At 45.1% G+C, this 56,173-nt stretch carries 62 protein-coding genes, 2 pseudogenes and 4 riboswitches (1 of these 68 cut by a window edge); of the genes and pseudogenes, 20 read left to right on the top strand and 44 right to left on the bottom strand.

The genetic code is table 11. From position 1 onward, the window contains the following. Positions 1-95: 95 nt before the first annotated feature. On the top strand, positions 96-428 hold the full coding sequence (locus JQX68_RS07600; RefSeq protein ID WP_003232541.1) for a MerR family transcriptional regulator: 333 nt from the start codon (positions 96-98) through the stop codon (positions 426-428). A 42-nt stretch (positions 429-470) separates the two neighbouring features. Here JQX68_RS07600 and mgtE read toward each other — a convergent pair whose 3' ends face one another. The 7 genes from mgtE to ykoG form a co-directional block, all read right to left on the bottom strand. Then, positions 471-1,826 (bottom strand): magnesium transporter, encoded by a 1,356-nt coding sequence (gene mgtE, locus JQX68_RS07595; protein ID WP_014663717.1) that lies wholly within the window; start codon positions 1,824-1,826, stop codon positions 471-473. 17 nt (positions 1,827-1,843) lie between these two features. After that, positions 1,844-1,966 carry a hypothetical protein gene (locus tag JQX68_RS21860; RefSeq protein WP_041521309.1) on the bottom strand — a complete coding sequence of 41 codons (123 nt, stop codon included), beginning with the start codon at positions 1,964-1,966 and terminating at the stop codon, positions 1,844-1,846. 90 nt (positions 1,967-2,056) lie between these two features. Next, positions 2,057-2,222: riboswitch (M-box (ykoK) riboswitch) on the bottom strand. A gap of 107 nt (positions 2,223-2,329) precedes the next feature. Continuing rightward, positions 2,330-2,467: a transcriptional regulator SplA domain-containing protein gene (locus JQX68_RS07590; protein ID WP_052438166.1), complete on the bottom strand. Its 138-nt coding sequence runs from the start codon at positions 2,465-2,467 to the stop codon at positions 2,330-2,332. 80 nt (positions 2,468-2,547) lie between these two features. Beyond that, a complete protein-coding gene (locus JQX68_RS07585) occupies positions 2,548-3,060 on the bottom strand; it encodes a PepSY domain-containing protein (RefSeq protein WP_040083328.1) in 513 nt (170 codons plus the stop codon). A gap of 91 nt (positions 3,061-3,151) precedes the next feature. Then, on the bottom strand, positions 3,152-3,832 hold the full coding sequence (locus tag JQX68_RS07580; RefSeq protein ID WP_147771818.1) for a PepSY domain-containing protein: 681 nt from the start codon (positions 3,830-3,832) through the stop codon (positions 3,152-3,154). Beyond that, positions 3,829-5,193, bottom strand: a complete 1,365-nt coding sequence (ykoH, locus tag JQX68_RS07575; protein WP_147771817.1) for a two-component system sensor histidine kinase YkoH — start codon at positions 5,191-5,193, stop codon at positions 3,829-3,831. The genes JQX68_RS07580 and ykoH overlap by 4 nt, the downstream gene beginning before the upstream one ends. Positions 5,194-5,196: 3 nt before the next feature. Continuing rightward, positions 5,197-5,883: a two-component system response regulator YkoG gene (ykoG, locus tag JQX68_RS07570; RefSeq protein ID WP_147771816.1), complete on the bottom strand. Its 687-nt coding sequence runs from the start codon at positions 5,881-5,883 to the stop codon at positions 5,197-5,199. Positions 5,884-5,984: 101 nt separating this feature from the next. Then, a riboswitch (TPP riboswitch) is annotated at positions 5,985-6,097 on the top strand. Between the two features lie 97 nt (positions 6,098-6,194). Here ykoG and thiU point away from each other — a divergent pair. From thiU to thiX, 4 genes are read left to right on the top strand one after another with little or no spacing between them, the layout of a single operon-like run. Next, positions 6,195-6,797, top strand: a complete 603-nt coding sequence (gene thiU, locus JQX68_RS07565; protein WP_069149475.1) for an HMP/thiamine ABC transporter substrate-binding protein ThiU — start codon at positions 6,195-6,197, stop codon at positions 6,795-6,797. A gap of 1 nt (position 6,798) precedes the next feature. Beyond that, entirely contained in the window at positions 6,799-7,398 is a 600-nt protein-coding gene (locus JQX68_RS07560) for an ECF transporter S component (RefSeq protein WP_147771815.1), read from the top strand. Then, positions 7,385-9,028 (top strand): ABC transporter ATP-binding protein, encoded by a 1,644-nt coding sequence (locus tag JQX68_RS07555; RefSeq protein ID WP_147771814.1) that lies wholly within the window; start codon positions 7,385-7,387, stop codon positions 9,026-9,028. The genes JQX68_RS07560 and JQX68_RS07555 overlap by 14 nt, the downstream gene beginning before the upstream one ends. Then, complete coding sequence (gene thiX, locus JQX68_RS07550) at positions 9,003-9,767, top strand: HMP/thiamine ABC transporter permease ThiX (RefSeq protein WP_014663709.1); 765 nt, start codon at positions 9,003-9,005, stop codon at positions 9,765-9,767. The genes JQX68_RS07555 and thiX overlap by 26 nt, the downstream gene beginning before the upstream one ends. 30 nt (positions 9,768-9,797) lie before the next feature. Here thiX and rsbRB read toward each other — a convergent pair whose 3' ends face one another. Further along, positions 9,798-10,631 (bottom strand): RsbT co-antagonist RsbRB, encoded by an 834-nt coding sequence (gene rsbRB, locus JQX68_RS07545; RefSeq protein WP_003232560.1) that lies wholly within the window; start codon positions 10,629-10,631, stop codon positions 9,798-9,800. A gap of 222 nt (positions 10,632-10,853) precedes the next feature. Between rsbRB and isp the strand changes: the two genes are divergently transcribed. From isp to guaD, 3 genes are all read left to right on the top strand, one after another. After that, positions 10,854-11,813 (top strand): serine protease Isp, encoded by a 960-nt coding sequence (gene isp, locus JQX68_RS07540; protein ID WP_014479598.1) that lies wholly within the window; start codon positions 10,854-10,856, stop codon positions 11,811-11,813. 131 nt (positions 11,814-11,944) lie between these two features. Continuing rightward, a riboswitch (SAM riboswitch) is annotated at positions 11,945-12,100 on the top strand. Positions 12,101-12,227: 127 nt separating this feature from the next. Then, positions 12,228-14,516, top strand: a complete 2,289-nt coding sequence (metE, locus tag JQX68_RS07535) for a 5-methyltetrahydropteroyltriglutamate--homocysteine S-methyltransferase (protein ID WP_040083335.1) — start codon at positions 12,228-12,230, stop codon at positions 14,514-14,516. Between the two features lie 173 nt (positions 14,517-14,689). After that, entirely contained in the window at positions 14,690-15,160 is a 471-nt protein-coding gene (gene guaD / locus JQX68_RS07530; protein ID WP_069149472.1) for a guanine deaminase, read from the top strand. A gap of 319 nt (positions 15,161-15,479) precedes the next feature. On the opposite strand, the gene ohrB is transcribed toward guaD, so the two are convergent. Further along, on the bottom strand, positions 15,480-15,890 hold the full coding sequence (ohrB, locus tag JQX68_RS07525; protein ID WP_014663700.1) for an organic hydroperoxide resistance protein OhrB: 411 nt from the start codon (positions 15,888-15,890) through the stop codon (positions 15,480-15,482). Between the two features lie 142 nt (positions 15,891-16,032). Between ohrB and ohrR the strand changes: the two genes are divergently transcribed. Continuing rightward, positions 16,033-16,467, top strand: coding sequence for an organic hydroperoxide resistance transcriptional regulator OhrR (gene ohrR, locus JQX68_RS07520; protein ID WP_040083337.1), 435 nt, complete (start codon positions 16,033-16,035; stop codon positions 16,465-16,467). A 40-nt stretch (positions 16,468-16,507) separates the two neighbouring features. Here ohrR and JQX68_RS07515 read toward each other — a convergent pair whose 3' ends face one another. From JQX68_RS07515 to JQX68_RS07475, 9 genes are all read right to left on the bottom strand, one after another. Beyond that, positions 16,508-16,933, bottom strand: a complete 426-nt coding sequence (locus tag JQX68_RS07515; protein WP_134975618.1) for an organic hydroperoxide resistance protein — start codon at positions 16,931-16,933, stop codon at positions 16,508-16,510. Between the two features lie 127 nt (positions 16,934-17,060). After that, entirely contained in the window at positions 17,061-18,308 is a 1,248-nt protein-coding gene (gene proA, locus JQX68_RS07510) for a glutamate-5-semialdehyde dehydrogenase (RefSeq protein ID WP_014663697.1), read from the bottom strand. Between the two features lie 11 nt (positions 18,309-18,319). After that, positions 18,320-19,417, bottom strand: a complete 1,098-nt coding sequence (proB, locus tag JQX68_RS07505) for a glutamate 5-kinase (protein WP_014663696.1) — start codon at positions 19,415-19,417, stop codon at positions 18,320-18,322. 350 nt (positions 19,418-19,767) lie between these two features. After that, positions 19,768-20,670, bottom strand: a complete 903-nt coding sequence (purU, locus tag JQX68_RS07500) for a formyltetrahydrofolate deformylase (protein ID WP_014663695.1) — start codon at positions 20,668-20,670, stop codon at positions 19,768-19,770. A 70-nt stretch (positions 20,671-20,740) separates the two neighbouring features. Next, positions 20,741-21,058 carry a multidrug efflux SMR transporter subunit YkkD gene (gene ykkD / locus JQX68_RS07495; protein WP_014476583.1) on the bottom strand — a complete coding sequence of 106 codons (318 nt, stop codon included), beginning with the start codon at positions 21,056-21,058 and terminating at the stop codon, positions 20,741-20,743. Next, on the bottom strand, positions 21,058-21,396 hold the full coding sequence (ykkC, locus tag JQX68_RS07490) for a multidrug efflux SMR transporter subunit YkkC (protein ID WP_014663694.1): 339 nt from the start codon (positions 21,394-21,396) through the stop codon (positions 21,058-21,060). Before ykkC ends, ykkD begins: the two co-directional genes overlap by 1 nt. A 77-nt stretch (positions 21,397-21,473) precedes the next feature. Further along, a riboswitch (guanidine-I (ykkC/yxkD leader) is annotated at positions 21,474-21,585 on the bottom strand. Between the two features lie 32 nt (positions 21,586-21,617). Then, a complete protein-coding gene (locus tag JQX68_RS07485; RefSeq protein WP_071580587.1) occupies positions 21,618-22,133 on the bottom strand; it encodes a GNAT family N-acetyltransferase in 516 nt (171 codons plus the stop codon). After that, complete coding sequence (locus JQX68_RS07480; RefSeq protein ID WP_134975620.1) at positions 22,123-22,650, bottom strand: DinB family protein; 528 nt, start codon at positions 22,648-22,650, stop codon at positions 22,123-22,125. The genes JQX68_RS07485 and JQX68_RS07480 overlap by 11 nt, the downstream gene beginning before the upstream one ends. A 91-nt stretch (positions 22,651-22,741) precedes the next feature. Then, positions 22,742-23,473: a DUF421 domain-containing protein gene (locus JQX68_RS07475; RefSeq protein WP_040083340.1), complete on the bottom strand. Its 732-nt coding sequence runs from the start codon at positions 23,471-23,473 to the stop codon at positions 22,742-22,744. A gap of 108 nt (positions 23,474-23,581) precedes the next feature. Here JQX68_RS07475 and JQX68_RS21960 point away from each other — a divergent pair. Then, positions 23,582-23,802, top strand: a pseudogene (locus JQX68_RS21960) (hypothetical protein). A gap of 68 nt (positions 23,803-23,870) precedes the next feature. Here JQX68_RS21960 and hmpA read toward each other — a convergent pair. Then, complete coding sequence (gene hmpA, locus JQX68_RS07470) at positions 23,871-25,082, bottom strand: NO-inducible flavohemoprotein (protein WP_346266180.1); 1,212 nt, start codon at positions 25,080-25,082, stop codon at positions 23,871-23,873. A 227-nt stretch (positions 25,083-25,309) separates the two neighbouring features. Next, positions 25,310-25,828: an acyl-CoA thioesterase gene (locus JQX68_RS07465; RefSeq protein WP_003232595.1), complete on the bottom strand. Its 519-nt coding sequence runs from the start codon at positions 25,826-25,828 to the stop codon at positions 25,310-25,312. A gap of 159 nt (positions 25,829-25,987) precedes the next feature. Here JQX68_RS07465 and JQX68_RS07460 point away from each other — a divergent pair, with 159 nt between their 5' ends. Both JQX68_RS07460 and pgl read left to right on the top strand, forming a co-directional pair. Next, complete coding sequence (locus JQX68_RS07460) at positions 25,988-26,848, top strand: dimethylarginine dimethylaminohydrolase family protein (RefSeq protein ID WP_014663687.1); 861 nt, start codon at positions 25,988-25,990, stop codon at positions 26,846-26,848. A gap of 89 nt (positions 26,849-26,937) precedes the next feature. Next, positions 26,938-27,987, top strand: coding sequence for a 6-phosphogluconolactonase (pgl, locus tag JQX68_RS07455; RefSeq protein WP_014663686.1), 1,050 nt, complete (start codon positions 26,938-26,940; stop codon positions 27,985-27,987). Positions 27,988-28,022: 35 nt separating this feature from the next. Here pgl and JQX68_RS07450 read toward each other — a convergent pair whose 3' ends face one another. From JQX68_RS07450 to proG, 10 genes are all read right to left on the bottom strand, one after another. Next, positions 28,023-29,012, bottom strand: coding sequence for an ABC transporter ATP-binding protein (locus JQX68_RS07450; protein WP_014663685.1), 990 nt, complete (start codon positions 29,010-29,012; stop codon positions 28,023-28,025). 12 nt (positions 29,013-29,024) lie between these two features. Further along, positions 29,025-29,915, bottom strand: a complete 891-nt coding sequence (gene eepC / locus JQX68_RS07445; protein WP_014663684.1) for a gamma-D-glutamyl-L-lysine dipeptidyl-peptidase — start codon at positions 29,913-29,915, stop codon at positions 29,025-29,027. Continuing rightward, positions 29,912-31,012 carry an L-Ala-D/L-Glu epimerase gene (gene ykfB, locus JQX68_RS07440; RefSeq protein ID WP_147771809.1) on the bottom strand — a complete coding sequence of 367 codons (1,101 nt, stop codon included), beginning with the start codon at positions 31,010-31,012 and terminating at the stop codon, positions 29,912-29,914. The genes eepC and ykfB overlap by 4 nt, the downstream gene beginning before the upstream one ends. Beyond that, positions 31,009-31,968, bottom strand: coding sequence for a S66 peptidase family protein (locus JQX68_RS07435; protein WP_040083347.1), 960 nt, complete (start codon positions 31,966-31,968; stop codon positions 31,009-31,011). Before JQX68_RS07435 ends, ykfB begins: the two co-directional genes overlap by 4 nt. 87 nt (positions 31,969-32,055) lie before the next feature. Further along, positions 32,056-33,705, bottom strand: a complete 1,650-nt coding sequence (gene dppE, locus JQX68_RS07430; protein WP_082033051.1) for a dipeptide ABC transporter substrate-binding protein DppE — start codon at positions 33,703-33,705, stop codon at positions 32,056-32,058. A gap of 2 nt (positions 33,706-33,707) precedes the next feature. Then, the gene (gene dppD / locus JQX68_RS07425) at positions 33,708-34,715 is read right to left on the bottom strand and encodes a dipeptide ABC transporter ATP-binding subunit DppD (protein ID WP_040083349.1); all 1,008 of its coding nucleotides are present in this window, start codon (positions 34,713-34,715) and stop codon (positions 33,708-33,710) included. A gap of 4 nt (positions 34,716-34,719) precedes the next feature. Continuing rightward, positions 34,720-35,682: a dipeptide ABC transporter permease DppC gene (dppC, locus tag JQX68_RS07420; protein ID WP_014663678.1), complete on the bottom strand. Its 963-nt coding sequence runs from the start codon at positions 35,680-35,682 to the stop codon at positions 34,720-34,722. A 5-nt stretch (positions 35,683-35,687) separates the two neighbouring features. Further along, positions 35,688-36,614: a dipeptide ABC transporter permease DppB gene (dppB, locus tag JQX68_RS07415; protein WP_071576634.1), complete on the bottom strand. Its 927-nt coding sequence runs from the start codon at positions 36,612-36,614 to the stop codon at positions 35,688-35,690. A gap of 16 nt (positions 36,615-36,630) precedes the next feature. After that, positions 36,631-37,455, bottom strand: coding sequence for a D-aminopeptidase DppA (gene dppA / locus JQX68_RS07410; protein WP_040083350.1), 825 nt, complete (start codon positions 37,453-37,455; stop codon positions 36,631-36,633). 127 nt (positions 37,456-37,582) lie between these two features. Then, positions 37,583-38,401: a pyrroline-5-carboxylate reductase ProG gene (proG, locus tag JQX68_RS07405; RefSeq protein WP_069149461.1), complete on the bottom strand. Its 819-nt coding sequence runs from the start codon at positions 38,399-38,401 to the stop codon at positions 37,583-37,585. A 165-nt stretch (positions 38,402-38,566) separates the two neighbouring features. Between proG and htrA the strand changes: the two genes are divergently transcribed. Beyond that, a complete protein-coding gene (gene htrA / locus JQX68_RS07400; RefSeq protein WP_014663674.1) occupies positions 38,567-39,937 on the top strand; it encodes a serine protease HtrA in 1,371 nt (456 codons plus the stop codon). A gap of 159 nt (positions 39,938-40,096) precedes the next feature. Then, positions 40,097-40,273, top strand: coding sequence for a hypothetical protein (locus JQX68_RS07395; RefSeq protein WP_052438167.1), 177 nt, complete (start codon positions 40,097-40,099; stop codon positions 40,271-40,273). A gap of 181 nt (positions 40,274-40,454) precedes the next feature. On the opposite strand, the gene JQX68_RS07390 is transcribed toward JQX68_RS07395, so the two are convergent. The 4 genes and pseudogenes from JQX68_RS07390 to JQX68_RS07375 all read right to left on the bottom strand — a co-directional run bounded on the left by JQX68_RS07390 (position 40,455) and on the right by JQX68_RS07375 (position 44,785). Continuing rightward, the gene (locus tag JQX68_RS07390; RefSeq protein WP_205440613.1) at positions 40,455-41,426 is read right to left on the bottom strand and encodes a glycosyltransferase family 2 protein; all 972 of its coding nucleotides are present in this window, start codon (positions 41,424-41,426) and stop codon (positions 40,455-40,457) included. Positions 41,427-41,437: 11 nt separating this feature from the next. Then, a complete protein-coding gene (locus tag JQX68_RS07385; RefSeq protein ID WP_147771804.1) occupies positions 41,438-43,597 on the bottom strand; it encodes a glycosyltransferase family 39 protein in 2,160 nt (719 codons plus the stop codon). Between the two features lie 7 nt (positions 43,598-43,604). After that, positions 43,605-43,750: pseudogene (locus JQX68_RS07380) on the bottom strand (hypothetical protein). 84 nt (positions 43,751-43,834) lie between these two features. Next, positions 43,835-44,785, bottom strand: a complete 951-nt coding sequence (locus tag JQX68_RS07375) for a ring-cleaving dioxygenase (RefSeq protein ID WP_134975631.1) — start codon at positions 44,783-44,785, stop codon at positions 43,835-43,837. A 387-nt stretch (positions 44,786-45,172) separates the two neighbouring features. On the opposite strand from JQX68_RS07375, the gene steT reads away from it, so the two are divergent. The 6 genes from steT to spoIISC all read left to right on the top strand — a co-directional run bounded on the left by steT (position 45,173) and on the right by spoIISC (position 49,646). Then, positions 45,173-46,489 (top strand): serine/threonine exchanger, encoded by a 1,317-nt coding sequence (gene steT / locus JQX68_RS07370; RefSeq protein ID WP_136654611.1) that lies wholly within the window; start codon positions 45,173-45,175, stop codon positions 46,487-46,489. Between the two features lie 276 nt (positions 46,490-46,765). After that, positions 46,766-47,383 (top strand): DUF47 domain-containing protein, encoded by a 618-nt coding sequence (locus JQX68_RS07365; RefSeq protein WP_003218470.1) that lies wholly within the window; start codon positions 46,766-46,768, stop codon positions 47,381-47,383. 12 nt (positions 47,384-47,395) lie between these two features. Next, positions 47,396-48,397 carry an inorganic phosphate transporter gene (locus JQX68_RS07360; protein ID WP_014663667.1) on the top strand — a complete coding sequence of 334 codons (1,002 nt, stop codon included), beginning with the start codon at positions 47,396-47,398 and terminating at the stop codon, positions 48,395-48,397. Positions 48,398-48,506: 109 nt separating this feature from the next. After that, positions 48,507-49,253 carry a toxin-antitoxin-antitoxin system toxin SpoIISA gene (gene spoIISA / locus JQX68_RS07355; protein ID WP_095431469.1) on the top strand — a complete coding sequence of 249 codons (747 nt, stop codon included), beginning with the start codon at positions 48,507-48,509 and terminating at the stop codon, positions 49,251-49,253. Beyond that, positions 49,253-49,423: a three component toxin-antitoxin-antitoxin system antitoxin SpoIISB gene (gene spoIISB, locus JQX68_RS07350; RefSeq protein ID WP_003239095.1), complete on the top strand. Its 171-nt coding sequence runs from the start codon at positions 49,253-49,255 to the stop codon at positions 49,421-49,423. The genes spoIISA and spoIISB overlap by 1 nt, the downstream gene beginning before the upstream one ends. Positions 49,424-49,508: 85 nt before the next feature. Continuing rightward, a complete protein-coding gene (gene spoIISC / locus JQX68_RS07345; protein WP_136654612.1) occupies positions 49,509-49,646 on the top strand; it encodes a three component toxin-antitoxin-antitoxin system antitoxin SpoIISC in 138 nt (45 codons plus the stop codon). 37 nt (positions 49,647-49,683) lie between these two features. Here the strand turns inward: spoIISC and JQX68_RS07340 are convergent, their stop codons facing one another. The 10 genes in view from JQX68_RS07340 to JQX68_RS07295 are tightly spaced (at most 52 nt apart) and all read right to left on the bottom strand, a layout consistent with a single transcriptional unit that may run on beyond the window. Next, a complete protein-coding gene (locus JQX68_RS07340) occupies positions 49,684-50,577 on the bottom strand; it encodes an N-acetylmuramoyl-L-alanine amidase (protein WP_205440612.1) in 894 nt (297 codons plus the stop codon). A gap of 12 nt (positions 50,578-50,589) precedes the next feature. Next, a complete protein-coding gene (locus JQX68_RS07335) occupies positions 50,590-50,853 on the bottom strand; it encodes a phage holin (protein WP_003232653.1) in 264 nt (87 codons plus the stop codon). Between the two features lie 12 nt (positions 50,854-50,865). Next, on the bottom strand, positions 50,866-51,135 hold the full coding sequence (locus JQX68_RS07330; protein WP_205440611.1) for a hemolysin XhlA family protein: 270 nt from the start codon (positions 51,133-51,135) through the stop codon (positions 50,866-50,868). A gap of 52 nt (positions 51,136-51,187) precedes the next feature. Then, positions 51,188-52,027, bottom strand: coding sequence for a phage-like element PBSX protein XepA (gene xepA / locus JQX68_RS07325; RefSeq protein ID WP_040083359.1), 840 nt, complete (start codon positions 52,025-52,027; stop codon positions 51,188-51,190). Positions 52,028-52,071: 44 nt separating this feature from the next. Then, on the bottom strand, positions 52,072-52,236 hold the full coding sequence (locus JQX68_RS07320; RefSeq protein ID WP_040083360.1) for an XkdX family protein: 165 nt from the start codon (positions 52,234-52,236) through the stop codon (positions 52,072-52,074). Beyond that, positions 52,233-52,559: an XkdW family protein gene (locus tag JQX68_RS07315; RefSeq protein ID WP_014663662.1), complete on the bottom strand. Its 327-nt coding sequence runs from the start codon at positions 52,557-52,559 to the stop codon at positions 52,233-52,235. Before JQX68_RS07315 ends, JQX68_RS07320 begins: the two co-directional genes overlap by 4 nt. A gap of 17 nt (positions 52,560-52,576) precedes the next feature. Next, on the bottom strand, positions 52,577-54,658 hold the full coding sequence (locus JQX68_RS07310; protein WP_205440610.1) for a terminase: 2,082 nt from the start codon (positions 54,656-54,658) through the stop codon (positions 52,577-52,579). 2 nt (positions 54,659-54,660) lie between these two features. Then, positions 54,661-54,933, bottom strand: coding sequence for a hypothetical protein (locus JQX68_RS07305; protein ID WP_003232665.1), 273 nt, complete (start codon positions 54,931-54,933; stop codon positions 54,661-54,663). Continuing rightward, the gene (locus JQX68_RS07300) at positions 54,930-55,508 is read right to left on the bottom strand and encodes a YmfQ family protein (RefSeq protein WP_148342973.1); all 579 of its coding nucleotides are present in this window, start codon (positions 55,506-55,508) and stop codon (positions 54,930-54,932) included. Before JQX68_RS07300 ends, JQX68_RS07305 begins: the two co-directional genes overlap by 4 nt. Beyond that, a protein-coding gene (locus JQX68_RS07295; RefSeq protein WP_205440609.1) for a baseplate J/gp47 family protein crosses the window boundary here: on the bottom strand, positions 55,492-56,173 show its 3' portion. The gene runs 365 nt beyond the window's last position; 682 of the gene's 1,047 nt are visible here — the last part of the coding sequence; the start codon falls outside the window, past its right edge; it ends in the stop codon at positions 55,492-55,494. Before JQX68_RS07295 ends, JQX68_RS07300 begins: the two co-directional genes overlap by 17 nt.

Below are 56,173 nucleotides of genomic sequence, written 5' to 3'. Positions count from 1 at the left end.
AATCTTCTATTTGATGTTAGAAAATATGACAAGCGTCAGGTTTTTTCTCTTTGTTTTTTATATACTATTATCAAAAGACATCCAGGGGTGGAAAAATGACCACAGAAGATCATTCTTATAAAGACAAAAAAGTGATTTCAATCGGAATTGTGAGTGAATTGACAGGATTGTCCGTAAGACAGATCAGGTATTATGAGGAACGAAAACTCATTTACCCGCAGCGTTCTTCAAGGGGGACAAGAAAATACTCCTTTGCCGATGTGGAGCGTCTGATGGATATCGCCAATAAGCGCGAAGACGGCGTCCAGACGGCAGAGATTTTAAAGGATATGCGCAAAAAAGAACAGATGTTAAAAAACGATCCGCAAGTGCGGAAAAAAATGCTGGAGGGGCAGCTTAATGCTCACTTTCGGTACAAAAACCGTTAAATGATAAAAGTCCGGCTCGCAGTTGAGACGGACTTTTTATATTTATAATGAGTGTATGAATGCAGTGGCAATGCCAAAGTAGATTAATAAAGATAAAATATCGTTTAACGTTGTAATCAGCGGTCCAGAAGCAATCGCCGGGTCTACTTTCAGTTTGTGCAAAATAATAGGGATAATCGTTCCTGACATCGTGCCGATGATTAAGGTTAAAAACAGTGAAGAAGCGACAACAAATCCCAAAAGCGCATTCCCCTGCCATATGATGGAGACAATCGCGATTAGCACAGAACAAACCGCTCCGATAAAAATACTTGTTCTGAACTCCCGGAAGATCAGGCGCACAATCGTTTTTTTGTTCATTTCTTCTTTAGACAAACCTCTGATGACAACCGCGAGAGATTGTGTTCCCGTATTTCCTGTCATCCCTGACACCATCGGCATGAAAAACGCAAGCGCGACAACCTGCTTCAGCGCATCTTCAAAATAGCTGATAATGCTTCCTGAAATCAGCCCGATAAACAAGAGTAAAATCAGCCATGGCAGGCGCCGGTATGCCGCCACGTAAGCTTTTGTGTCAAAGGTGATGTCTTTACCGGAAGCGGCGAATTTTTCGTAATCCTCATCAGCTTCCCGAATAACGACGTCGATAATATCATCGACCGTCACAATGCCGACAAGCACGTTGTTTTCTTCTACAACCGGTATTGCCAAGAAATCGTAACGTTCAATCAGGCGGGCAACTTCTTCCTGGTCCTGAAGAGCATCTGCTGATATGACGCGGGTAAACATTAAATCCTGCACCTTTTCTTCAGGTTCACCCAGGATCAAATCGCGGTAGGAAAGAACCCCAACCAGCTGTTTGCTTTCATTAATAACATATAAGTAGTTGATCGATTCAGCGATTTCAGCGAAGCTTTTCAGTTTGACGACCGCGTCTTTTACCGTATAATGCTGAGGAATCCACACATATCGGTTTGTCATCATGCGTCCCGCTGAGTCAGCCGGATAATTCATCAAGAGCTGTACAGCTTTTGACTCTGACGCTTCCATGCTGGACAAAAGCTGCTCCTTCAGTTCTTCATCCATTTCTTCAAGCAATTGTGCGAGGTCATCGTTGTCCATTTTGTTCATCGCCAGTGTTGCTTTTGTTTTTCCGACTTTATTTAGGACGGCAAGCTGAAATTCGCGTTCCAGCTCCCCGATCATATCAGTGATATCGTCTACAGTTAAATAAGATAAATAGCGGGCGCGGTGTTTTTCCGGCATTTCTTTAAAAATAAACGCCATGTCATAGGGCTGAAGCTCATCAATAACGCTTCTGAAATCCCTGATTTTCCCGTCTCGCAATAAAATAATGATGCGTAAAATGAGTTCGTCATAGGTCATGTTTTGAACCATCGGGACTCGTACCTCCTCTACGGAGACGTGCCGGCCTCGCCAGAAGGTGCGGCAGTTCGTCTCCTCATCGTGTAATCAATTGCCTTGTTGTCATAGTATATGGGTACTTCTTCAGATTGACTCGAATGGGGAGAATCCATACTCCGCACCTCCTTTGATTGGGTTCGTTTTAAAGGCATAAAAAAAGCCTTCAGGATTGAAGGTGAAAGAAGCACGGCAAAAAAGCGTGCGGGCGCCTTCAATCGTAGAGCTTTAGCACTGTATGGCATAGGACAATCATCCAGCTGCATTAAAAATCACCTTATGTCGATGATTTCTGTTGACCCATTGGCGTCTTTGGACATTTTTGGGCAGCAGCGTATCTCCATACAGGAGCCTCACCTAACGAAGTTCCTAATTGAATTGACACACTGAGATTACAGAAAAAAACAAGCTGTGTCAACTCAAAAAAGTAATAAATGCGCTTACATCACAATTACGGAACAAAACAAGGGCCTAAGCCCTTATTCTGTTGTTTGTGTCTCGTCATCTTCAGAAAGCAAATGATACGTTTCATGAAGAAATAAAGCATACTCTCCATCCTTCGTTGGATGAGGGACATATTCAGCTTGATTGATGTATTGCTCCTCTTTCTTTTCCATGCGTTTCGCCTCCTTTTCACTTAGATTGTCCAAAAGAAGGTTTCTTATCATGAAAAACCCCCGCTGCAGCGGGGGTTTGATTAGTCGTCTATCTCAGTTTTGATCATGCGGCCATCCTTTGCGGAAATTTCAAATTCTGTCTCAGTTCCTTGTTTCGTTTGGATTTCAATTTCATAGATGTAAGCACCGTCATCTTCGTTCAGCTTACTTTCTGTTACGGTTCCATCTGTTCGCCTTAAAGCAATTTCTTCCGCTTCTTCTTTTGTTATGGCAACTTGTTCTGCTTTCTCCTTTAACGGGTCATTAAGCGCTTGTTTTGTATGAATATCTACATAAACGTCGTAGTCTTCACCTTCTTTTTCAATCTCCACTTCATAGACTTCTTTGCCATTGTAAAGCTCTCTGTCAATGTCTTCTACGTTGCCATCAACAACTTTTTTAGCAATTGATTCTGCTTGTTGTTCAGTGAGCGCACCCGCCTTAGAAGAAGGCTGACTGTTTCCATTGTTTTCTTTGGCAAACGCGTTGTAGCTGAATCCTCCAGCCGCTAGGCACCCTGCTAAAAGCCCGACCATCCATCTTTTCTTGAGCATTTGTGAGTCCTCCTTTGTTTTGTATGCGTACAGTTTACACACTCAACATGAAAGGAAAACGAGAGCAAGATGAGAATTTGATGAGAAACCTTTAGTCTTCATAGACAATGTTAGCTACCTTTCCTGTGTAGGCATTGATCTTCACTGTCGCTTCTTTATCATCAGGAAGATCAACATCCACTTCAAAGATGAGAGTGCCCTCACTTTCTTCGAGATCTGCGTCATCCGCTGTCCCGCCCGTTTCTCGCTCTGCAATTATTTTGGCTTCTTTTTTCGTAATCGGTGTTTTTTGTTGATCTTTATTGCTGATTTGATCGGCAGACAAGACTGTTTTTGCCTGCATATCTACCTTCACTTCGTATGTTTTTCCGCCTTCTTTTTGAATGATATATGTGGCAACGCGATTCTTGTGTGTTCGTTTTTTGACCGTACCCGGCACCCGCTTAAGCGCGAGATGCTCGGCTTCTTTTTCTGTCATAACAGATGGATTCATCGCTTTTACTCTATTCATTGAAAGAATGTCAGCTGATGTTGCGTCAGCTTTTATAAAATAAGTTCCCTTGGGATTTTCAAGGGTCATCTCATATGTTTTTTTATCCTTTGACTGTGTTGATTTCGTGACCTTGCCTTCATAAGAGGCTTCGACTTTTTTTATGACAGCCTCCTTTGACAGTACGTCCTCGTGGGTTTGCCGAATGATGAGAAACGTACAGATGGTAACGGCTAAAACTGCTGCTGCAGCAAAAGATACTGCTTTTATTGGTTTGTTCATCGGCCTCCCCCATTCTGTTCGCTGAATTGCATGGTGACAGCTGTTCCTTGTCCCGGCTTGCTTTTGACAGACAGCTCAATGCCATGCTCATCGGCGATTTGCTTGGCAATGGAAAGGCCTAAACCCGTTCCGCCGGTTTTTCTGTTCCGTGCCTCATCTGCCCGGTAGAACCGTTCGAACAAATGCGGGATATGTTCCTCAGGTATCCCGATACCTTCATCCCTTACTGACAGAAACGGCTGTCCATCCTTCGTTCCGGCTGATATCACAATGGCTTTTTCACTATACTTTATGGCATTATCGAGCAAAATGGTCAGCAGCTGCTTGATGCGTTCTTCATCAGCTGTTACAGGCAGGCTCTCTTTATCTGTTTCGAGTAAAATGTCGCGCTGATAGACAGGCTGGAGCGTTTGCGTGACGGCGCGCGACACTTCAATCAAATCGATTGTTTTCAGATCAACCTCGAGTCCTTGATGGCTTTTGGCCAGCGCCAAAAGCTGATTGGCCAGTTTCTTCATATGCACCGCTTCTGAGTGAATGGCTTCTATCGATTCCTCAAGCACTTCCGGCTTTTTTGCCCCCCATCGCTTCATCAGGCTGCTGTAACTTTCTATAATGGTGAGCGGAGTTTTTAATTCGTGTGAAGCATCTTGAACGAATTGCTGCTGTTTATCGTAGTGCTCTTTCAGCATCATCGCCATCTCATTAAATGTCAGCCCCATTTGATACAATTCATCGTGCGACTGTCCTTCTAAAGAAATCGTTTTGAATGCTTTCTCTCGCTGTATGTCTTTCATGGTCATCATTAATCGTCTGATCGGATTGATAATACGGCGGGCGAGCAAGCTGCCGGCAAAAAAAGAAGCGATGCAGACAGCGGCACTTGCAGCGATTAAGATGATTTTCAACAGAAACAGACTCTCTTCTGTGTTCTCCAGCCTTTCCACCACCTGAAGAGAAACCACTTGTCCATCGGTCCAAATCACCGGAACAGCAGCCTCAGCAAACAGCTTGCCGTCATGTTTCCTCACATCTGCCGTTTCCCCGCTGTGAAAAGAGAGAGGATAATCTTTATACGCTTTTTCTTTTGTGATCGTCATGACGGCTTTTTGCTCACCGTTCACTACACGCACCATGCCATTTGCCGGCAGGTAGGCCTGCAGCATGTCCTGCAAAGCCACTCCTTCTGTTTCAGCAGCATGCAGCGCTTCGGCCATGTTATCCGTCTCATCAGCAAGCCGGGCCGCATCCTTTGATGTCAGCGCAGACGAAAAAATGAAATATACTGCGGTATGAACCAAAATTAATAAAATCAACAGTGATATTGATGTGTACAGATGAATCTTGGTCTTCAGCTTCATCGTTTACCCCTTAATGGCATAGCCGACCCCGCGAATCGTATGGATCAGCTGTTTTTCGTAAGGATAGTCCAGTTTTTTTCTGATGTATCTTATGTAGACGTCTACGACATTTGTATCACCGATATAATCAAATCCCCATACCGCGCTTAGAATTTGCTCCCGTGTCAGCACTTGCTGCGGATGCTTTAGCATGTAGACGAGCAAATCAAATTCCCGCGGCGTTAATTCCACCTCTTTGTCTCCGCGTCTCACTTCACGGGTTTTTTCGTTCACCCGTAAATCGTCATATGTAAGAAAGGTGCCGATTTCTTCCGTTTTTGTTCCATTTTGGCGCAGCGCCGCCCTGATTCTCGCAAGTAATTCCTCGATTTCAAACGGCTTGGTGACATAGTCATTCGCACCGATATCCAGACCTGTTACCTTATCAGGAATGCTGTCTCGCGCCGTTAATAAAATGACCGGTGTCTGTTGATCCGTTTTTCTCAAGCGGCGCAGCACTTCCAGTCCGCTAAGCCCCGGCAGCATGACATCAAGAAGCACCAAGGAATACCCGCCTTCCGCGACCGCATTCAGGCCTTCTGTTCCATTGTGTTTAATGGTCACGCCGTATCCTTCATATTCCAATTCAAGCTGCAGAACCCTGGCGATTTTTTCTTCATCTTCCACAATTAATATGTGTCCTTTGTCCAAATGTGATCATCCTCTCCTGTCCCTATATGAAAAAAATGATTTCGTTGTTTACAAAATGATTCTTATCATCTATTATGATGTCAAAATAAAAAATTGTATACGGAAAGCACTAGGGGTGCTGTTTTGGCTGAGATAAAACGCGGGAGAATCGCGTTTTGATCCCTTATGACCCGATCTGGATAATACCAGCGTGGGGAAGTGCAGGTTGACCGAATGGTGTATTTTTTTGTGCGCTTAATCGATCTATGACTGCATATTCCCTTAGGATATGCAGTTTTTTATTTTATCCAAAAAACAGGAGGCTTTTAGAAATGGAGCATATGTGCGGTACAAGCAGAATCGCCGGTTTTCGCTTCTCTTTATATCCGATGACGGATGATTTTATCAGTGTGATCAAGTCTGCGCTGAAAAAAACAGATACGTCCAAGGTTTGGACGAAAACCGACCATATCAGCACGGTGTTACGCGGATCGATTGATCATGTATTCGATGCCGCAAAAGCCATTTACCTTTATGCAGCAAACAGCGAGACACACATCGTCATGAACGGCACGTTTTCCATTGGGTGCCCGGGCGACACTCAGGGAGATACATATCTTTCCAAAGACAATAAGCGTGCCAATGAAGATGCTGTCCGAGGCTTGAACGCGGAAGCGCCGTGCCAATTTGCGCTTTATCCAATGAATGAGCCGGATTATATGGGATTGATTATGAAGGCTGTCGACATCGCAAAAGCCCAAGGTACTTTTGTACAGGGTGTCCATTACGCGAGCGAGCTTGACGGGGATGCCCATGACGTATTCAGAACATTGGAAGCCGTTTTCCGCATGGCTGAGCAGCAAACAAACCACATCACCATGACTGTGAATCTTTCGGCTAACAGCCCATCAAGAAAAAACAGAAAGCAGGGATAACATGAAAAGCTGGAAAGTAAAAGAAATTGTCATCATGTCCGTTATCAGTATCGTATTTGCCGTTGTTTATTTATTATTTACACATTTCGGAAACGTGCTTGCAGGTATGTTTGGGCCAATTGCCTATGAACCGATTTACGGCATTTGGTTTATCGTTTCGGTCATCGCCGCATACATCATTCGAAAACCGGGTGCGGCGCTCGTTTCTGAAATCATTGCCGCTCTCGTTGAGTGCCTGCTGGGAAATCCGTCTGGCCCGATGGTCATCGTCATCGGCATTGTTCAAGGACTCGGGGCTGAAGCTGTATTCCTTGCAACACGCTGGAAAGCATACCCTCTCCCTGTCCTTATGCTGGCCGGAATGGGATCTTCAGTAGCCAGCTTTATCTACGATCTCTTTGTTTCTGGCTATGCAGCCTATTCATCAGGTTATCTGCTCATTATGCTTGTGATCCGTCTCATTTCCGGCGCGCTCTTGGCGGGGCTTCTCGGAAAAGCCGTCAGCGACTCTCTCGCTTATACAGGTGTGTTAAACGGAATGGCACTCGGAAAGGAACTGAAAAAGAAACGGAAGCGGGCGTCAGAACATGCAAGCCTTTGACGAGCTTCTGACAGTTGACCAGCTCAGCTTCTCTTATGAAGAAGACGAAAAACCGGTTTTTCAAAATATTTCGTTTGAGCTTCAAAAAGGAGAATGTGTTTTATTGCTAGGCCCCAGCGGGTGCGGTAAAAGCTCGCTCGCCCTTTGTTTAAACGGTCTATATCCGGAAGCTTGCGACGGCATTCAGTCCGGACATGTCTTTCTATTTCAAAAGCCGGTCACAAACGCTGAAACCACCGAAACGATTGCTCAGCATGCCGGGGTCGTTTTTCAGGATCCTGATCAGCAGTTCTGCATGCTGACGGTGGAGGACGAAATCGCTTTCGGGCTGGAAAATCTGCAGATTCCAAAAGAAGAAATGACAGAGAAAATCAATGCCGTATTAGAAAAATTACGTATTACCCATTTAAAAGAAAAAACGATATCCACCCTTTCAGGAGGACAAAAGCAGAAAGTGGCTCTCGCCTGTATTTTGGCGATGGAGCCTGAGCTTATTATTTTAGATGAGCCGACTTCTCTTTTAGACCCTTTCTCAGCGCGGGAATTCGTTCATCTGATGAAAGATCTTCAGCGGGAAAAAGGTTTCAGCCTCCTCGTCATTGAGCATCGGCTTGATGAATGGGCGCCTTGGATTGAGAGGACGATCGTGCTCGATAAATCAGGCCAAAAAGCGCTGGATGGCCTGACGAAAGATCTATTTCAGCACGAAGCGGAGACACTAAAGAAATTGGGCATCGCAATTCCAAAGGTCTGCCATCTGCAGGAAAAGCTGAGTATGCCGTTTACTTTATCAAAAGAAACGCTGTTCAAAGAGCCCTTTCCTGCCGGGCGTGCTGAAAAGAAAGAAACTCCTTCTAGAAAGAGTGTGCTCGAAGTCCGCAGCCTTTCGTTCGCGAGAGGACAACAAACGATTTTCGAAGACATCAGCTTTTCATTGCGCGAAGGCTCTTTGACAGCGCTTGTCGGCCCGAACGGCACTGGAAAATCGACGCTCTTATCTGTTCTGGCCCGTCTTATGAAACCGCAAAGCGGCAAAATCCTTCTCTATGATCAGCCGCTGCAGCAATATAAAGAAAAAGAATTCCGTAAACGAATGGGATTTGTTTTTCAAAACCCTGAACACCAATTCGTCACCGATACGGTGTATGATGAGCTGCTGTTCGGCCAGAAGGTAAATGCTGAAACTGAGAAAAAAGCGCAACACCTGCTGAATCGTTTCGATCTTGCCCATTTGGCTGATCATCATCCGTTTGCGGTCAGCCAAGGGCAAAAACGGCGACTGAGCGTTGCTACCATGCTCATGCATGACGTAAAGGTTTTATTATTAGACGAACCAACCTTTGGACAGGACGCCCGCACGGCGGCTGAATGTATGGAAATGATTCAGCGTATTAAGGCAGAGGGAACCGCTGTCCTCATGATTACACACGATATGGAGCTAGTCTCTTCGTATGCTGACAGCGTGCTTGTGCTTCACAATACAGGCTTGGCCTTTGATGGATCTCCAGTGCAGTTGTTTTCTCAAGAAACAGGGCTTGCCCAAAAAGCAAAGCTCACCCTTCCCCTTCTATATGAATGGATGGCATATCAAGAGGGGGTGCGCGATGAAGCAGCCGTTACATCTCATTAATCCAACTGTAAAAGCGGCGGCGGTTTTTTGTTGTGTCGTCATGCTGTCGTTTATTTACAACCCTTACACTCCGGCGTGTTTTTATATCATCATCGTTGCGGGTGTTCTATTGGCGGCCGGAATCCCATTGAAAAAATGGTTGTTGTTTACGATTCCGTTTTTGATTTTAGCATTCGGATGCGTATGGACAGCCGCCGTTTTCGGCAAGGTGCCGACAACACCGGATAATTTTTTGTTTCAAGCAGGCCCTATCTCCATTAACAGCGATAATGTGTCTGTCGGCATCTCATTGGGCTTTCGTATTTTGTGCTTTTCCGCCTTATCCATGATGTTTGTTTTTACGACCGATCCGATTTTATTTATGCTGAGCCTTGTCCAGCAGTGCAGGCTCTCACCAAAGCTCGCGTACGGTGTCATTGCAGGCTTTCGCTTTCTTCCGCTGTTAAAGGATGAGGTCCAGCTGATCCAGCAGGCTCATAAAATCAGAGGAGGTGCGGCGGAGAGCGGCTTCATAAATAAAATCAGCGGGTTAAAACGATATACCATACCGCTATTGGCAAGCGCCATCAGAAAAGCAGAACGGACAGCGCTTGCGATGGAATCGAAAGGTTTTACAGGAAGCAGAAACCGGACATATTACAGGATGCTGTCCGTGAACCGGCGCGACTGGGTGTTCTTTTGCCTCGTTCTCTTATTATTCGCGGGATCTTTTCTCGTATCTTTATGTTTCGCATCATAAAAAATCCGCTATCTGAGATAGCGGATTTTTTTATTGATGATAGTTTAATGCTTGGGCAAGATTGGTTTTAATGGTGATATTTGAAAAATCAATTCCCAGCTGTACAGCGGTTTGCGCAATCTCAGGCCTGATTCCTGACAGGGTTGACCGGACACCGATCAGATTAAGCGCCTCAATCAATTTAAAAATCTGGTGCGCCACCATCGTATCCACTACCACAACACCTGACAGATCGATTAACAGATGCTCCACGCGTCTTTTTGCACAAGCCTGAAGCGTGTTTTCCAGAATAAACTTGGCCCGTTCGGTATCGATGTCACCGACAAGCGGCAGCAGAGCTGTTGATTTGCTAAGGGTAATGACGGGTGAGCTTAATTCCAATATCATTTCTCTCTGGGCGTTTAATTGCTGCTTAGCATTCATTTCAGCGTGATCAACGAATGTATAAATGGTGAAATCAAATACTTTTACAATCAAATCAGCCCATTTTTGCTTCTCTCCCGGTTCAAATGCTGACTCATTTTCTTCTGCGAACTTCTCAAAATACTTCGTATATAATCTCCGGTTTCTCATAAACTCTCGAATGACATACTGAACCGGTGTGTCGAGATGCTTTTGATCATTCGTCAGCTCAATGACCCACTCTTGAAATTCTTCGAGAAATTGTTTTTCCGGTAAAACATACATGTAATTCAGATGCCGGTAAAATTCTCTGTCCTGCTCTTTCAATTCTTCCGTTACTGTTGCATTATGTAAGGCGTAAAGCGAATTCGGATCACTTTCCTCCATCGTTTCTATCCATTCCTCGGCCATTTGCTCCACATGTTCTGAAAAAAACGCATATAATTTTTCATTCAGTTTCATCACACTGCTCCTTTCCCCAACACCATTATAACTTGACTGCCAGCTAAATCCCAGTCATACACGCTGAAGCCATCCAATATTTTGAAAATTACTAATTCTTTGGTGTGTATCCTATTTTTTCAAAATGCTTCAAATGGCTCTGTCCGATCGGTTGTTTTTTTCATATAATATGAGGCAACACCCTTGAATCCACTTGAAAGCATAAAAAAGGAGGGCTTTTTTATGAATGGTGAAATCCGCTTGATCCCGTATGTGACGAATGAGCAGATCATGGATGTAAACGAGCTTCCTGAGGGTATTAAAGTGATTAAGGCGCCAGAAATGTGGGCAAAAGGGGTAAAAGGCAAAAATATTAAAGTTGCTGTATTGGACACGGGCTGCGACACGAGCCACCCTGATTTAAAAAATCAAATCATCGGCGGGAAGAACTTTACGGATGACGATGGCGGCAAGGAAGATGCGATTTCCGACTACAACGGACACGGCACACACGTCGCCGGAACGATCGCAGCTAATGATTCAAACGGAGGCATTGCCGGAGTCGCGCCTGAGGCAAGCCTATTGATTGTGAAGGTTCTTGGCGGCGAGAACGGCAGCGGACAATACGAATGGATCATCAACGGCATTAACTACGCGGTGGAACAGAAAGTCGATATCATCTCAATGTCCCTTGGCGGACCAAGTGATGTGCCGGAGCTGGAAGAAGCCGTAAAAAACGCGGTTAAAAACGGAGTGCTTGTCGTGTGTGCAGCGGGAAATGAGGGTGACGGCGACGAACGCACAGAAGAGCTTTCCTACCCTGCGGCTTATAATGAAGTGATTGCAGTTGGATCTGTTTCTGTAGCGCGAGAATTATCAGAATTTTCTAACGCGAATAAAGAGATTGACCTTGTGGCACCAGGAGAAAACATCTTATCCACTCTTCCCAACAAGAAGTACGGTAAGCTTACCGGCACTTCAATGGCTGCCCCTCATGTCAGCGGTGCGCTTGCTTTAATCAAAAGCTATGAAGAAGAATCATTTCAAAGAAAGCTTTCAGAATCTGAAGTTTTCGCACAGCTAATCCGCAGGACACTTCCTCTTGATATTGCAAAAACGCTGGCAGGCAATGGATTCCTGTATTTAACAGCTCCTGATGAGCTCGCAGAAAAAGCAGAGCAATCACATTTGTTGACCCTATAAAATTATTTTTCTTATATAATAAGCCCCAAATCATGTAAATAAAATTTCAAATTCTATGTTGACAATGAATTTGAATTACTGTTAAGATTACCAACAAATGATTCAACTTTTCGAAAAATTAATAACATTTTCTCTTATCGAGAGTTGGGCGAGGGATTGGCCTTTTGACCCCAACAGCAACCGACCGTAATACCATTGTGAAATGGGGCGCACTGCTTTTCGCGCCGAGACTGATGTCTCATAAGGCACGGTGCTAATTCCATCAGATTGAATCTGAGAGATGAGAGAGGCAGTGTTTTACGTAGAAAAGCCTCTTTCTCTCATGGGAAAGAGGCTTTTTGTTGTGAGAAAACCTCTTAGCAGCCTGTATCCGCGGGTTAACGAGAGTGTTTTACATATAAAGGAGGAGAAACAATGACAACTATCAAAACATCGAATTTAGGATTTCCCAGAATCGGACTAAACCGAGAATGGAAAAAAGCACTTGAAGCGTATTGGAAAGGCAGTACTGATAAAGATACGTTTTTGAAGCAAATTGACGAACTATTTTTATCCGCAGTAAAAACACAAATTGACCAGCAGATTGATGTTGTGCCTGTTTCTGATTTCACACAGTATGACCATGTACTCGACACAGCCGTCAGCTTCAACTGGATTCCGAAACGGTTCAGGCATTTGACTGACGCTACCGATACATACTTCGCCATCGCCCGCGGAATCAAAGACGCTGTATCTAGTGAAATGACAAAATGGTTTAATACAAATTACCATTACATCGTTCCGGAATATGACGAGAGCATTGAATTCCGTCTGACAAGAAATAAACAGCTCGAAGATTATCGCCGCATCAAAGAGGCATACGGTGTTGAAACAAAGCCTGTGATTGTCGGCCCTTATACATTTGTTACGCTTGCTAAAGGCTATGAACCGTCTGAAGCAAAAGCGATCCAAAAACGTCTTGTGCCATTATATGTACAGCTTTTGAAAGAACTTGAAGAAGACGGCGTAAAATGGGTTCAAATTGATGAGCCGGCGCTCGTTACCGCTTCTAGCGAAGATGTCCGCGGCGCAAAAGAATTATTTGAAAGCATTACAAGTGATCTTTCATCCTTGAATGTGCTTTTGCAGACGTATTTTGATTCTGTCGATGCTTATGAAGAGCTGATCTCTTACCCAGTTCAGGGAATTGGCCTTGATTTCGTTCACGATAAAGGGAGAAACCTGGAACTGCTTAAAACACATGGCTTTCCGACAGACAAAGTGCTGGCAGCCGGCGTTATCGACGGACGCAATATTTGGAAAGCAGATCTTGAAGAGCGTCTCGATGCCGTTCTTGATATTCTCAGCGTTGCAAAAGTTGATGAACTGTGGATTCAGCCTTCAAGCAGCCTGCTGCATGTTCCAGTAGCGAAACACCCCGATGAGCACTTGGAAACAGATCTATTGAACGGATTATCCTACGCAAAAGAAAAGCTGGCCGAGCTGACAGCTTTGAAAGAGGGATTAGTATCAGGAAAAGCGGCGATCAGCGAAGAGATTCAGCAGGCTAAGGCTGATATCCAGGCGCTTAAACAGTTTGCAACAGGCGCCAATTCTGAACAAAAGAAAGAGCTTGAGCAATTAACTGATAAAGACTTCAAGCGTCCGCTTCCGTTTGAAGAACGTTTAGCCCTGCAAAATGAATCTCTCGGCCTTCCGCTTTTGCCGACGACAACGATCGGCAGCTTCCCGCAGTCTGCTGAAGTGCGGAGCGCACGCCAAAAATGGCGGAAAGCTGAGTGGTCCGATGAACAGTATCAAAACTTTATCAATGCGGAAACAAAAAGATGGATTGATATTCAGGAAGAATTGGAGCTTGATGTCCTTGTTCACGGCGAATTTGAACGGACAGACATGGTCGAATACTTCGGTGAAAAGCTGGCCGGTTTCGCCTTCACTAAATACGCTTGGGTTCAATCATACGGATCACGCTGTGTACGCCCGCCAGTCATTTACGGAGATGTTGAATTTATTGAACCGATGACAGTGAAAGACACAGTCTATGCACAGTCATTGACTTCCAAGCATGTGAAAGGAATGCTGACGGGACCTGTTACAATCTTAAACTGGTCTTTCCCTCGAAACGACATTTCGAGAAAAGAAATCGCCTTCCAAATCGGGCTTGCGCTTCGCAAAGAAGTTAAAGCGCTTGAAGACGCAGGCATCCAAATCATTCAGGTCGATGAACCAGCGCTGCGTGAAGGCCTTCCATTGAAAACCCGCGATTGGGATGAGTATTTGACTTGGGCGGCAGAAGCATTCAGATTAACCACTTCTTCCGTGAAAAACGAGACGCAGATTCATACACATATGTGCTACAGCAACTTCGAAGATATCGTTGATACGATCAATGATCTTGATGCCGATGTGATTACAATCGAACATAGCAGAAGCCACGGAGGATTTTTAGATTACTTAAAAGACCACCCGTATTTGAAAGGGCTTGGCCTTGGTGTATATGACATTCACAGCCCTCGTGTGCCGTCAACTGAAGAAATGTACAACATTATTGTTGAGGCGCTTGCCGTCTGTCCGACTGACCGCTTCTGGGTAAATCCGGACTGCGGATTGAAAACAAGACAGCAGGAAGAAACGGTTGCCGCATTGAAAAACATGGTTGAAGCCGCAAAACAGGCGAGAGCACAGCAGACACAGCTAGTATAATTTTTAAAAAACCATCTGCATTTAGCAGGTGGTTTTTTCTATAATACAGCCACAATCGGTTTCTCATTTTAGCAAATCCCCCAAATACTTTGTTTATTTTGCACTTTTTTAAGAATGTTCTTTGCATTCTTTTCGGCTATACTAATAACACTCTATTGACAGGAGGGATTGGGATGAATCATGAAACGTTCTTAAAACGGGCTGTCACTCTCGCATGTGAAGGGGTGAATGCAGGTATCGGCGGGCCTTTTGGAGCTGTTATCGTGAAAGACGGAGCCATTATTGCAGAGGGCCAGAACAACGTCACAACAAACAATGATCCGACTGCCCACGCTGAAGTTACAGCTATTCGGAACGCCTGTAAGGTGTTAGGGGCATACCAGCTTGATGACTGCATTTTGTATACGAGCTGTGAACCATGCCCAATGTGCTTGGGCGCCATCTACTGGGCCCGGCCGAAAGCCGTTTTCTATGCAGCGGAGCATACAGACGCTGCCGAAGCCGGGTTTGATGATTCATTCATTTATGAAGAAATTGATAAACCCGCTGAAGAAAGAACAATTCCCTTTTATCAAGTGACTCTGACAGAGCATTTATCCCCGTTTCAAGCATGGCGGAATTTAGCCGATAAGAAAGAATATTAAGAGAATCAGGCATGTACGGCCTGATTCGTGTTATTTCTTCAAGTAGCCGCTATGACCCAAAACAGCAGTCATATACGCCAATTCAGCACGGCAGACACCGCACCAGCTGCCCGCTTCACCTGTAACTTATTCAAACGCTGTGACCGCTTCTCTGACGTTTTATCAATAATTTGTGCCCCACCCCTATTCCATTCCGCATCAATTCATCATGTATAAGTCTAAATCCATTTATAAGACATGTTTCAGACCTCGAAAAGATCACACCCGCTATGTTTGCTTCCACACAAAAAACATCCTGAGGGTCTCAGGATGCCGGTTATTATTTTAATTCTAGTTTCACATCAACATTTCCTCTGGTTGCCTTGGAGTAAGGGCAGAATTCATGAGCGGCGTTGACAAGCTCTTGTGCCTTTTCCCGGTCTAAATCTTTCGTGTTCACAACAAGTGTGACACCGATTTTAAAGCCGCCGTCGCTCTCATCCTTCATGAGGCTGACCTGCCCTTCAATCTCCGAATCAATTTCGATATTTTGCTCTTTGGCCACATGTTCGAGCGCGCCGCCGAAGCATGCAGCATACCCTGCCGCAAAGAGCTGTTCCGGATTGGTGCCGGTTTGTCCTTCTTTTTTCGCGTTTGGCATCACAATATCAAAATCAAGAACACCGTCATCTGACTTAATATGTCCTGCCCGTCCGCCTCGCGCGGTTACTTTTGCTGTAAATAATGCCATTTGTATTCAGCCTCCTTATTTATATCTAGTTGTTATATTTCCCTTTCTGATCTTTTTAAACATGCTATGTTTGCCGAGAATAGGAAAAGTGAAGTTTTTCAGATACAATAGAATCGAATGACAAAAAGAGTTGGTGAACAAAATGGAAAATAAATTTGATCATATGAAATTGGAGAATCAGCTTTGTTTTTTGCTATATGCGAGTTCGCGGGAAATGACAAAGCAATACAAGCCGCTGCTTGATAAGCTGAATGTAACATACCCTCAATATTTGGCTTTGCTTTTGTTATGGGAACATGAAACCCTTACTGTCAAAAAAATGGGCGAGCTGCTGTATTTAGATTCAGGGACACTTACTCCAATGCTTAAACGAATGGAACAACAGGGTTTGATTATGAGAAAAAGATCTGAAGAGGATGAGCGATCCGTGTTGGTCAGCCTGACAGAGGACGGAGCGTTATTAAAAGAAAAAGCGGTTGACATTCCAGAGACGATTCTAGGGCTCTCAAAGCTATCTGGAGAGGATCTCAAACAGTTAAAGTCCGCTCTATATACATTGTTGGAAACACTTCATTAAAAAAATTGAGGATGCCCTGTGCGGGGCATCCTCTTTTTATTTATTCAACAACTTCAAGCGTCACTTCAATATTTCCGGAGGTTGCTTTTGAATACGGGCAGACGCCGTGCGCTTTTTTCACAAGCGCCTCCAATTCTGATGCACTGACTCCTTCTCCTTTTACCTGCAGCGTCACACCCAGCTTATAGCCCTGGTCCGCTTCATCCTTTAACAGGCTGACATTCGCTGTAACCTCTGTCTCTACTTTTACCCGTTCTGTTCTTGCGACAAGCTGCAATGCACTGTCAAAGCAAGCTGCATAACCCGCTGCAAAGAGCTGCTCTGGATTTGTCGCTTTTTCTAATTTCTTTGCTCTTGGTGTTCCCGGCATTGCGACATCAAGCTCAAGAACGCGGTCTGTTGAAATGACCTTTCCTTCTCTTCCTCCTACCGCTGAAACAGTTGCTGTAAATAATGGCTGACTCATTTTTTTATCCCCCTAATAAGTTTTGTACAACTAAATTTTACACAATCTATTTTGCGATGTCAATTTTTTGCCGCACAAAAAAGCTTATCCCGTAACGAGATAAGCTTCTGTATCAAATATTTCCCCGCTATTCGCGGATTTGCCCAGTTCCTTTTATGATGTATTTAGTAGAAGTCAGTGCAGGAAGCCCCATTGGCCCTCTTGCATGAAGCTTTTGCGTGCTGATGCCGATTTCGGCTCCGTAGCCGAATTCAAAGCCATCAGTAAAACGGGTTGACGCGTTATGATAGACAGCGGCAGCATCGACAGCCGTTTGAAAATAAGCCGCGTTTTTGTCATTTTCAGTTAATATCGCTTCAGAATGATTGGTGCCGTATTGTTGGATATGCTTCACAGCTTCTTGGACGTTCTCAACCGTCTTTACGCTGAGGACAGGCGCTAAAAATTCAGTTTCCCAATCTTCTTTTGATGCTTGTTTGCTTGAAGGGTGAAGTTCACATACAAGTTCATCACCGCGAATTTCAACTCCCGCGTTTTCCAGCTGGGCCAGCAATTCTTTCCCGTGCTGTCTTGCCCATGCCTTGTGAATCAGCAATGATTCAATCGCGTTGCATACGGAAGGGCGCTGCGTTTTGGCATTTACGACAACTTTTTCTGCCATTTGCGGTTTAGCCGTTTCGTCGATGAATATATGGCAGTTTCCCGCTCCCGTTTCTAATACAGGAACTGTTGATTCTCTTACAACGAGATCAATCAGTTTCTTGCCTCCGCGCGGAATCAATACGTCTAAGCCATCATTTAACGTAAAGAGCTCTTTTGCTGTCTCTCTGCTCGTATCTTCAATCAGCTGCACAGCGTGAATCGGAAGCGCTGATTGCTCAAGTGCTCTGTGAATGACACTGACAAGCGCTTTGTTGCTGTGGATGGCTGAGGAGCTCCCCCGCAGAACAACCGCGTTCCCTGTCTTCAGGCAAAGGGTAGCCGCATCAACTGTGACGTTTGGCCTCGCCTCATAAATCATTCCTACGACACCGAGCGGCACACGGATTTTTTCAATAAACAGGCCGTTTTCTTTTTCAATCGTTTCAAGAGAGTCGCCGACCGGGTCCGCTAAGTCGATTAAGAGCTCCACCGCGTCCGCGATATCGCGTATACGTTTCTCATCCAGCGTGAGACGGTCAATGATGTCCGGTGTTAAACCATTCTCTTTTCCGTTCTCAATGTCTTTTGCATTCTCCGCCAAGAGAAAATCCAGTTCTTTACGGAGTCCGTTTGCAATGAGACTGAGCGCCTCATCCTTCTCGACTGTTGTTTTCATGATCATTTCGGCTGCTGCTTCTTTCGCCTGCTTCGCTTTTACAGAAACTTCACTCATTTTTCCGCCTCCTAGTCTTTTACATTGACCCAGTCATTCCTATGAATAACCTCAAACGTTTTCTCAAAATCAAGTTCGTCACTTCGTTTGCCTTTGGCCTCCATAATCTCCTCGGAGGAGTAATGAGTTTGGCCTTTGCCGATCACGCCGCCCGGCCCCCTGACTTCCACAACCGCCCCTTTCGGAAAACTTCCGTTAACGCCCACAACGCCAGCGGGCAGCAGACTGCTTCCGTTATGGATCATCGCCTCTTCGGCACCCGCATCAATGATGATTTCTCCAGATATCGGAGAGTGGAACTGAATCCACTGCCTCGTGTTGTTAACCGAAGACAGTTCTTTGTCTCCGATATAAGTGCCGTCTCCCCTCCCGTCCAAAATGTCCGCAAGTTTTTGCGCCCCGCTGCCTGTTCCAATGAACACTTTCACTCCCAGAGACAGCGCGGTTTGTGCGGCTAACAGTTTTGATTTCATTCCGCCGGTGCCGACCTTTGATCCGGCTGAACCTGCATATCCAAGCATTTCAGGCGTGATCTCCGGCAAATAATCAAATCGTTTCGCCTCAGGATTTTCATTCGGATTGGCATCATACAGTCCGTTGATGTCGGTGAGAATCATAAGCTGGTCTGCGTGAATCAATCCGCTGACTAATGCAGAAAGCATATCATTATCTCCGAAAGTCAATTCTTCAACAGATGTGGAATCGTTCTCGTTGATAATCGGAATGACGCCCCGTTCTAATAATTCCATTATCGTAGCATACGCGTTTCGATACCGTTCTCTTTTCGAAAAATCATTTCTCGTTAAAAGGATTTGTCCCGGAGTCAATGAGTATTGTTTAAATTGATTCATATATTGCTGCATTAACAGTGTTTGTCCGACCGCGGCTGCCGCCTGTTTTCCTTTGATGGTAACGGGGCGGGACGGATAACCGAGGCTTGAAAACCCCGCCGCTACGGCTCCCGAGGTAATCAGGATCATTTCATGCCCCGCTTTTTTCAACACGGAAATGGCCTGAACATGCTCTCTGATTTTTGCCTCATCAATGCTCCCTTTGCTATTCGTGAGCGAACTGCTTCCTATTTTCACTACTATTCTTTGTTTTTTCATTTATTCTCCTCCGCGGCTCTTCTACAATAAAAAAACCCATTTCATCCTGATTCATAAGGACGAAATGGGTTTCCGTGGTACCACCTTGATTGAACGCGCTTGTGCACGCTCCGCTCTCCTGTAACGCCAGGTTATGCGCCTAGGTTTTCCCCCTAAGACTCCAAGGCAGGTTCGGCAGGTTTCATGCGGCAAAATGTTTCAGCGGGTCATTTTGCTCTCTGTCACAGAAAGGTCTGCTTACTAATCCTCTTCAACGCTCAATGATTTTTTTATATTATGCAAAGAAAAGAGACACTTGTCAAGGTTTTTTGTGATCAAAAATAGCCCGCATTGCGCGGGCATTTTGCGGTCTAGTTAAAGACGATTGTTTTATTTTCATGAACAATGACGCGGTCTTCCAAATGCCATTTCACAGCACGGGCAAGCACGCTGCGCTCAATTGTTCTTCCGATGTTTTTCAACGCTTCCGCATTATCGCGGTGGTCTACTCGCTCAATATCCTGTTCAATGATCGGCCCTTCATCAAGATCGTTTGTCACATAGTGAGATGTCGCACCGATCAGTTTCACGCCGCGCTCGTAGGCCCGTTTGTACGGATTCGCACCGATAAAAGCAGGCAGGAATGAATGGTGGATATTGATGATGCGATTCGGATGAGCCGAAACAAAATCAGGAGTTAGAATCTGCATATAGCGTGCGAGCACAATCACATCAATATCGTACTGCTCCAGCAGTTCAAGCTGCTTTTTTTCGACTTCCGCTCTGATGTCTTTGTTCGCTTTCATATAGTGGAATGGAATGTTCAGGCGCTCAACCAGCTCTCTCGCTTCCTCATGGTTACTGATGACAACAGCGATCTCAGCCATAAGGTTGCCGGTTTGCCATTCCCAAATCAGCTCATGCAGGCAGTGAAGCTCCTTTGAAACAAAGATGGCGACGCGCTTCAGCTCGCTTGCCAATGTTAAACTCCAAGTCATGTCGAATTTTTCCGCAACAGAGGCAAACGCCGCTTGAAGGGATTCTTTTTTCTCACGAATGCCCGCACAGTCGAATTCGATTCTCAGAAAGAACCGCCCGCCTTCAGGATCTGTCGTATATTGATTTGATTCTATAATATTAGCGCCGTGTTCAAATAAAAACGCGGAAACCGCGGAGACGATCCCCGGCTGATCGGGACAGCTGACCAAAAGGCGTCCTTTATCCTCATTTCCGTCACGGTAATCGTCCATCCGCTGAGTCATATATGATTTCATGAATAATCCCTCTTATCTTTGTAAGTCTAAACTATTTATCCATTATACTGAAGATTTGATAAAAATCAATTTATGACAAAATTTTTAAACCAACCGCTGAGCATAAAATCAACGCGATAAAGAAGATCCGTTTGGCGTCTTTTTGCTCCTTGTAAAAGAGGATGCCGACAAGCGCCCCGCCGGCGGTGCCAATCCCTGTCCAGACCGCGTAAGCCGTTCCCATCGGAATGGTTTCCATTGCGTACGACAGCAAGGAAAATGAAGCAGCAAAACCAACAATGATCAACAGCACCCATTTCACGCTTTTTTCCTTCGCATATTGATTCATAAGGGCCACGCCGGCCATTTCTAAACAGCCCGCGCACAATAAACTGATCCAGTGCAGCATTATGCCCCTCCTCCTTTTTCCTCTGTCTCATCCTGTGTCACAAGCTTCAATCCGATGACACCGATTAAGAGCACGCCAATTAACAATAGCTTCGGCCACCCAATTGGTTCATGAAACAGAATAATTTCACTAAGTACCGTTCCCGCTGTGCCGAGTCCGGTAAAGACGGCGTATACGGTACCGACAGGCAGACTATGAGTTGCTTTTATTAGAAGATAAAAGCTGAATATGATGCCGATGGCAGTGCCGCTCCATGTTAAGGCTGAGTCAGCGTGCTTTAAGCCTATCACCCAAACAACCTCGAAAACAGCGGCAAGCACGACCAATCCCCATTTCATTTGAGTCATTCCTTTCTATCTATTAAGATTCTCCGAAAACAAAAAAACCCCGGACAGTCGACTCATAATGAGCTTGACTCTCCCGGGCTTTTTTCCCTCCGTGTGCATACGCGCTTCTATTTACGCGTATGTGTTTTCTCTCGGACCAGTCCATGTCCATTGACATGCGGAACCCTAGAAAACTTTACATGATATCATCATACTAAACTCAGCTCTATCTTTCAATTGTAAGATTTTCTTTCATAAACAGCGATCGGTTTATTCCATTTTCTGATCGTTTTGCTGTAATGCATGCCGATTTTCTCCGCTACCCGTATGGACGCTTTGTTACCCGGATCAATCAAAGCCGCCATTTTGCCGAACTGCCGCTCGTTAAAGCCATAGTCCAGACAGGCCCGAGCCGCTTCTTGCGCATAGCCGTTCCCCCAGTGGCGGCGGGCAAACATATAGCCAATTTCCATTACTGTTTGATTTTCGATCTGCTGGGGTACGATGCCGCATTGTCCCAAAAAATCCCCTGTCCGCTTATCTTCGGCGACCCACAGACTGACGCCGTACCCTTTTTCATGTCGTTTGTTCCAATTGATCCACTCGCGGGTTTGCCTCTTATCTTTTAAACCGGAGTAATATTTCATGACGTCAGGATCGTTAAAAAGTTCAAACAAATAAGCCTGATCCCGATCTTCCATACAGCGCAAACGAATTCGATCGGTTACAAGCTTCGTTTTAGCGCTCATATTTCGCCACATCCTGCTTCCATTCTTTTTTGAGGGCTTCAATATGTGCTTGATGATAGCGGCTATGATCTGACATATGCCAAATGCCCCACCGTATGGTCGCGGTGTCACCATCGTAAGAAAGAGGCTGATGCAAATCATTTTCAGTTAAGGTGTAACAAACCGATTTCAGCTCGTTTACCACATGCTGATGTCTTTTCAGGAGTTCATCTAATCCGGGTTGATTCTTCGGTTCAGGCAGCTGTCCGTTTTGATCTGTCATCGGGCCGTATGCCTGTTCAATATGATTCGGTATCCGATTCCCCTTGATCCGCCAGACCCATCTGATATCAACATTTGCGATATGGTGCAAAAGCTGAGCCGTGCTGTTTTTTGTTTGGCAGCGCCCCTTATAGTAAAGTTCACTGTGTGTCATGTGGCTTACGATAGAAGCCAGACGGAGACTGTTTTCTTCCACTGCGGAATACAGCAGACTGACCGTTGGTGCCATATCGTTTTTTATGGATAAGTCCTTCATGTTCAGCTCCCCTCCTAACTAGGTACATTTGACACCAAACAAAAATTCCCTTTAAAAAAGAAAAAAGCTCTCATTGCAATAGAGAGCCATCTTAGTTGTTATTTCCCGGTTTATATAAATAAGGATCATGCTGCGGTTCATTCGAGGTATTTAAATCAAGGGATATATCGCCGCGCGCATTCATCGTGCCAAGGGTGATTGAAGACAGCAGTTTCGGGCTGTACCCTTTTTCCTCAAGCTTCTCAAACAGCCAGGATCGGTTTTTTTGGAGATATTTCAAATTATGATCAAGGATTTCGCCGTCCAGTATGAGCGGAATCGGGATAAAATTCCGTTCAGCTTTCATATTCAAATCCCGCACCTGCACCGCTCTCGCTTCCTCTTTTGGGATGACGCTTACTTCTCCCGTTTCTTCAATGATAGCAAGATCAATGTCAGCCGGATCGGCATAGCCCTTTTCCCTCAGCTTTCCGAGCAGTTCATTAACAGTCAGCCTTTCTTTACGGAGGCCGCGTTCATCAATATCCCCGTTTCGGATTAAGACAGTTGGGCTCACGACCAGGAGCCATCGCCATTTATTAGATAATGAGAGCTTGCTCATTATTAGATAAAGCACCAAAAAAGCGCCCGCATAATAAATTGACATCGGCAGCTTGGATGTTAGGATCGGCTCACTGATGATGGTTCCGATTGCGAAGGTCAAAAGCAGATCAAAATTGTTCATTTGTGACACAGCTTTTTTACCGGCAAGCCGAAACAAAATATATGCAATCGAAAATACGATAACTGGCTTCAGTAAAAATACCCATACCATCCATAACACCGATCTTTACCTCCATCCGCTGATCATATTGAGCCTATTGTGCCCCGTGGCGAACCCTCTATGCATGCCTTTTGTCCAATAGAAAGTGACACCGATTGGAGGCGCAATATGAAATATCAGAAGACGAATTCCCATTGGCCCTGCGATCTGCCATCGGCTCCCCAGTTCACGGACTATCAGCAGCAGCAAACACTTGACAGGCTGGTCGGTTTAGAGCTAAGGATGGAGCAGCAGAGCGATTAAGGTAAACAATGAAGGCTGAGAACAATGCAAGAACAGCAAAACCGTGTATGCACAAACGGCGGGGGTCAGTGATTGTCCGGATGTAAACCGGCGCTTGTCCGCCTTCTTCTCTCTCAATAAAAAACTCTTCTCTGAAAGGAGAAGAGTTTCGTGTTTAAACGGACTGTGCCAAACTTAATTGCGGGCCGAATAGCTCGTAATGGATAGACTCCGGCGCTGATCCGAGCTCTGATACAAGCTTATGCATTCCCGTAATAAACGACGGTGAACCGCAAATATAGTAATCCGCATCTGTGTTGGCAATCAGTTCTTTGAGGAATTGCTGATCAATCTGCCCTTCATGAAATTGAAGATCACCTGCACGGTCTTCCTCTGTCGGCTCGCGATACACAAATGCTGTTTTAACAGCAGAATGTTTTGCGGCTTCTTCTACCTCATGACGCAATGCGTGATATTCACTGTTTTTCGCCGCATGAATGAATAGAATTTGCCGTTCAGGCTGTTTGGAAACAGATGTTTTCAACATGCTGATCATTGGTGTAATGCCAACTCCGGCACTAATCAAAACGAGATCTTTCTGTGATGCAGGATCTAAAACAAAGTCCCCTGCCGGTGCGCTGATCTCTATTGAATCTCCCTCCTGAAGCCCATCATGTAGATAGGAAGACACGACACCATCTTTTTTTACTGAAATTCGATAATAGTCTTTTCCCGGCATATCAGACAGGCTGTACTGGCGGATATGCGTATATTCAGAATCAGGAATCCGAACTTTTAGGCTGATGTACTGCCCCGCTTGGAATTCAGGTAACGGCTTGCCGTCTTCTGATTTCAAATAGAAGGACGTAATTTCTTTGCTTTCCCGCTCTTTTTTCACGATGACGAACGGCTTATACTCTTTCCAGCCGCCGGCTTGCTCTTCCGCCTGTTCATACATTTCTTTTTCAATTCCGATGAACGCGTCAGCAATTACTCCGTACGCTTTCTCCCATGCCTGCATAATGTCAGGGGTTGCAGCATCTCCCAATACATCTTTAATGGCAATCAGCAAATATTTACCGACGATCGGGTAGTGTTCAGGCTTAATTCCAATACTGCGGTGCTTGTGGCCGATTTGTTTGACAACCGGAATAATATTTCCTAACTGATCAATATTTGCCGCAGCTGCAATAACGGCATTTGCCAATGCAGTTCGCTGTGTTTTTTTCTTTTGGTTTGTTTGGTTAAAAATGTTCAAAAGCTCTGGATGGTCTTGAAACATCCGATCGTAAAAACGGCCAGTGATTGTTTCTCCATGCTGTTGCAATACGGGTACAGTGCTTTTAATAATTTCGATTGTTTTGTTATCTAACATTGTATAAACAATCCTTTCGAAAAGATGTATTTAAAATATATCTTTAAAATACATGATCTTACGAATAAAAGATATATCTAAAATGAATCTTTAATAAAGTTGTCACAAAATTATCAATTTAACATGACATTTGTTGCTTTTTTATAGAATCCCCTAGCAAAAACGGACTAACCATTGTAATAATCACCATTGAAAAGTACAAAAAAAACCCAAAACAACTTATGTTTTGGGTTTAACGTTCACCAAGGCTTATCAGTTCCGAGCGCATTTGCAAGCGCCTGGCTGTGTTTCTTGCGGTTCTTTCGTTCATTAGCGCGTTGTACAGCTGTATTATGCAGCATGATTTCTTCTTCTGTTTCCGGTACAACTCTCGGTACAGGCACCGGCTTGCCATTTGAATCTAATGCGACAAATGTCAAAAAGGATGTGGCAGCGAGTTCCCGTTCGCCAGTCATCAAATGCTCCTTAATAACTTTCACAAATACTTCCATGGAAGATGTGCCGACCCATGTCACATACGACTCTAGGCAGACAGAATCCTTTTGCCCGATCGGTTTTAAAAAATCTACAGAATCCATTGAAGCTGTTACGGTTTCACGTCTGCAATGGCGCGCCGCAGAAATTGAGGCAATGTCATCGATGTAGCTCATTAATTTTCCGCCAAACAGCGTATTATGGTTGTTCGTATCAAGCGGGAACACCCTGCTGGTTTTTACAACCTTTGACTCTTTACAAAATCTTGTTTCCGGTGTTTCCATACCTTTCTCCCCTTTGATGTCTGATCTTTTAGCTAAATGCACTTATATTCTCCTATTAAACAATATTCTCTTCCATTTGTCTAAAATTTAAAATGGTTTAATGATTTTCATGATGAGGGAATAATAAATGTATTCTTCACACTTTAGGAGGAAAAACAAATGGACGTATCCATCCCGAAATCTCAGCACAAAACGGTATGCCGAACGGAATACGGCACACTTCAGAAAGTGGTTTTATGCAGACCTGAGCACATGACCATAAAAGATGTCATAAACGAAACACAAAAACATTTTGAAGATGACAATATTCATGTGAAAACCGCCAACGATCAGCACAGCCGCTTAGTGGAGGCACTCAGGTCACACAACGTTGAGGTCATCCTGTTGCCCGTTCGCGACGGACTCCCAGAACAGGTTTTTACTAGGGATATAGGGTTTGTCATCGGAGAAAAAGCCTTTCTGTCGAGCATGACTGAACCGATTCGCCAAGGAGAAGAAGCCGTTATAAAAAATTTATTTCACAGCCAAGGTATCTCTTACACCCGTATGCTTGATACAAGCATTGAAGGCGGGGATGTCATTATCGATGGTGACACCGTATACGTCGGAATCAGCCAGCGCACCGACATTTCAGCCATCGGCCAGCTGGAAGAGGCACTTCCTGAGTACACGATCATTCCAGTAAAGCTGCATGAAAAATTTTTGCATTTGGACTGTGTTTTTAACATTGTATCTGAAAGCGAAGCGTTAATTTATCCTCAAGCACTTGAGCCAGAGGCAGCTGATATGCTGGCAAAACGTTATAACCTTATTGAAGTGCCCGAGGACGAACAATTTACGCTTGGCACCAACGTCCTTTCAATCGGGAGAAAAACGATCATCAGCCTCCCTGGCAACCAACATGTCAATCAAGAGCTATCAAAAAGAGGCTACCACATTATCGAAATTGACCTGTCAGAAATCATCAAATCAGGCGGCTCCTTCAGGTGCTGTACACTGCCGCTGATTCGCGGCGAATGAAGAATCTTCCCCTTTTTCATGTTTTGAACAGCTTATTTTATCAAGATACGTTAATATAGAGGTGACATCATTTTTAAGGGGGAAATCGCATGACAAAATACATAGGATATGTCGGAACATATACAAAAGGCGGAAGCGAAGGAATTTATTCATTTGAGCTTGATACTGAGAAAAAAGCACTCAGCGAGCCAAAGCTTGCCGCTAAGCTGGGCAACCCGACATATGTGACGCCGAATAAAAACAACACCATCCTTTATTCCATCGAAAAAGCAGACGGCCAAGGCGGAGTTGCTGCCTATCAAATCAATAAAAACAGCGGCGAGTTGACATTTCTGAATCATCAGTTAATTGATGGCCCTTCTCCATGCCACGTAAGCGTTGATGATCAAAATCAATTCGTACTGACTGCCAATTATCACAGCGGGAAGATACACGCGTTTCCGGTTCAGGAAGACGGCAGCTTGCAATCACCTGCTTCTGAAGCCGCTCACACAGGAAAAGGGCCGCACGAAAGACAAGAAAAACCGCATACACACTACGCAGGGTTCACACCTGAACACAATTATGTCGTAGCGGTTGATTTAGGTACAGATAAGCTGTACACCTATAAGCTGAAAGACGGCGTATTGGCTGAATCCGGAAGCCATTCCTTCGCTCCCGGTACAGGGCCTCGCCATATCGCTTTTCATCCGAAAGAAAAATATGCTTATGTGATGACAGAATTAAGCAATGAAGTGATTGCGCTTGAATACAATCCGACAGCCGGTGAATTTAGAGAAATCCAGGTCGTTTCTGCCATCCCTGATGATTTTACGGATAACAGCCAGGGAAGTGCAATTCATGTCACACAGGACGGACGCTTTGTTTACGTCGCAAACCGCGGCCACGACAGTATCGCCGTATTTGAAGTGAATCAATATTCAGGAGAGCTGGCTTTCATAGAAAGAGTTTCGACAGAAGGAAACTGGCCTCGTGACTTTGTATTTGACCCAACGGAAGGGTTCCTCGTTGCCTCAAATGAAGAAACAGGCAGCCTTGTCCTGTTTGAAAGAGACAAAGAAACCGGCAGATTGACACTGCTTCCATCAACTGTTTCTGTCCCTTACCCGGTTTGTGTGAAATTTTTACATCAAGCATAAAAGCAAAGACTGGCTCAGGAGCCAGTCTTTTTTGTCTATCTCACCTTTTCTCTCGTCTCAGCAGTTCGATACAAATGGCAAGCGACAAAGCGGCCGGGTTCGATTTCTTGAAGCTGGGGACGGGATTCCCCGCATTCAGGCATCGCCTCCGGGCAACGGGTCCGAAACACGCAGCCGCTCGGCGGATTGACTGGGCTCGGCAGCTCCCCTTTCAAGAGAATACGCTCACGATTGTCCTCCAATTCGGGATCCGGAATCGGAATCGAGGATAAAAGCGCCTTTGTATAGGGATGTAGCGGCTCACGATACAAAGTGCCGCTCTCTGTAATTTCCATCATGTGCCCTAAGTACATGACACCGATCCTGTCACTGATATGCTTCACCATCGAAAGATCGTGGGCAATAAATAAAAATGTGAGCCCTTTTTCTTTTTGAAGCCGCTTCAGCAGATTGACCACCTGCGCTTGAACCGAGACATCAAGAGCAGAAATCGGTTCGTCCGCCACGATAAATTCAGGATTCAGCGACAGTGCTCTCGCAATCCCGATTCTCTGTCTTTGCCCGCCGCTGAATTCATGCGGATAACGGCTGCCAAAATCGGAGTGAAGCCCAACTGCCTCAAGGAGCTCGTCCACGACGAGAAGCCGCGCTTTATGGGTATTGTAGAGATTGTGAATCTCCATCGGCTCCAAAATAATTTCTCGAACGGTCATGCGCGGGTTCAATGAAGCATAGGGGTCCTGAAAAATCATCTGCAGTTTGCGGTTGAAGGCAAACTGCTCTTTTTCACTTAGTGCATGAAGATTTGTGCCGCGGTATACCACACTTCCTTCTGTTGGCTGATAGAGGCGCATCAGCACTCTCCCCAAGGTTGATTTACCGCACCCTGATTCCCCGACTAGCCCGAACGTTTCTCCTTCACGAATCTGAAAGGTAACCCCGTCGACGGCTTTGACTGTCCGCTTTTTCCCTGCGTCAAAATGCATTTTTAGCTTGCTGACCTCTAACAAAGGCAGTGGCGTCATTTGTCTCCCTCCTTATTCTGAAAAACAGCGGCGCACCGCACAAAGTTCTTTTTCATAGATTGTTTCTTTTAATGTAAGGATTTCGATTGATTTTCCCGTCTTTGGAGAATGAAGCATTTTCCCGCCGCCAACAGAGAGACCGACGTGATGAATCGCTCCTTTTCCTTCCTCATAAGCAAAAAACAGCAGGTCACCAGCCTTCATATCATCAAGCGGGACATCCTTCCCCCCCTTAGCCTGATCTCCCGCATCACGGGGGATGCGGTATCCATTGGCCTTAAATATACTGTACATAAACCCGGAGCAATCAAACCCAAACCCGCTGATCCCTCCCCACAGGTAGGGAAGGCCAAGAAAAAACGCCCCCGTTTGAATGATGTCTTCAGCAGTCCCTTTCTGTTCGCTGACAGGCACTGCATCACTTTGCTTCACAAACCTTTCCCCAAAAACGGTCGAAACCTTAAAATATCCGTTTTCTTCTGCAATGAGGGGGAGAACTGTCAAAAAGCTCAATTCGATCTCCTTTTCTCCATTGCTTTTGTACAAAAAGGCAGCAGGTTTGCTGATCATCACATCGTGTTGTGAATGGATGGGCGCAGATTTTTCCAGCTGGTTCTTTTTCATCCAGCCCGGGTATCCGCGCGGATCCTTTCGGGATGGCTGGCTAGGCACGATCACAGAAACCCATTCCCCCTGTTCTGCTGTCACAAGTACCTTTTCGCCAAAGAGAACTTGAGTTTGGATTACATTGTCTGTACATAATCCAAGCCGTTCATCATACGTCATGCGCTCCAGCCAGTCTCTGATCCTTACAGTCGGTTGAAGCATGAATTGATCAGACAGACGCGGTGAATCAGGCGCTGTCCAGATGTTGGCCACTGCTGATATGACGGTGTGCATCATTGCTCTGTTTCCCCTTTCAAAAGCGCAGCCCCGGTGATTCCGAGACCCGGTCTGCCAGGCATTGAAATCGTGCTGCCGCTGTATGTTATACCGCCTTTGATGACATCTGTTTTCAGCATCAGCGGCGCGTCAAAATCAAAGCGTGTGATGTTTCTTTTGCTTGCCGCAAAATGAGCCGCGGCCGTAATGCCCAGCTTTGTTTCGATCATGCTGCCGACCATGCACTCCACCCCGCAGGCCTCCGCTATGGCATTGATTTTCTCTGCTCCGCTGATGCCGCCCGCTTTCATCAATTTAATATTGATCAAGTCTGCGCTTCGGGTTTGCAGAATTTCGAATGCCTGCCGCGGTGTAAAAACACTTTCATCAGCCATAATCGGTGTATCTGTCGCATCTGTCACCCTTTTAAGCCCTGTGAGATCATCTTTATGAACAGGCTGCTCGACAAGCTCAATGCCAAGGCCCGCATCCTCCATTTTCCGAATAGCAGTTACAGCCTCCTTCGGCGTCCACCCCTGATTAGCGTCTAAACGCAGTTTCACAGCTGATCCGACACGTTTTCTGATTTCCTGAATGCGGGCGATATCTGTTGCGATATCATCTTTTCCGACCTTTATTTTCAGCGTTTGAAAGCCTTGTTTGAAATAATTCTCGGCATCCGCGGCCATCTCTTCAGGTGAGTTGACACTGACGGTATAATCTGTTTCAAGCGCATCCCGGTATCCGCCAAGCATTTGATAAAGCGGCAGTCCGCACATCTGCGCCCAGCCGTCGTATAGCGCCATTTCCACAGCAGCCTTCGCGCTCATATTTCCTGTAAGAAGATGCTGGATGTCGTGCAGAATAGCCTCATAGCCCGACAGGCTTTTTCCAAGCAATGCCGGCTTCAACACATGGTGGATGGCACTTTCAATGCTATCCATGCTGTCACCTGTAATCACGACCGTCGGCGGCGCTTCCCCCCATCCGATTGCGCCGCTGTCATAAGTGATCCTGACAATGACTGATTCAGCCGTATACACAGTGCGAAGCGCGGTTTTAAATGGCTTTGTCAGCGGGACGGCGATTCGGCTTGTTTCGATTCGAATGATTTTCATGTCTTCAGCGCCCCTTCTGAAACGCCTGCCTCTATTACAACTGTTTTTTCTGCTGTATTCATAGCAGCTTTCGCACCGACCGGAACGGCAATACTTGGGGAGCAGTGGCCAATTTTAAATCCTTTCAGAGCAGGTTTTCCGGCTGTTATAATATAGTCTTCCAGCACTTGCTCAAGAGAGAGAGACTTCTCTCTCTTCACCGGGACACAATTGTGAAAATCACAAACTAAAATCCCCTCCGCTTCCGTCAGCTTCCCCGACATTTTCAGCTGATTTAGCATCCGGTCGATTTGGTAAGGCTCCTCGTCAATATCTTCAATAAATAGAAGCTTTCCTCTCGTATCAATTTCAAATGGCGTGCCCAGTGTAGACGTCAGCAAAGACAGATTTCCCCCGACAAGCTCACCTTCCGCTTTGCCGGGAACAAGCACGGTCAGCGGAGAAAGCTCTTCAGTATAGGTGAATTCCGTCTCCTGGAAGAGCTGCTTATATGACGCTTTTGTCAGCGGGTGAACGTCGTCAAGGCCAATATCCGAGCTAAGCATCGGGCCATGGAAGGTGATAAGACCTGTGTTTTGATGAATGGCAGTATGTAAAAACGTAATATCGCTGTATCCCCAAAAGATTTTAGGGTGTTTGCGGATTAAGTTGAAATCAATGCCCGCGGCGATACGTCCTGTCCCAACCCCCCCGCATGCGCACAGCACTGCTTTCACCTCCTCGTCTCTGAACATCTCATGGAGATCCGCCAGCCGCTCATCATCCTGTCCCGCTAAATAACCGTGCTGGTTTTTCAGTGCCTTGCCCAACTTCACCTGAAGACCGAGCTCTTCTAAAAATAAAAGCGCGGTGTCAAGCTTTTTTGGATCCGGCGGGCTTGCGGGCGCGATCACTCCGACTGTATCACCCTTTTTCAGCGCTTTCGGCTTGTGATTCAACGGAAACACTCCTTTCATTTGCTCTGCACCCTACGTATACGTGAAAGAAAGAGAAAAAATACCGCTCCTTCGCATAAAGAAGCAGTATTTCCTCAATCACCGCCATCAGTTTTTATCTGCCCATTTTAAATCGATATAGCCGACAGGGTGACGGACAATTCCCTTTACTTGTTCATTTTGCAGGTGAACCTGATTATAAAAATAAATTGGAATGATCGGCGCTTCATTGATGAGCAGCTTTTCAGCTTGATGCATAAGAGAGAAACGTGTTTTTTCATCGGCTTCATTTTTCGCCTTTTGGATCAGCTGATCGTATTCTTTATTGGCCCATCCTGTGCGGTTCATCGAATTTCCCGCTTGGAAGGCTTCCAGAAAACTGATAGGGTCCGCGTAATCAGGTAAAAATGAGCTTTGAGAGAATTGGAATTTCAGCGCTTTTTGATCCTCTAAAAATACGTTCCATTCCATATTGGCCAGCTTTACATCGACTCCAAGGGTATTTTTTAATTTTTGCTGGACAGCCTCGGCAATCTTTTTATGCTCCGGCTTTGTGCTGTAAGTAAGCGTGATCGCAGGAAGCTTATTATAGTTTTCTTCCTTCATCCCCTTTTCGAGCAGCTGCTTCGCTTTGCTTTCGTTAGGCGTGATCAGGTCTCCGCCCGCTTCACGGAAATCTTTGCCGTCGGGCTGCGTAAATCCAGGCGATACAAAGGCGCGCGCCGGTTTTTCATTATTTTTCGTGACGTACTTTACAATTTCGTCTTGATCCACAGCCATCGCAAAGGCTTTTCTGATGTTTTCATTTTGAAATGGCTCCATGTTCACATTAAACCGATAGAAATAGAGACCCGCCTGGTCAACAATATTGACGTTATCCTGATCCATCAGCTGGTCGCTTAACTCTGCAGGGACATAAGCAGTATCAAGTTCGCCTGATTGAAACATCTGATAATCTGTATTTCTGTCACTGACCATCGCCCATTTCACCTTATCAAGCTTTACGGTATCCTTATCCCAATACGTGTCGCTTTTCTCCATAGTGATGCTGTCATCATGCTTCCATTCCGTCAGCTTAAACGGACCGTTCCCAACAAAAGTATCCGCCTCAGCGAACCACTTTGGATTGTCTTTATCGACCTTTTCGTTTACTGGAAAATACGCTGGATTGGAGACGACGCTGAGAAAATATTTTTGCGGTGCTTCCAGCGTAACTTCAAGGGTTCGATCATCCTTTGCCGTCACCTTCACATCGTCTTTTTTCCCTTTCCCGCTGTTATACGCTTCGCCGCCTTCAATAAGATAGCCTAGGAATGCCGATGAAGCGCCTTTTTTCGGATCAAGCATCCGCTTCCACGCGTATTCGAAGTCTCCGGCAGTTACCGGATCTCCGTTTGTCCATTTCGCATTTTCTCGAATCGTAAACGTGTAGGTTTTTTTATCCTTTGATACAGACCACTTCTCCGCCATTGCCGGCTCGGGCTCATTCTCTTTGCCAAGACGCGTCAGCCCCTCCAAGATGTTATTTAACGGCTGCCATGACACATTATTGAAACCGATCGGCGGATCAAATGAAGTCGGTTCATTTTCGTTGTTTAAATAAAGCACCTTTTCTCCGCTGGTTTTTGCCTTATCATGACTGCCTTCTTTTCCGGCCTGTTCATTTGCTGTGCATCCCATCAGCGCAAACGAAAGTCCTAATGCAAGGCCCATACCCCATAGCTTTTTCACTCGTTTCATCCTCTTCCCCCTTTTCATGTTCAACCCTTCGCATCTCCTGACAGCACAGCATGCTCTGCTCGTTGATCCTGCAGCCAGCAGTTGACAGTATGCGAGTCAGATCTGATCGTCTGGGCCGGGTATACCCTGTCACACACAACCATCCTGTTCGGACAGCGGGCGGCAAACGGGCAGCCCGGCGGAGGTGAAAATAAATCCGGCGGTGTTCCGTCAATCGGGGTCAGCTCAGCGCCATCTAAATCCAGCCGCGGGACAGAGCCCAGCAGGCCTTTTGTATATGGGTGCTGCGGCTGATAAAAAATATCTTTTCTTGTGCCGATTTCCGCTATTTTCCCGGCATACATGACTGCGACTCTGTCAGCTACCTGGGCAACGACCCCTAAATCGTGCGTAATCAGAATGACAGACACATTCGTTTTTCTCTGAATCTCTTTAAACAGCTCTAAAATCTGGGCCTGAATGGTTACATCCAGGGCGGTGGTCGGTTCATCCGCAATTAAAATGTCAGGCTCGCAAATCAGCGCCATCGCAATGACAATCCGCTGTCTCATGCCGCCGCTGAATTGATGGGGATATTGCTTTAGGCGCTCTTCGGGATCTGGAATACCGACCAATGACAGCATGGAAAGCACCTCTTTCCGCGCCGCTTTTTTGCCCATTTTTTTGTGGCGCAATAGCGCTTCCCCCAGCTGGTCGCCGACAGTCAGCGTCGGGTTTAACGCCGTCATCGGGTCTTGAAAAATCATAGAAATGTCGGCTCCCCTTATGCTTCTCATTTCTTTGTCAGAGAGACGGCAAAGGTCTTTGTTTTTAAATAGAATGCTGCCGTCTGTCACCTTCGCCGAATAAGGCGGAAGCAGGCCCATGATGCTTTGGGAGGTAACGCTTTTGCCGCAGCCGGATTCGCCGACGATCGCAAAGGTTTCTCCTTTATACAAATCAAAGCTCACCCCTCTGACCGCCTGAACCGTCCCGCCGTAAGTCGTAAAAGACACGTGCAGATTTTGGACTGACAGAACTTTTTCCATACAGCTACCTCCTCAGCTTAGGGTCAAGCGCATCCTGCAATCCGTCCCCCAGCACATTAAACGCATACATCGTCAGAGATATGAAAAAGGCCGGAAAAAACAGGCGCCACCAATGCCCAGATAAAATCGTAGGCAGGCCGTCATTCGCCATCACGCCCCAACTTGCAAACGGGGCCTGTATGCCGAGGCCGAGAAAGCTTAAAAATGATTCTGCGAATATAGCGGCAGGTACGGTTAATGTCATTTGTACGATGATCGCTCCCATAGTATTCGGCAGCAAATTCTTCCGTATGATGCGAAACGTTTTCGCGCCAAAGGTTTTCGAGGCGAGCACATATTCATAATTTTTAATCTGAAGCACCTGGCCTCTTACAATTCTCGCCATGCCGACCCATCCGGTCACAGTCAGCGCCACAATAATCGTGCCCAGTCCCGGCCCCATGAGCACCATCAGCAAAATGACAACAAGCAGGTACGGCAGCCCGTACAGCACTTCGATAATCCGCATCATAATGCTGTCAATCCTGCCGCCTTTATAGCCGGCAACGCCTCCGTAAATGACACCGATCACAAAATCAATCAGCGCTGCCATCACGCCGACAAATAACGAAATTCTCGCGCCATACCATGTTCGGGTAAACACATCCCGGCCGAGTTCATCGGTGCCGAACCAATGATCGGCTGAGGGCGGAAGATTTTGTTCGGTCAGCGATTGGCGTACGACACTATGAGGCGATATAAAGGGCCCGATAACTGCCATGACAAAAAGAAATAATAGAATAAAGAGTCCGGCCATCGCTAATTTATTTTTCTTCAGCCTCCTCCAGGCATCCTGCGTGTATGACAAACTCGGCCGCTTGACCGAATCGGCTTCCCGATTTTTTTCCTGATTTGAGACAAACCACTCATCCGGCACCTGAATGTGCTGTTCTGGCTGGCGTTCATCCGTTTGTACAGGGAGATTCACACGCTTCACCCTTTCTTATGCAGTTTAATGCGGGGGTCTAAGAGACCGTAGGCCAAATCGACCAAAAACAGCATGATGATCAGAATGACGCTGTAAAAAACGGTCGTTCCCATAATCACGGGATAGTCCCGCTGATTAATGCTTTCCACAAAATATTTTCCCATTCCCGGAATGGCAAAGATTTTTTCAATGACAAAGCTTCCTGTTAAGATGCTGGCGACGAGTGTGCCCAGGACGGTAATGACGGGCATGAGTGCATTTCTGAGTGCGTGTTTCACAATAATTTTGAGCGGGGAAAGCCCTTTTGCTTTTGCTGTGCGGATATAATCCTGAGTCAGAACTTCGACCATGCTTGACCGTGTCAGCCTGGCAATGATCGCCATTGGCCCTACAGCAAGCGCTGCGGTCGGAAGCACCATATGAATCGGGCTCGTCCATGTGGCAGCAGGAAATAGTTTGAGATTGACTGCAAATTGCTGGATGAGCAATGTTGCGAGAATAAAATTCGGGATGGAGATGCCAAGTACCGCAAGACTCATCGCAGCGTAGTCCAAAAAGCCATTACGGCGGAGCGCAGCGATTACGCCCAGTACCAGCCCAGAAATCACAGCAATGACAATCGCCGTCATTCCAAGCTCAAAGGAAACGGGAAATCCGCGTTCCAGCATGTCATTTACGCTGTCGGATGGTTTTTTTATTGAAGGTCCAAAATCGAATGTAATGATGGATTTTAGGTAGATGATGTATTGGAAAATGAGAGGATCGTCTAAGTGATAGTAGGCTTCGAGATTTTTTTGAACGGCTTCATTTGTGCCTCTCTCCTCGTTAAAAGGAGATCCGGGAATGACCTTCATGAGAACAAAAGTCAGGGTGGTAATCACCAAAATCGTAGCTGCCATTGCCCAAAAACGCTTTATCATGTATCGTGCCAAAGCCTAAAACACCCCTTTAGCAGAATGATGTCCGCATCGCAAGCTCAGTCATGACAAGCATCGCCTGATAGGCTTCAAGCATGTCCTTCGCCTGAAATTGAACGGTTGTGGTTCCCGTTTTGATTTCCGTTCCCGGCATCAGATTCGCCCATTCTGCCTGGCCGTAATTGGCGAATTCAATGCTCAGAACCGGCCTGTCAGGCGGTGTAAGCGGTTTGACCTTGTCCTTGTTTTGCAGGGCAAATGCGGTTTTTTCTGTCAACAGCCGTCCGGCTTTCGCAGGCGACAAGCACTTCACTGCAGATCTTGAAATCGTTTGTTTGACCGCGGCTGTCGTCACGTTCGGAATGAGCTCTTCCGCTTCCTTAGCCGCCCGGTCATCCCCGGCCACCATTAATACAGGGACATCATAATAACCGGCAACGTATGCATTTAGCCCAAGCTCACCGACAGGCCGATCGTTTATGTAAAAATGACGGACACCGAAAATCATGCTGTGTGACATGACACCGGGAGTCGAGGCTCTCGCATGATAACCAAGGAACAAAGCGCCTGTAAACGTATCATCCAGTCCCTCAACCATAGAAAATGGTTTGACGTCACCGGAAATCAAATCTGCTTCAGGGTGAAGCTTTTCAACCATCAGATTATTCATCTTCGAATGACTGTCATTGACCAGCACCTCGGTACACCCGCTGTTAAATGCTTCGGCAATACAGTAGTTTGCTTCTTCAGTCATAATGAGCCGCCCGCGTTCATAATTACGCTTGCCGGAATCCACAAAGGTATCGTCCGGAAGACCCGAAATACCTTCCATATCTACTGACAGGTACAATTTCATAACGCTCCTCCTTTTTTACTAAATTATGAATATTCTAACAAATTATATTAAAAAAAGAGGAAAAATGCAATATAACTGGGGAAAATCTCGACCATTCAGTGATAAAAAAGAATCCTCTTGCAAGGATTCATGTCTGTTTTTCTGTCTGTTCTGTAAGCAGTTCATATTTTTTCAGCGTTCTTTCAAACACTTGATCAAAAACGTCCGGCACAGAGGCGCGTATCACCTCAGCTCCCTCTCCCGTTATTCCGCCTTTCGTTGCAACACGTTCCAGCGTTTCCTTGAAAGACATATTTTTTTCGATCAGCAGCTTACCAGTTCCGTATAGTGAATGAATCAGAAAATCAAAGGCTTCTTCTTTGGACAGGCTGCTGTTTCTGACGGCAGACAGTGCCAATTCTTCAAAGATTGCAGCTATGAATCCCGGTGCCGAGCTCGTTAAATTGCTGGCCGCATCAACATTTGATTCTTTGATTTCTCGTACACGGCTGAAAACCGATAACAATTCATTTAGATGCTCTTTCTTCTCCGCAGCTAGTGCTTCACTGTGAACGACAAGTGAGATGCCGGCTTCTGCTTCGGACGTAATAGCAGGAATAACACGTGAGATACCCGCTTCTGTTTCTGCCTCCAAAAGACGCAGCGGCACACCGGCAGCTATGGATACGATGTGAGTATTTCTGTTCACATACGGGTGCAGACGGCGCATTGTTTCGATGACATGGAGCGGCGGGACGCATATCAAAATCAATTGGCATGTATTTGCCCAATTCTCCAGCGAATCAGCAGATACGTTTGGATAATCTGACATGAGTGCCTGCAGCCGCTCTCCCTTCGTTCTCGTTTCAATAAATAGTTCATTCTCTTTTATTTGTCCATGCTTTAACAGCTGTCTGGCGATCATATCCGCCATGCTGCCATAGCCAATCAATCCAATCTGTTCCATCGACTCAGTCCTTTCATATACAATAAGAAGTGTACCGTTTTCCGCACTTTTTCACAATTTCCCATAATCTTTTCATTTTTATCCCACAGTTTTTGTTTATGATAAACTCAAGTCATAAACCTATCATAAATAGTAATGTGAAAATAGAGAAACGGAGTGAACATAATGGATAACTATCGTGATGAAAACAGAACGGAAGGTAATGAGAATGAGGTCTTTTTAACAAAAGAGAACGATCAGAGCACCTCCTACTCAGCACGCAATGTCATTCATGATCAGGAAAAGAAAAAACGAGGGTTCGGATGGTTCAGGCCGTTGCTTGGCGGAGTGATCGGCGGCAGTCTCGCCCTTGGCATTTACACGTTTACACCGCTTGGCGACCATGATTCTCAGGACACTGCAAAACAATCATCCAGCCAGCAGCAAACGCAATCTGTTACTGCTAAAAGCACGTCCTCTGAATCTAAAAAAAGCTCATCAAGCTCAAGCAGCTCATCTGCATTCAAGAGCGAGGACTCTTCTAAAATCTCAGATATGGTAGAAGACCTTTCACCAGCAATAGTCGGCATTACAAATCTTCAGGCACAATCAAACAGCTCTTTGTTCGGCTCTGGCTCATCCAGTTCCAGCTCTGATTCCAGCGAAGACACAGAAAGCGGTTCAGGGTCTGGTGTCATTTTCAAAAAAGAGAATGGCAAGGCTTATATCATTACAAATAACCACGTCGTAGAAGGAGCATCTTCACTGAAGGTATCTTTATATGACGGCACTGAAGTGACAGCAAAGCTGGTAGGCAGTGACTCGTTAACTGATTTAGCTGTCCTCCAAATCAGTGATGATCATGTCACAAAAGTGGCAAACTTCGGCAATTCATCTGATCTCAGAACAGGCGAGACCGTTATTGCGATTGGGGATCCGCTTGGAAAAGACCTGTCCCGCACGGTAACACAAGGAATTGTAAGCGGCGTGGACAGGACGGTTTCAATGTCTACTTCAGCCGGCGAAACGAGCATTAACGTCATTCAGACAGACGCAGCAATTAACCCAGGTAACAGCGGCGGCCCTTTGTTAAATACAGACGGCAAAATTGTCGGCATTAACAGTATGAAAATCAGTGAGGATGATGTTGAGGGTATCGGATTTGCCATTCCAAGCAATGACGTAAAACCGATTGCTGAAGAATTGCTGTCGAAAGGGCAAATTGAACGTCCATATATCGGTGTCAGCATGCTTGATCTAGAACAAGTGCCGCAAAACTACCAAGAAGGCACACTCGGCCTGTTCGGCAGCCAGCTGAATAAAGGTGTTTACATCCGTGAGGTCGCTTCAGGCTCTCCTGCTGAAAAGGCTGGATTAAAAGCGGAGGATATTATCATCGGCCTAAAAGGTAAAGAAACCGATACAGGCAGTGAATTGCGCAATATCTTATATAAAGACGCAAAAATCGGTGATACCGTTGAAGTGAAAATTCTCAGAAACGGCAAAGAAATGACGAAAAAAATTAAACTCGATCAAAAAGAAGAGAAAACTTCGTAAGAGATAAAGCCTCGGGCCGCAAAATTCGGCCTGAGGCTTTTTTAATAGACAAAGACCTAACTGCTCTATGAAACTTTCTGGCGAGATATCCGTATATCATACAGACTGACATCATTCGCATCAAGATGCTAGAAACATCGTTTGCTAGGAGGTATAAACATGAAAACCGCGGGATTGAGTATGATCTGCGCAGGATTAGCTTTTCTTTTGCTGAGCTTTCTTCTCTCTGAATCGACGTTGGCATGGGGAGTTGTACTGGGTGCCAGTATTCTATTAAACGTCACTGGTACAGCAGTGATCATGCGTTTCTTAAAAGCCCCCCAATATAATAGCTGACATACGGCAAAGCCTAAGACGAAAACGGTTAGGCTTTGCCGTTTTTCTTTCAGCGTGAGTGAACCGAAGTACAAGCCCGAAATCTCTTCCGCCTTCTCTTATTCCATATATCTATTCGTATTTTTCACTTTGATCGGCAGAACATAAAAAACCCCTGCCCGTTAAGACAGAGGTTTTAAGGTTATGACATGTGCTGGTCTCTATAGAGTCTTTTATTTTCAATCCCGTACGATTTCTGTACGATGTAAAGTGGCCGGTCTTTGGCTTCATCATAGATTCTGCCGATATATTCGCCGATCATGCCGAGAATCAGAAGGATAATGCCGCTGAACAGGAGCTGGATCACAATAAGTGATGACCAGCCGGTAATCGTGCTGTCTGTGAACAGCTTCAAATACAGTACGATAAACATATACAGAAATCCTGCGCCTGACATTAAGACCCCGACATAGCTTGCCAGCTTCAGCGGTTTATGTGAAAATGTCGTAATGCCGTCCATTGAAAGCTTCAGCATTTTCTTAAGCGGGTATTTCGTTTCTCCAGCAAGCCTTTCATCACGTACATACTCAACTGCCGTTTGTTTGAAGCCTACCCAGCTGACGAGTCCTCGGACAAAAGGGTTTTTTTCCTTTAATTTTTTCATTTCATCACAGACTTTTCTGTCCATGAGGCGGAAATCCCCGGTATCAATCGGGATATCTATATCTGTCATGCTGCTGAGAAGCCGGTAAAACATGGCCGCTGTCTGTTTTTTGAAAAAGGTTTCCCCTTTTCGTTTTGTACGTACGGCGTATACGACCTCATAGCCTTCCTTCCACTTTTCAATCATGTCTAAAATTAACTCAGGAGGGTCCTGCAAATCGGCGTCAATGACGGCGATGGCATTCCCCTGTGCATAATCCATACCCGCTGTAATCGCGATCTGGTGCCCAAAATTCCTTGAAAAGTCTATAATCTTTACTCTCGGATCGATCAGGCTGTACTCTCTTAAAATCTCAACACTGCGATCTTTGCTGCCATCATTGACGAAAAGCAGCTCGTAGTTTTCCTTCGTTTGATCCATGACCTCTTTTAAGCGCTGATAGGTTTCATGAATGACAAGCTCTTCGTTATACACAGGTACAACAATTGAATATTGAATATGTCTGCTCATGTTTTTTCCTCCTATTCATCAGCATTTAGTTCGTATAACGTTGCTGACTGGTTCATTCCGCCAGGTCCGCCGCCCATTTTGCCGGTTTGACCTGAAGCCTTGCTGTTGCTTGAAGTATCAGCTGAATCAGTATCTTCTGTTTTTTGATCAGAACTTGATTGCCATTTTTCTGATGCTACTTCTTTTCCATTTTTCTCAACCCATTCGACAATGTCATTGTTTCCGCCTTTCCCCATTCCTGAAGCCAAGAAGTATTTCACTTTTCCTTCTTTTACGAACTTTTTAAATTGAGTCAGCGTGATCGCCGGGTCAGAACCGCTGTATCCGCCAATAGCCATGACAGCTTTTTTCGTTTTAATGATATATGGCGCCGCTGTGTTCGAATCGGTTGTGGCGAATAGGTATTCAGCTCCGGCGTTATTCTCCTCTAGATATTTGATCAGTTTTTCATTTACAGTCGCATCAGACATTCCCATGCCTTTTCCGCTCATTGATGCGAGCTGAGGGCCTGTTTCAGGCAGTGAACTGTTGCCACCGTACAATAGCGGTGTGCTTGCCCAATATATCGGCATCACCAGCAATGCGAGAAGAGCTACAAGCGAAGTATAATAACTGATCGGTTTTTGGCGCTGTTTGAACAGCAGCAAAGCAATCGCTGACAACACGCCTATAACCCCTACCCCGATACTCCATCCAACACCGATTTGATCGTTGTAGTTTCTGAGAATAAACAATTCAAATCCAGTTGTCGCAATGATTGCGCCTGGCAGAAGCCATGATTTCCAGCCTGTCTGATTGCGGTACAGATGAACAAGGGCAACCCACCCCGCACCGACAAGAGCCGCAATCGGCGGTGCCAGCATGATGAGATAATAATGATGGAAAAATTCTGCGACACTGAAGAATCCGGCAATCGGTACAAGCCACGCTACCCAGAACACCGTTTCCTTCTGCTCTATAGATAATCTTCTTCTTTCTCTCGCGCCAGCGATCAGTAAGCCTGCGATTCCAAAAATCGCAAATGGCAGAAGCCAGCTGATTTGATCAGATAACTCTGTTTGGAAAAGCCGCAGTGGACCAGGTGTTCCCGTTCCAAACATTCCTGAACCTGATTGCATTTTTGAGCCGGTTCCTGTTCCGCCTTTCCCTCCGTCTCCGCCAGGTCCTCCTTGGCCGCCATCTCCACCGCTTGGAGGTCCTCCTTGACCGCCGTTTGGCATTTCTCCTCCGCTTGGCATTTGGCCATTGGATGGAGGTGCCGCCATATTTCCATTTGAGGATTTGTCATCACTTGATGACTGATTAGGCGGTGCTTGAGTGTTATCAGAAGAAGACATTTCTTTTGAAGCGTCTTTGTTTGGCGCACCCTGGCCGCTGCCGGAATTTTGGCCTGTCAGCCGCTGGATTCCGTTATAACCAAAAGCCAATTCCAGCACAGAGTTGGTTTGGCTGCTTCCGATATAAGGCCGCTTGCTTGCAGGGATATTGTCAACAATGAGCGGCCACGATAACGAAACGGCTGCTAATACGGCTAACGCACTTACCAGCGAAATGATTTTTTTCTTCATCGTAGCGTTTGCCGCAATCAAATAGAATAATAAGAAAGCCGGTAAAATCATGTAAGCCTGCAGCATTTTTGTATTGAAACCTACTCCAACAACGAAAAACGCTGCTAACAGCCAGATCAGCTTTCCTTTTCTGATTGCTTTAAAGAGAAGCCATGTAGCAAGCAATAAGAAAAATACCAGTAATGCATCAACATTGTTTGTACGTGCTACAGCTACAGCAATCGGTGTACATGCCATGATGAAAGAGGCAATTCTTGCTGCCGTCTTACCGAATGTCGGTTTTATTAACAGATACATTAAAAGGACAGAACCTACACCAGCAAGTGCCTGAGGCAGGATGACGCTCCACCCGTGCATACCGAATATAAGTGCGCTGATGGTTTGTATCTGGAACGTAATAGGCGGTTTATCAACCGTTATAAACCCCGCCGCGTCGAATGAGGCATAGAAAAAATTATGAAAGCTTTGCATCATACTTGTGACTGCAGCGGTGTAATAAGGATTCACCGTATCATCATTCCAGATGTTATAGATATTTAAGAATGCAGATGCGAGCAAAATGAGGATGAGGACGATATCCAGCTCGCGTTTTTTCTTTTCCACGTGTTTTTCACTCCTTTTTGTCTAACTTGGAAATAGTGTAACAAGCAAATATGAATAAACTATTAATAAACAAAGACAATATTTTTGCCGAGGCCATTTCATGCCAATCATCCTAGATACAGCTGATCTCAAGCCATTTCTCCCAACCGTAATCTGATATTTCATTCCAATGGGTGATGCTGTTTTACCAAAATAAAAAAGCCCTCCGGCGGCGCCGGAAGGCAAATGAATCACAATTTATTGGATCGGTTTCAATTTCGCTTCAATTTCAGCTCTTCGATGCTCAAGATATGGCGGAAGAGCGATCGTTTGGCCAAGCTCATCAAGATTTTCATCTACCATAAAGCCCGGTCCGTCTGTTGATAATTCGAACAAAATGCCGTTCGGTTCTCTGAAATACAGCGCCTTGAAATAGTAGCGCTCAACAATGCCAGAATTGCTAAAGCCTTCCCGGCTGATGATCTGATGCCACCCGGCAAGTTCTTCTTCATCTCTTACCCGAAATGCAACGTGGTGAACACTGCCTTTTCCTTGGCGCTCGCGCGGAAGATCGTTTCTTTCTATTAAATGGATTTCCGTTGCCGCACCGCCTTCACCTGATTCCAAAATAACAGCGGTTCCTTGTCCTCCAACTGGTTCACGGCTGATTTCTGTAAATCCAAGAATATTCGTCAGCACGTGTAAGGTTGGTTCGGCATATGGCACAGTCAGTTCAACCGGCCCTAATCCGCGAAACGAAAATTCTTCCGGAATGCCGCTCTGTTTAACAGGCAGGCCATATCCTTTTCCTTTCTCATCAGCAGTCAGCACAAGCCGCTGCCCTTCATGATCTTGGAATGCCAATATGTCACGTCCGGCTCTTTTTGAGATGCCGCTGTGCGCCACTTCGTGCTCTTCAAAACGTTCTTTCCAGTAATGGAGAGCTTCTGTACTTGGGACGCGCAACCCAATAGAAGAAATACTGTTTGTTCCCGCATGAAATGGTGCAATGCGGGGAATCTCGAAAAACGTCAGCTCAGTTCCCGGATTTGCCACTTCATCTCCGTAGAACAGATGATACATTGTTGGTTCATCCTGGTTGACGGATTTTTTGACGAGCTTTAATCCTAATACTTTCTTATAGAAATCCAAGTTTTTTTGTGCGTCGGCCGTTAATGCCGATACATGGTGAATGCCGTTGACTTTCATATGCTGTCCCTCCAGGTTATTTTATCTCGATTTCGAGATATCATATCATAGTTATCTATTTATTGTTCTAATAACAAGGTATTTTATTCGCAAGGGAAAGTCAACATATCAGCTTCACCGACGGTTCGTTCATTTTCTGACTTCTGCCTCTTCTCTGATCCGTCTAAAATTCCTCTGCAGAAAACACGAACTTTATAAAAAGAAATAATGCGATTCATTCGTTTATAGATTGTTGAAAGAGACGTTTCCACCGTTTTTTCAACTGAACGAAAAGCAAATATCGAAAATCAGAAAATTTATTTTATTTCACTTTTCTAAAATAGGGTTTACAATATGAAAAAATAGATTCTTCATCATGAAGCTTCAACACCATAGGAGGTTACGGACATGCATACTGAAGACAACGGTTTGAAAAAAGAGATAGGCCTCTTGTTTGCCCTTACTCTTGTCATCGGAACCATTATCGGCTCTGGTGTTTTTATGAAGCCCGGCGCTGTGCTTGCTTATTCAGGTGATTCAAAAACCGCGCTTTTCGCCTGGCTGTTAGGCGGGATTTTAACGTTGGCAGGCGGTTTGACAATCGCGGAAATCGGAACGCAGATTCCAAAAACCGGCGGGCTTTATACGTACCTTGAAGAAGTGTATGGCGAATTTTGGGGATTTTTGTGCGGCTGGGTGCAGATTATCATTTACGGTCCGGCGATTATAGCCGCGCTGGGTTTATATTTTGGCTCTTTAATGGCGAATCTTTTCGGCTGGGGATCTGGATTGTCAAAAGCAATCGGAATTATAGCAGTTCTCTTTTTATGCGTCATTAATATAATCGGTACAAAATACGGCGGCTTTGTCCAAACGCTGACAACGATCGGTAAACTGATTCCGATTGCATGCATCATCATCTTCGGCCTTTGGAAAGGTGATCAGCACATCTTCACAGCAGTAAACGAAAGTATTTCCGATATGAACTTCGGAGCGGCCATTTTGGCTACACTATTTGCGTACGACGGATGGATTCTTCTGGCCGCTCTAGGCGGAGAAATGAAAAATCCCGAAAAGCTGCTGCCACGCGCAATGACGGGCGGATTATTAATCGTAACAGCCATCTATATTTTCATTAACTTTGCATTGCTTCACATCCTGTCTGCGAACGAAATTGTCACACTAGGCGAAAATGCGACAAGCACTGCTGCCACCATGCTGTTCGGTTCAATTGGCGGAAAGCTGATCAGTGTCGGAATTATCGTCAGCATCTTTGGATGTTTAAATGGAAAAGTACTTTCTTTTCCGCGTGTTTCATTTGCAATGGCGGAACGCAAACAGCTTCCATTTGCTGATAAGCTTTCACATGTACACCCGACATTCCGCACACCATGGATCGCGATTTCCTTCCAGATTGCTTTGGCTTTGATTATGATGCTGATCAGCAACCCGGATAAGCTCTCTGAAATCTCTATTTTTATGATCTACATTTTTTATGTGATGGCCTTTTTTGCGGTGTTTATTCTCCGCAAGCGAACAAAGGGAGAAAAGCGCGCCTACAGTGTTCCGCTTTATCCATTCATGCCGATTTTGGCCATCGCAGGCTCCTTCTTTGTATTAGGCAGCACACTCATTACAGATACAATGAGCTGCGGATTATCCATCCTCATCGGCCTTGTCGGACTGCCTGTTTATTACTGGATGAAAAAACGAAAAGCAAGCTGATAAAACGGTTCCCTTGTTTAGGGAACCGTTTTTTGGTGAAACAGAAGATAAAAGTTGACAGGAAAAACACAACTTTTGATATACTTTTTACGTTAAGCAGAAAGATTTTGCAAACTTGGGTCGGTTTTTTGAATCGAAGTAGGTCAAAATAAGGGGACATGATTTGCAGAAAAAGTCAAGCCGTGTTTTTTTCGACTTTACCTGTTTTTTTTCGACAAAAGGCTATATAATAATTTGATGTGTGCATTGTCTCATTCAAACTATGGAGGGTTTTTAATGATAAGAAGAAAAAAAGATAAGTTCTCACTCCTTTTAACAGAAATTGCAAAGAACATAGACGAAACTGCCGAATATTTTGTGAATTTTAAGGTCACAAACCAAACGACGCTTAAAGAATTCGCAGATACGTTAAAGGAATATGAAACAAAAGGTGACAATCATGTTCATGTCATGATTAAAGAGCTTAATAAAGCGTTCATCACTCCTATTGAACGCGAAGATATCCTTCAGCTGACAAACAGCCTGGATGATGTGCTTGACGGAATCGAACATTTCTCTGCCATGATGGAGATTTTCTCAATTACCTCATCTGACGAGCATATCGATAAATTCAGCGGATACATCAGAGAATGTGCGAAAGAAATTTTAATTACAATTGAACTGCTGGCAGAAAACCGGTTAAAGGATATTCAGCCTCACGCTATCAAAATTAAAGAGTATGAGCACAGCTGTGACAACCTGCACAGAAAATCATTAAAGAATCTTTTCGGAAATGAAACAGATCCGATTAAAGTTATTCAATATCGTGAAATTTATGAAACGCTTGAAGAAATTGCCGACTCTTGCCAAAGTGTTGCCAATAATCTTGAAACCATCATTATGAAAAACGCGTAACGAGGGGTAAAAATGGATATTCTATTCATATTAACAATACTAATAGTCATTTGTGCTCTGGCGTTTGATTTCATCAATGGGTTTCATGATACGGCGAACGCTATTGCGACTTCGGTATCAACAAAAGCGCTGAAACCGCGCCATGCCATTATCATGGCGGCTGTAATGAATTTTATCGGAGCAATGACATTTACAGGTGTTGCCAAAACCATTACGAAAGACATTGTAGATCCTTATACTCTGGAAAATGGCTCTGTCGTAATTCTGGCCGCGCTAGTCGCTGCGATTGCCTGGAACCTTATCACATGGTACTACGGCATCCCAAGCAGCTCGTCCCATGCCATCATTGGAGCTATTGCCGGAGCAGCCGTTGCGGCAGCCGGATTTACTGCGTTAAATTATAAAGGCTTCATTAAAATCATTGAAGCATTGATCTTTTCACCGATTATCGCTTTTGTCCTTGGTTTTATTTTATACAGTATCGTCAAGCTGATTTTCAAAGACAGCAATTTGGCGAAAACAAACAAGCAATTCCGCAGAGTGCAGATTGTAACAGCTGCCCTGCAATCGTATACGCACGGAACAAACGATGCGCAAAAAGCAATGGGAATTATCACAATGGCTCTCATCACAGCGAATTTACATACTTCTTCTAACGATATTCCTACCTGGGTGCAATTCGCCTGCGCGACAGCCATGGGTCTAGGAACATCAATCGGCGGCTGGAAAATCATCAAAACCGTTGGCGGAAAGATCATGAAAATTCGCCCGGTAAACGGGGTTTCCGCTGACTTAACCGGGGCAGCCATTATTTTCGGCGCTACATTTATTCATTTGCCGGTCAGTACAACCCACGTCATTTCTTCATCAATTCTTGGCGTCGGTGCGTCACACCGAGTAAAAGGCGTAAACTGGGGTACGGCCAAGCGAATGCTCATTACATGGGTCATTACGCTTCCGATTTCAGCGACACTTGGTGCCATCGCCTACTTTATTTTAAATATGATTTTTTAATGTCACACCGCTTCTGTCAAAGGAGCGGTTTTTTTGATGGAAGAGGAAAACCATCCGGATCTCTCGAATACAATAAGCAGAACCTATTTCAGATGTGAGGGAGTCGAGTATGGTTTTATTCTTTCAGATCATGGTCTGGTGCATTGTGGCTGGACTGGGGTTATACGTGTATGCCACGTGGCGTTTCGAAGCGAAGGTCAAAGAAAAAATGTCCGCCATCCGGAAAACATGGTATTTGCTGTTTGTTCTGGGCGCTATGGTATACTGGACATATGAGCCCACTTCCCTATTTACCCACTGGGATCGGTATCTCATTGTCGCAGTCAGTTTTGCTTTAATTGATGCTTTCATCTTCTTAAGTGCATACGTCAAAAAACTGGCTGGCAGTGAGCTTGAAACAGACACAAGAGAAATTCTTGAAGAAAACAACGAAATGCTCCACATGTATCTCAATCGGCTGAAAACATACCAATACCTATTGAAAAACGAACCGATCCATGTTTATTATGGAAGTATAGATGCTTATGCTGAAGGCATTGATAAGCTGCTGAAAACCTATGCTGATAAAATGAACTTAACGGCTTCTCTTTGCCAATATTCGACACAGGCTGATAAAGACCGGTTAACCGAGCATATGGATGATCCGGCAGATGTACAAACACGGCTCGATCGAAAGGATGTTTATTACGACCAATACGGAAAAATGGTTCTCATCCCTTTTACCATCGAGACAAAGAACTATGTCATCAAGCTGACGTCTGACAGCATTGTCACGGAATTTGATTATTTGCTATTTACGTCATTAACGAGCATATATGATTTGGTACTGCCAATTGAGGAGGAAGGTGAAGGATAATGGAACGTGCGTTTCAAAACGGATGCGAGCCCAGAGCGGCCAAACCGTTTAAAATCCTGAAAAAACGTTCAACCACCAGTGTCGCAAGCTATCAAGTCAGTCCGCACACAGCAAGAATCTTCAAAGAAAACGAACGGCTGATTGACGAGTATAAACGAAAAAAAGCATGATCACACTAAAAGGACAAGAGAAAACAGCTCTTGTCCTTATTCCTTTTCTTAATGGGTTACATATAATAAATACAAACAGAGGATAATGTCAGGTGATACAGTGAAAAAATTGGTGAGGCGTGTGAAGTTTGTTGATTACGGTAAGTTTGGGCTTTCCGGATACTCGCTTCGGGTGAGGGAGCGCAGTGCAGGAATTTTAAAAAAGTTAAAGAAGAAAAAATAAATCCCGGAACCAGCTCCGGGATTTTTATGGTCTGTGATCAGCTTAATTGCGCTGCGATCTTGGCTTTCGTCGCAGGCCCGTAAATACCGTCAGCAGTCAGACCGTTAACAGACTGAAAACGTGCGACTGCGTCAGCTGTTTTCGGGCTGTAAATGCCGTCAATTCCGTTGTTGACAGCGCCTTTATCAGGGTAAAAATACAGAGCCGCAAGTGCTCGTTGCACCTGAAAGACGTGTTCTCCTGAGGTATAAGGTGTTGTCAATTGAATGATACCATCAGGGAGAGGATAGAGCTCTGGTTCTTCAGCGGACGATGGCGCACTTACAATTAATACTTGACCAACCTGAATAAGATTCGGATCTTCGATATTGTTCCACTCTTGCAGCTGAGCAACCGTAACACCGAATGCTTTCGCTATCGATGTGAGTGTGTCACCTTGTTTCACGACGTAAGTTTGGCTGCCGCCTCCCCCAATTCCTGCTTTGAACGAATCCCACGTATCTAACAATTTTCGCGGACATTCCTTACCTGACCAATACTTATGAGGGACGACATTGGCAAGACTGATATTATGTTCAGCCATTAATGTTTTGATGAGCAACTGGGCATTTGCTGTTGCTTTTGCAAAATCTCCATCAGTATTTTCGCAAATTTCAATACCGATAGAAGCCCGGTTGCCGCTGCCATTTCCGTCTCCCGCATGCCAGCCGTTTTCATTCAAAGGCAGATGCTGATAAATTTCTGTATCATCAACTGTAAAATGCCAGCTTGTCGTCGTATCAGGATTTTTCAAATAGCGGGCATGGGCCGCAGCATCCGCCCCTACTGCAGTATTCGCTGTATTGTGCACCGTAATGTAAAGCGGCGTCATTGCGTAGCCTGGACGGTTATTTGCGCCGACCGGAATAAAGTCTTGGATAATGTTAACCATTTTCATCTCTCCTTATTTTGTCAGATTATTGTCTCTTAACAAGTCACGCTGCTTTTTCCCTTTTTCTGTTACATAGTTGTTTTTAAACCAAGCGGCAAGTGTCGTTCCAATTGTAAAGGCAATGGAACCGGCTGAATAAAGAGCGTCAGCGAGCTGATTGACCTGCTCCTCCTGAATGTCCAATGGTGATTTGCCGAGCATCAACATGGTCTGGTTGATTAAAGCAATTAAAAGAAGCACCGTCCTGATGACCGTGCCTTTGTCAAACGTGTTCATGAAAATCCCCCTTTAATGCTGCAGCAGGCTGTACATAATGGCGATGGCTCCGCCAATGATGCCTGTAGACACTGCTGTAATGATGGCACCTGTGATGGTGCGTTTGATCCACGTTGTGTTTTCTTCAATTTTGTTTAATTTTTCGTTCAGCGTCATGATTTGCTGGCCTTGACGGTCAGACACGCGTTCTAATGCGGAAACCCTCTGCTCAAGCGCTTTGTGCTCGCCTTTCATGTCTGCTAAATCCTGCTGAAACACATTCACATCTGCCTCTTGCTGCATTACTTACTCCTCCTTCACATGCAGATCACCTCCCTTCCGAGGGCCAAAACTGTTATGAAACAGCGGTCCCTTTTACCGAAAGAGTACCGCCGGTGACACTGACGATCTCCATGATGATCTCCTTAAACCCTTTAATATCAAAGGCCCACGCCTCAGCTTTTCCTAATGTACTCAATGCAGAGCTGGAATCATCAGTTTTCACGCCTCTGATCGGTAGTTTCTGTCCTGACACCGATTTTCCCCAAAATTTGACTTCGCTCATTTCCGCTGTGCCGTATACTTCAACGAGTAAATGCCCGGCACCGTCAACAGGTAAAGCAGCACCCTCGCCGGCGGACTCTGCATTTTCATGAAAGACAAAGTCAAATGTTTTGCGAGACTCCACTTTCAACCGTCCATCGTGTATTTGATTCTCCTGAAAGTCAATCTGCAAAGGCGTATTTCCTTTGACACGCACATCCATCTCACCAGCACCGACTGATTGGTATAATACAAACTCTGATTGCTGAAGATTCCCGTTCACATAGCGGAAGCGGTAATAGCGTTTAGAAAGGTATACCCAGTCCGTCGCTGTCAGGACACCTGCTGCGACATTAACGGATGCTGTCGTCGTCCAAACATTGTTGTTGTCACTTTCTTCTATAAAGAGCGTACCTTCACGATCTGCATACGCCCAGCCCTTCACTTTCGAAATCAGAACTGCGCCAAGCCTGTCCTGCCCGAGCTGGCTGTATGCCTCAGTCGCCTTTAAGGAAGCATTTGTTAAAACCTCCGCTACACCCGACAAATTCGAAACAGGTGTCACAAAATCATTTTTTCCTCCTCGATAGGGCTTTACAGCTCCGGCTTTTCCAGTCTTATCGAGAGGAAATTCATATTGATACTTCACCATTTTCATCCTCCTTTGATTTAAAAAAAGGCAAAATAAAAAAGCCTTTACATGGCTTTACCGGTAATTTCTTTATACTGATCAGCTGTAATCAGCTTTTTGTTCACACCTTCTGCAAGATCCTCAATAGAGCAGTCTTCATATGCTAAGGCCTGTTTCACCATATCCATTGTCGCCCACTCATAATAGAGGGCAAGCACCCAATAATTCATTCAGCATGATCTCCTTTCAAAGAAAGTACGGAAAGCTTTATATCTGCCAGCTCGCTTCCCAACGTTTTGTTCAACTCTTCAAGCTGCTTGCGTGCCAGCTTCTCCTGCGACAACTCCTGAGCGAGGAGCTCCACCTGATCAGGCGGCTCGTACGGCGGGTTTTTTTGCAGCTCCTCCCACCAGGATTCGAGTTCTTTTTGCGTTGGGATGGGGGCGCGCAGGTTCCACTCAGCTATATAAGATCCATTCCCGTCATTTTGAACGATAAAATCTTTTGTTGGATCTGCACTGGGATATTTATACAATATTGCTTCTGCGATCATCGTTTTTCCTCCTGTTCTTATACTGTAGGATAGTTAAGCCCTCCAAGTTCTTGAATATCTATATAGTTGTATAGCTCGTTATAATCGGATACACCTCTTCTATCATCACCGCTATAATTGCAATAGCAATAGATCTCTATATAATCACCTTTGTTCATAGGAACGGTTACAGTACCATTTAAGTCAAGGTTCATTTCACTTTCCTTATCATTAAAGTCCCCTCTCAAATGGTCAATTGGTTTATACAATGATCCATTTAGATATAGTTTCAGATGAAAATTGATGTATGCCGGTGTATTTATCATATACAGCCCAACTCCCACTAAAAACATTCCATCATTAGGAGCAACAAATCTACTATTTTTTGTATCAAAAGCATTGTGACTATCTTTTCTTTTGCGGTTAAATAGAATTTTTGTATGGTTTTTTTTATCCAAATACTGTATGCCTGTAGTTCCTATATTTGCGTGAGCAAATCCAGAAATTTTCTGCCAAGCCGTCCAGCCGGATCCGCTCCACCAGTGCCGTATCCATGTACCAGTATTATCAAAATAATTACCTGATTCATTTCCAGTCCCATAAAAATATTGAGTAAATCTATAATCATGATATTTCTCATTTTTGACGATTCCATAACCAAGTGGATAACCTGTAGTATTTCCTTGACCAATATCCATTAGTGTTAACCCCGGAGGATATTCATTCCCTCCAGTTCTTGCGTCTTGAATTGCACTAGAGCCTGTAAGTACAGTTAACTTTTGATTTGTATAATTTGTGTCAACATAGTTTTTAGCATCAGCCAGCGCTTTATCTGCTTTGGTTTGAGCACTTGCCTCAGTCTCGATCTTATTCCAACCTTTAAACACGCCGTCTGTATGGATCGTTGCCGTCCAATAGGTTCCGTCATAACTTTTAGAGGCCAAAATTGTTTTTCGCCCGCCACTCCCTGTTTCGATTACATCATAGTTATACCATGATCCATCTCCTGAAACAGGATTGTTTATTATGACATTCCCTAATGCATAATAAAAGCCAGATGGCAGCGTTAATAAGTCAGTTCCATCTGGGATTTTAGTTCGGCAGCCTTGAGTATCAGTTAATTTATATAATTGTGCATTATTCCATTTGTCTTTATCAGATTGTGTTACATGGATATCTGTTTTATTGGCATGTTCATCTATCTTTGACTGCGCATCCGTTGTAGACTCAATTTGATACCAATTGATCGCACTATCGTTAGCGTTATAGAAAAACCACCAAGCGTTACCTCTCACATCCACAGCATATCCAATGCCTATTCCTAGCTGACCGACCAATTGCATACCTCGAAGACTTGTGTTTGACGGGTTATCTGTGACCGCGTTTGTTCCATAGAAAGTAACAGTCCCAACATCTTTGAGCGAATCATAAAAAGAGCCAGATGACAGGTTAATCTTTTGTGTCCCGTTATCGGCAGTTACTTTAAATAACTGTCCCGAATTCCATTTGTCTTTATCACTTTTATTTACATGTATTTCAGTTTTTTCTTCATGGCTCCTCACCTTAAATTGAGCGCCTTCTGAAGTTTCTAATTGAACCCAATCAGTCCAGCCGGAATCATTGAGGGTTTTTCGCCATGTACCTCCTTCATAATCCATTGCCAAAGCTTCTCCATAAGATTTGTAGCCAATATACAATCCTCTAGTGGCAAACGGTGGGGTATTGATTCCCGTCTTATCAGTATAAAAGAAAAAGGTTTGATCCAATTCTTCCACAACCTTGTGAAAATCCAGAGCGTTTTGGATGCTTGCTAGATATTTTCCTTTTTCATCAGTTAACTTAGTTAATTGTGCGTTGTTCCACTTTGTTCTCTCACTGGATGAAATGTGTATGTTTTCATCTGAAATATGCTTGTCAAAATCCTTCTTAGCCGCCTGCTGTACATTATCAACATTCCCCAGCCCGATTTGCGCCTTTGTTGTGTTGTGGGGGTTGTTCATGTCGTTTTTGTGGGCGGCCAGGTCTGTGTGGGCGTCTTTTATGCCTTTTTCCCAGCGGTTGACGTCGTCTTCGTTGATGGGGTCGTCCGGAAGCCAGTCTGTTTTTTCTTCGTATGCCATGTTTACACCACCTCAAAAGTAAATCTGAAATCGAGTGTTCTGTTTTCGCTGACGTCCAGGTCAGTCTTTCTCTCTGTGATCACATTGCCCAGCTCGTCAAAAATTTGTACCGTTTCAATATGCTTGATGTCTTCCTCACGTTTTGTCAGGACGGTGACTGTCGCTCCGTCAATGGCGAGCTCTACTATTTCTGTTTTTTGGCCGTTGAGCAGCACGTGATCAATTCTGCTTTTCAGATCTGCCGCTGTACGTTCTCTGTATATGGTTGAAATCAAGTTAAAACCACCTCATTGTTGTTAAGGGTGACAGAATAACCGACCTTCAGCTCACTGGCTGTTCGGTATCTGCGGTGATTCAGGATGACTGTGTCTTTGATTTGCAGCGCCTCGTTCAATCCGCCTCTGAGCGTATACGCCAAATGAGCGGGCTTCATGTTTTCTATCGCTTCGATCAGCTCATTCATGTGCTGAAGGTCATCAACATTGATATCCACGTTAAAGCGGTATTCGCCGGGAAGCAGACGAACCTGTGCAGACGGGTTTTTCAAGAAACGGTTCACCGCCTGCTCAATGGCCCTGTATGTGATTGGCGGGATGTTCGACATTTTGGAAATGAGCCGCAATCGTCTGATCTCATCAGTGTCACCAGATTCCCGCGGGACGTTTAAAATCTTTTCCCAGCGGCTGAGCCCCCATGTCGCCGTCGGCACGAATAGCTGATCCGTCAGATCAAATATGCTGTTATTCTGTTTGTCAAACTCAGGCGCTTCCGCTTTTAGCAGCTCAGCCATTTCTTTAAGGCTGGTGAGAAACGGCGGCAGATAAGCTCTCATGTCATCTTGTTTGCTCAATAATCTTCACCTGCCCAAGCTTAGGGATTTCCACGTCGCTCAGCACCAGATTTTCAGACGTGCCGTTGATTTGAATATTGGAGTAGTCACTAACTGACGGCGAATTATAGACAATATTGTTAATTTGAGAAAGACGGATGACGTTGTCTTCAAACGCCATTTTCTTAAAGAGATTTAAAACGCCTTCCTCAATTTCTGACTTCACTTCATCAATTGAGTGATTGATCTCTGGCAGCACCTCGGCAGAAATCTCAACTTCCTTCCAGACCGCGCTTTCCACTGTGACTACGGCTCCGATTGGCGCCTGTCCCTCTCCCTGCCCTGGTTCAGGGTCGATATAATCTTTCACTTTTTGAATTAAAATAGGAGAAGCGGGCTCAAGATTCGCATTCGTGACGACAATTTTGACCGTGCCTTCACCGTTCCAAAGCGGGAAGATCTTTGCCTTCCCCACACCGTCCACTTCTTCAGCCCACTCCTTATAATGCATTTTATTGGCACTGACGGCCTCACGCCGAACCCTTGTAAAATACCGTTCCCGCAAGCTGTCATCTCCTTCTTCCTCGCGTCCCGGAATCAGGATTTCTTTGACAATGGCCGTTTCTAAACCGGGAATGGTATCCAATGATAGTAAAGTGCGCCCGGTCAGGTTGGCATTTCCCGCT

This window comes from Bacillus sp. LJBS06 (assembly GCF_016924995.1).
In the GTDB taxonomy this organism is placed as follows: Bacteria; Bacillota; Bacilli; order Bacillales; family Bacillaceae; genus Bacillus; species Bacillus stercoris.
Note: the sequence above shows the minus strand (reverse complement) of the source record. Positions and strands in the feature narration are given on the sequence as shown.

Coding starts and splice junctions, on each gene's coding strand:
- JQX68_RS07600 (WP_003232541.1), top strand. CDS start 96: ATGACCACAGAAGATCATTCTTATAAAGACAAAAAAGTGATTTCAATC.
- mgtE (WP_014663717.1), bottom strand. CDS start 1,826: ATGGTTCAAAACATGACCTATGACGAACTCATTTTACGCATCATTATT.
- JQX68_RS21860 (WP_041521309.1), bottom strand. CDS start 1,966: ATGGATTCTCCCCATTCGAGTCAATCTGAAGAAGTACCCATATACTAT.
- JQX68_RS07590 (WP_052438166.1), bottom strand. CDS start 2,467: ATGGAAAAGAAAGAGGAGCAATACATCAATCAAGCTGAATATGTCCCT.
- JQX68_RS07585 (WP_040083328.1), bottom strand. CDS start 3,060: ATGCTCAAGAAAAGATGGATGGTCGGGCTTTTAGCAGGGTGCCTAGCG.
- JQX68_RS07580 (WP_147771818.1), bottom strand. CDS start 3,832: ATGAACAAACCAATAAAAGCAGTATCTTTTGCTGCAGCAGCAGTTTTA.
- ykoH (WP_147771817.1), bottom strand. CDS start 5,193: ATGAAGCTGAAGACCAAGATTCATCTGTACACATCAATATCACTGTTG.
- thiU (WP_069149475.1), top strand. CDS start 6,195: ATGGAGCATATGTGCGGTACAAGCAGAATCGCCGGTTTTCGCTTCTCT.
- JQX68_RS07560 (WP_147771815.1), top strand. CDS start 6,799: ATGAAAAGCTGGAAAGTAAAAGAAATTGTCATCATGTCCGTTATCAGT.
- JQX68_RS07555 (WP_147771814.1), top strand. CDS start 7,385: ATGCAAGCCTTTGACGAGCTTCTGACAGTTGACCAGCTCAGCTTCTCT.
- thiX (WP_014663709.1), top strand. CDS start 9,003: ATGAAGCAGCCGTTACATCTCATTAATCCAACTGTAAAAGCGGCGGCG.
- rsbRB (WP_003232560.1), bottom strand. CDS start 10,631: ATGAAACTGAATGAAAAATTATATGCGTTTTTTTCAGAACATGTGGAG.
- isp (WP_014479598.1), top strand. CDS start 10,854: ATGAATGGTGAAATCCGCTTGATCCCGTATGTGACGAATGAGCAGATC.
- metE (WP_040083335.1), top strand. CDS start 12,228: ATGACAACTATCAAAACATCGAATTTAGGATTTCCCAGAATCGGACTA.
- guaD (WP_069149472.1), top strand. CDS start 14,690: ATGAATCATGAAACGTTCTTAAAACGGGCTGTCACTCTCGCATGTGAA.
- ohrB (WP_014663700.1), bottom strand. CDS start 15,890: ATGGCATTATTTACAGCAAAAGTAACCGCGCGAGGCGGACGGGCAGGA.
- ohrR (WP_040083337.1), top strand. CDS start 16,033: ATGGAAAATAAATTTGATCATATGAAATTGGAGAATCAGCTTTGTTTT.
- JQX68_RS07515 (WP_134975618.1), bottom strand. CDS start 16,933: ATGAGTCAGCCATTATTTACAGCAACTGTTTCAGCGGTAGGAGGAAGA.
- proA (WP_014663697.1), bottom strand. CDS start 18,308: ATGAGTGAAGTTTCTGTAAAAGCGAAGCAGGCGAAAGAAGCAGCAGCC.
- proB (WP_014663696.1), bottom strand. CDS start 19,417: ATGAAAAAACAAAGAATAGTAGTGAAAATAGGAAGCAGTTCGCTCACG.
- purU (WP_014663695.1), bottom strand. CDS start 20,670: ATGAAATCATATATGACTCAGCGGATGGACGATTACCGTGACGGAAAT.
- ykkD (WP_014476583.1), bottom strand. CDS start 21,058: ATGCTGCACTGGATCAGTTTATTGTGCGCGGGCTGTTTAGAAATGGCC.
- ykkC (WP_014663694.1), bottom strand. CDS start 21,396: ATGAAATGGGGATTGGTCGTGCTTGCCGCTGTTTTCGAGGTTGTTTGG.
- JQX68_RS07485 (WP_071580587.1), bottom strand. CDS start 22,133: ATGAGCGCTAAAACGAAGCTTGTAACCGATCGAATTCGTTTGCGCTGT.
- JQX68_RS07480 (WP_134975620.1), bottom strand. CDS start 22,650: ATGAAGGACTTATCCATAAAAAACGATATGGCACCAACGGTCAGTCTG.
- JQX68_RS07465 (WP_003232595.1), bottom strand. CDS start 25,828: ATGGAAACACCGGAAACAAGATTTTGTAAAGAGTCAAAGGTTGTAAAA.
- JQX68_RS07460 (WP_014663687.1), top strand. CDS start 25,988: ATGGACGTATCCATCCCGAAATCTCAGCACAAAACGGTATGCCGAACG.
- pgl (WP_014663686.1), top strand. CDS start 26,938: ATGACAAAATACATAGGATATGTCGGAACATATACAAAAGGCGGAAGC.
- JQX68_RS07450 (WP_014663685.1), bottom strand. CDS start 29,012: ATGACGCCACTGCCTTTGTTAGAGGTCAGCAAGCTAAAAATGCATTTT.
- eepC (WP_014663684.1), bottom strand. CDS start 29,915: ATGATGCACACCGTCATATCAGCAGTGGCCAACATCTGGACAGCGCCT.
- ykfB (WP_147771809.1), bottom strand. CDS start 31,012: ATGAAAATCATTCGAATCGAAACAAGCCGAATCGCCGTCCCGCTGACA.
- JQX68_RS07435 (WP_040083347.1), bottom strand. CDS start 31,968: ATGAAAGGAGTGTTTCCGTTGAATCACAAGCCGAAAGCGCTGAAAAAG.
- dppE (WP_082033051.1), bottom strand. CDS start 33,705: ATGAAAAGGGGGAAGAGGATGAAACGAGTGAAAAAGCTATGGGGTATG.
- dppD (WP_040083349.1), bottom strand. CDS start 34,715: ATGGAAAAAGTTCTGTCAGTCCAAAATCTGCACGTGTCTTTTACGACT.
- dppA (WP_040083350.1), bottom strand. CDS start 37,455: ATGAAATTGTACCTGTCAGTAGATATGGAAGGTATTTCGGGTCTTCCG.
- proG (WP_069149461.1), bottom strand. CDS start 38,401: ATGGAACAGATTGGATTGATTGGCTATGGCAGCATGGCGGATATGATC.
- htrA (WP_014663674.1), top strand. CDS start 38,567: ATGGATAACTATCGTGATGAAAACAGAACGGAAGGTAATGAGAATGAG.
- JQX68_RS07395 (WP_052438167.1), top strand. CDS start 40,097: ATGAAAACCGCGGGATTGAGTATGATCTGCGCAGGATTAGCTTTTCTT.
- JQX68_RS07390 (WP_205440613.1), bottom strand. CDS start 41,426: ATGAGCAGACATATTCAATATTCAATTGTTGTACCTGTGTATAACGAA.
- JQX68_RS07375 (WP_134975631.1), bottom strand. CDS start 44,785: ATGAAAGTCAACGGCATTCACCATGTATCGGCATTAACGGCCGACGCA.
- steT (WP_136654611.1), top strand. CDS start 45,173: ATGCATACTGAAGACAACGGTTTGAAAAAAGAGATAGGCCTCTTGTTT.
- JQX68_RS07365 (WP_003218470.1), top strand. CDS start 46,766: ATGATAAGAAGAAAAAAAGATAAGTTCTCACTCCTTTTAACAGAAATT.
- JQX68_RS07360 (WP_014663667.1), top strand. CDS start 47,396: ATGGATATTCTATTCATATTAACAATACTAATAGTCATTTGTGCTCTG.
- spoIISA (WP_095431469.1), top strand. CDS start 48,507: ATGGTTTTATTCTTTCAGATCATGGTCTGGTGCATTGTGGCTGGACTG.
- spoIISB (WP_003239095.1), top strand. CDS start 49,253: ATGGAACGTGCGTTTCAAAACGGATGCGAGCCCAGAGCGGCCAAACCG.
- spoIISC (WP_136654612.1), top strand. CDS start 49,509: ATGTCAGGTGATACAGTGAAAAAATTGGTGAGGCGTGTGAAGTTTGTT.
- JQX68_RS07340 (WP_205440612.1), bottom strand. CDS start 50,577: ATGGTTAACATTATCCAAGACTTTATTCCGGTCGGCGCAAATAACCGT.
- JQX68_RS07335 (WP_003232653.1), bottom strand. CDS start 50,853: ATGAACACGTTTGACAAAGGCACGGTCATCAGGACGGTGCTTCTTTTA.
- JQX68_RS07330 (WP_205440611.1), bottom strand. CDS start 51,135: ATGCAGCAAGAGGCAGATGTGAATGTGTTTCAGCAGGATTTAGCAGAC.
- xepA (WP_040083359.1), bottom strand. CDS start 52,027: ATGGTGAAGTATCAATATGAATTTCCTCTCGATAAGACTGGAAAAGCC.
- JQX68_RS07320 (WP_040083360.1), bottom strand. CDS start 52,236: ATGAATTATTGGGTGCTTGCCCTCTATTATGAGTGGGCGACAATGGAT.
- JQX68_RS07315 (WP_014663662.1), bottom strand. CDS start 52,559: ATGATCGCAGAAGCAATATTGTATAAATATCCCAGTGCAGATCCAACA.
- JQX68_RS07310 (WP_205440610.1), bottom strand. CDS start 54,658: ATGGCATACGAAGAAAAAACAGACTGGCTTCCGGACGACCCCATCAAC.